41 protein-coding genes and 1 other annotated feature are annotated in these 41,318 nt (G+C 38.8%); of the genes, 37 read left to right on the forward strand and 4 right to left on the reverse strand.

Annotated elements, in window-relative coordinates; genetic code table 11:
* Positions 1–91: 91 nt before the first annotated feature.
* Positions 92–226 carry a YqzM family protein gene (locus tag V7077_RS18550; protein ID WP_215043760.1) on the reverse strand — a complete coding sequence of 45 codons (135 nt, stop codon included), beginning with the start codon at positions 224–226 and terminating at the stop codon, positions 92–94.
* 303 nt (positions 227–529) lie between these two features.
* On the opposite strand from V7077_RS18550, the gene holA reads away from it, so the two are divergent.
* Positions 530–1,546 carry a DNA polymerase III subunit delta gene (gene holA, locus V7077_RS18555; RefSeq protein ID WP_335504638.1) on the forward strand — a complete coding sequence of 339 codons (1,017 nt, stop codon included), beginning with the start codon at positions 530–532 and terminating at the stop codon, positions 1,544–1,546.
* A 248-nt stretch (positions 1,547–1,794) separates the two neighbouring features.
* Here holA and rpsT read toward each other — a convergent pair whose 3' ends face one another.
* Positions 1,795–2,055: a 30S ribosomal protein S20 gene (rpsT, locus tag V7077_RS18560; protein ID WP_215043755.1), complete on the reverse strand. Its 261-nt coding sequence runs from the start codon at positions 2,053–2,055 to the stop codon at positions 1,795–1,797.
* Positions 2,056–2,267: 212 nt separating this feature from the next.
* On the opposite strand from rpsT, the gene gpr reads away from it, so the two are divergent.
* The 12 genes from gpr to mtaB all read left to right on the forward strand — a co-directional run bounded on the left by gpr (position 2,268) and on the right by mtaB (position 16,515).
* Positions 2,268–3,386: a GPR endopeptidase gene (gene gpr / locus V7077_RS18565; RefSeq protein WP_335504640.1), complete on the forward strand. Its 1,119-nt coding sequence runs from the start codon at positions 2,268–2,270 to the stop codon at positions 3,384–3,386.
* Between the two features lie 125 nt (positions 3,387–3,511).
* Positions 3,512–4,717: a stage II sporulation protein P gene (gene spoIIP / locus V7077_RS18570; protein WP_335504642.1), complete on the forward strand. Its 1,206-nt coding sequence runs from the start codon at positions 3,512–3,514 to the stop codon at positions 4,715–4,717.
* Positions 4,718–4,734: 17 nt separating this feature from the next.
* Positions 4,735–5,061, forward strand: a complete 327-nt coding sequence (locus V7077_RS18575; RefSeq protein WP_335504644.1) for a DUF3679 domain-containing protein — start codon at positions 4,735–4,737, stop codon at positions 5,059–5,061.
* A 206-nt stretch (positions 5,062–5,267) separates the two neighbouring features.
* Positions 5,268–7,103 carry a translation elongation factor 4 gene (gene lepA, locus V7077_RS18580; RefSeq protein WP_335504645.1) on the forward strand — a complete coding sequence of 612 codons (1,836 nt, stop codon included), beginning with the start codon at positions 5,268–5,270 and terminating at the stop codon, positions 7,101–7,103.
* 74 nt (positions 7,104–7,177) lie between these two features.
* The gene (gene hemW, locus V7077_RS18585; protein WP_335504646.1) at positions 7,178–8,317 is read left to right on the forward strand and encodes a radical SAM family heme chaperone HemW; all 1,140 of its coding nucleotides are present in this window, start codon (positions 7,178–7,180) and stop codon (positions 8,315–8,317) included.
* A 125-nt stretch (positions 8,318–8,442) separates the two neighbouring features.
* Positions 8,443–9,474, forward strand: coding sequence for a heat-inducible transcriptional repressor HrcA (hrcA, locus tag V7077_RS18590; protein ID WP_335504647.1), 1,032 nt, complete (start codon positions 8,443–8,445; stop codon positions 9,472–9,474).
* Positions 9,475–9,554: 80 nt separating this feature from the next.
* The gene (grpE, locus tag V7077_RS18595; protein WP_335504649.1) at positions 9,555–10,181 is read left to right on the forward strand and encodes a nucleotide exchange factor GrpE; all 627 of its coding nucleotides are present in this window, start codon (positions 9,555–9,557) and stop codon (positions 10,179–10,181) included.
* Between the two features lie 28 nt (positions 10,182–10,209).
* Positions 10,210–12,036 (forward strand): molecular chaperone DnaK, encoded by a 1,827-nt coding sequence (gene dnaK / locus V7077_RS18600; protein ID WP_335504650.1) that lies wholly within the window; start codon positions 10,210–10,212, stop codon positions 12,034–12,036.
* A gap of 157 nt (positions 12,037–12,193) precedes the next feature.
* Positions 12,194–13,333, forward strand: a complete 1,140-nt coding sequence (dnaJ, locus tag V7077_RS18605; protein ID WP_335504651.1) for a molecular chaperone DnaJ — start codon at positions 12,194–12,196, stop codon at positions 13,331–13,333.
* A 17-nt stretch (positions 13,334–13,350) separates the two neighbouring features.
* Positions 13,351–14,292 carry a 50S ribosomal protein L11 methyltransferase gene (prmA, locus tag V7077_RS18610; protein ID WP_335504653.1) on the forward strand — a complete coding sequence of 314 codons (942 nt, stop codon included), beginning with the start codon at positions 13,351–13,353 and terminating at the stop codon, positions 14,290–14,292.
* A gap of 93 nt (positions 14,293–14,385) precedes the next feature.
* Complete coding sequence (locus V7077_RS18615; protein WP_335504655.1) at positions 14,386–15,135, forward strand: 16S rRNA (uracil(1498)-N(3))-methyltransferase; 750 nt, start codon at positions 14,386–14,388, stop codon at positions 15,133–15,135.
* A gap of 6 nt (positions 15,136–15,141) precedes the next feature.
* Complete coding sequence (gene mtaB / locus V7077_RS18620; protein WP_335504656.1) at positions 15,142–16,515, forward strand: tRNA (N(6)-L-threonylcarbamoyladenosine(37)-C(2))-methylthiotransferase MtaB; 1,374 nt, start codon at positions 15,142–15,144, stop codon at positions 16,513–16,515.
* 156 nt (positions 16,516–16,671) lie between these two features.
* On the opposite strand, the gene V7077_RS18625 is transcribed toward mtaB, so the two are convergent.
* Positions 16,672–17,610 (reverse strand): Na/Pi symporter, encoded by a 939-nt coding sequence (locus V7077_RS18625; RefSeq protein WP_335504657.1) that lies wholly within the window; start codon positions 17,608–17,610, stop codon positions 16,672–16,674.
* A 189-nt stretch (positions 17,611–17,799) separates the two neighbouring features.
* Between V7077_RS18625 and rpsU the strand changes: the two genes are divergently transcribed.
* The 24 genes from rpsU to V7077_RS18745 all read left to right on the forward strand — a co-directional run bounded on the left by rpsU (position 17,800) and on the right by V7077_RS18745 (position 40,078).
* Positions 17,800–17,973: a 30S ribosomal protein S21 gene (rpsU, locus tag V7077_RS18630; RefSeq protein ID WP_007087607.1), complete on the forward strand. Its 174-nt coding sequence runs from the start codon at positions 17,800–17,802 to the stop codon at positions 17,971–17,973.
* Between the two features lie 15 nt (positions 17,974–17,988).
* On the forward strand, positions 17,989–18,435 hold the full coding sequence (locus V7077_RS18635; RefSeq protein ID WP_335504659.1) for a GatB/YqeY domain-containing protein: 447 nt from the start codon (positions 17,989–17,991) through the stop codon (positions 18,433–18,435).
* Between the two features lie 131 nt (positions 18,436–18,566).
* Positions 18,567–19,202 (forward strand): NfeD family protein, encoded by a 636-nt coding sequence (locus tag V7077_RS18640; RefSeq protein WP_335504660.1) that lies wholly within the window; start codon positions 18,567–18,569, stop codon positions 19,200–19,202.
* Between the two features lie 20 nt (positions 19,203–19,222).
* Entirely contained in the window at positions 19,223–20,218 is a 996-nt protein-coding gene (gene floA, locus V7077_RS18645; RefSeq protein ID WP_335504662.1) for a flotillin-like protein FloA, read from the forward strand.
* 32 nt (positions 20,219–20,250) lie between these two features.
* Positions 20,251–20,700, forward strand: a complete 450-nt coding sequence (locus V7077_RS18650) for a hypothetical protein (RefSeq protein ID WP_335504664.1) — start codon at positions 20,251–20,253, stop codon at positions 20,698–20,700.
* A 76-nt stretch (positions 20,701–20,776) separates the two neighbouring features.
* The gene (gene yqfC / locus V7077_RS18655; RefSeq protein ID WP_215043698.1) at positions 20,777–21,079 is read left to right on the forward strand and encodes a sporulation protein YqfC; all 303 of its coding nucleotides are present in this window, start codon (positions 20,777–20,779) and stop codon (positions 21,077–21,079) included.
* A complete protein-coding gene (gene yqfD, locus V7077_RS18660) occupies positions 21,076–22,290 on the forward strand; it encodes a sporulation protein YqfD (RefSeq protein ID WP_335504666.1) in 1,215 nt (404 codons plus the stop codon). Before yqfC ends, yqfD begins: the two co-directional genes overlap by 4 nt.
* A complete protein-coding gene (locus V7077_RS18665; protein WP_335504668.1) occupies positions 22,265–23,233 on the forward strand; it encodes a PhoH family protein in 969 nt (322 codons plus the stop codon). Before yqfD ends, V7077_RS18665 begins: the two co-directional genes overlap by 26 nt.
* A 183-nt stretch (positions 23,234–23,416) precedes the next feature.
* Positions 23,417–25,594 carry an HD family phosphohydrolase gene (locus V7077_RS18670; RefSeq protein WP_335504669.1) on the forward strand — a complete coding sequence of 726 codons (2,178 nt, stop codon included), beginning with the start codon at positions 23,417–23,419 and terminating at the stop codon, positions 25,592–25,594.
* Positions 25,591–26,061: an rRNA maturation RNase YbeY gene (gene ybeY / locus V7077_RS18675; RefSeq protein ID WP_335504670.1), complete on the forward strand. Its 471-nt coding sequence runs from the start codon at positions 25,591–25,593 to the stop codon at positions 26,059–26,061. The genes V7077_RS18670 and ybeY overlap by 4 nt, the downstream gene beginning before the upstream one ends.
* On the forward strand, positions 26,045–26,425 hold the full coding sequence (locus tag V7077_RS18680; protein WP_335504672.1) for a diacylglycerol kinase family protein: 381 nt from the start codon (positions 26,045–26,047) through the stop codon (positions 26,423–26,425). Before ybeY ends, V7077_RS18680 begins: the two co-directional genes overlap by 17 nt.
* Before the next feature lie 238 nt (positions 26,426–26,663).
* Entirely contained in the window at positions 26,664–27,047 is a 384-nt protein-coding gene (gene cdd, locus V7077_RS18685; RefSeq protein ID WP_420489676.1) for a cytidine deaminase, read from the forward strand.
* Positions 27,037–27,957 (forward strand): GTPase Era, encoded by a 921-nt coding sequence (gene era / locus V7077_RS18690; RefSeq protein ID WP_335504675.1) that lies wholly within the window; start codon positions 27,037–27,039, stop codon positions 27,955–27,957. Before cdd ends, era begins: the two co-directional genes overlap by 11 nt.
* 157 nt (positions 27,958–28,114) lie before the next feature.
* Positions 28,115–28,258, forward strand: coding sequence for a YqzL family protein (locus V7077_RS18695; protein WP_098529956.1), 144 nt, complete (start codon positions 28,115–28,117; stop codon positions 28,256–28,258).
* Between the two features lie 32 nt (positions 28,259–28,290).
* Positions 28,291–29,043, forward strand: a complete 753-nt coding sequence (gene recO / locus V7077_RS18700) for a DNA repair protein RecO (protein ID WP_335504678.1) — start codon at positions 28,291–28,293, stop codon at positions 29,041–29,043.
* 51 nt (positions 29,044–29,094) lie between these two features.
* Positions 29,095–29,278, forward strand: a binding site (T-box leader).
* A 95-nt stretch (positions 29,279–29,373) separates the two neighbouring features.
* Positions 29,374–30,756: a glycine--tRNA ligase gene (locus V7077_RS18705; protein ID WP_335504681.1), complete on the forward strand. Its 1,383-nt coding sequence runs from the start codon at positions 29,374–29,376 to the stop codon at positions 30,754–30,756.
* A 120-nt stretch (positions 30,757–30,876) separates the two neighbouring features.
* Positions 30,877–31,515 (forward strand): helix-turn-helix transcriptional regulator, encoded by a 639-nt coding sequence (locus V7077_RS18710; protein WP_335504682.1) that lies wholly within the window; start codon positions 30,877–30,879, stop codon positions 31,513–31,515.
* A 26-nt stretch (positions 31,516–31,541) separates the two neighbouring features.
* Entirely contained in the window at positions 31,542–32,351 is an 810-nt protein-coding gene (locus V7077_RS18715) for a pyruvate, water dikinase regulatory protein (RefSeq protein WP_335504683.1), read from the forward strand.
* 626 nt (positions 32,352–32,977) lie between these two features.
* Positions 32,978–34,786: a DNA primase gene (gene dnaG / locus V7077_RS18720; RefSeq protein WP_335504685.1), complete on the forward strand. Its 1,809-nt coding sequence runs from the start codon at positions 32,978–32,980 to the stop codon at positions 34,784–34,786.
* A 40-nt stretch (positions 34,787–34,826) separates the two neighbouring features.
* Complete coding sequence (gene rpoD / locus V7077_RS18725) at positions 34,827–35,957, forward strand: RNA polymerase sigma factor RpoD (protein WP_335504687.1); 1,131 nt, start codon at positions 34,827–34,829, stop codon at positions 35,955–35,957.
* A 379-nt stretch (positions 35,958–36,336) separates the two neighbouring features.
* Positions 36,337–37,476 carry an acyl-CoA dehydrogenase family protein gene (locus V7077_RS18730; RefSeq protein WP_335504690.1) on the forward strand — a complete coding sequence of 380 codons (1,140 nt, stop codon included), beginning with the start codon at positions 36,337–36,339 and terminating at the stop codon, positions 37,474–37,476.
* A gap of 192 nt (positions 37,477–37,668) precedes the next feature.
* Positions 37,669–38,037: a cytochrome c550 gene (gene cccA / locus V7077_RS18735; RefSeq protein WP_335504692.1), complete on the forward strand. Its 369-nt coding sequence runs from the start codon at positions 37,669–37,671 to the stop codon at positions 38,035–38,037.
* A gap of 219 nt (positions 38,038–38,256) precedes the next feature.
* A complete protein-coding gene (locus tag V7077_RS18740) occupies positions 38,257–38,985 on the forward strand; it encodes a tRNA (adenine(22)-N(1))-methyltransferase (RefSeq protein WP_335504694.1) in 729 nt (242 codons plus the stop codon).
* Positions 38,963–40,078, forward strand: coding sequence for a Nif3-like dinuclear metal center hexameric protein (locus V7077_RS18745; RefSeq protein ID WP_335504696.1), 1,116 nt, complete (start codon positions 38,963–38,965; stop codon positions 40,076–40,078). The genes V7077_RS18740 and V7077_RS18745 overlap by 23 nt, the downstream gene beginning before the upstream one ends.
* 84 nt (positions 40,079–40,162) lie before the next feature.
* On the opposite strand, the gene V7077_RS18750 is transcribed toward V7077_RS18745, so the two are convergent.
* A complete protein-coding gene (locus V7077_RS18750) occupies positions 40,163–41,113 on the reverse strand; it encodes a 4-hydroxy-3-methylbut-2-enyl diphosphate reductase (protein ID WP_335504698.1) in 951 nt (316 codons plus the stop codon).
* Positions 41,114–41,318: the final 205 nt, after the last annotated feature.

The raw sequence follows: 41,318 nt of genomic DNA on the forward strand, positions 1-41,318 counted from the left end.
GCCTGGAGTGGAAATCAACTTTCTAGACCAACACAGTCATAAAAAAAAGACTGCAGCATTGCAGCCTCTTTACTAAATTATGTAGCATTCATTAGGAACCAATTAGCTTAATGACTGTTGCAATAATAAAGATTATAGCAAAAAAGCCGAAAGAAACTCCAAAACCTACCCCAGAATCAATCGCATCATTACGTTTACTTTGCACGTCTTTTTCAAAATGATTCACGCTATACCCCTCCTATTTTCAAGTATAGTATAAGCTATTCGCCTGAAAAAATCCAGCCTGCTATTTGCTTCTTTCCTGTACTGACAAGAGTTGTCAAAATAGTTCGACTCAGGAAGGGCTACACTATAAGTAGAGGAATCCCGCCAGTCAATAGAAGATCCTAGGTCAAATATTGCTGGCGTTCAAATAGATTCGGGAATTGGCTTGTTGGATAAACGTGCTAATTCCCTTTAAGTACTTGTCAAAAGGTCCAAGCTTCTTTACGATAAGATATGAGTGAAAATTTAGGGGAGCGCTGGACAAATGGTATTAGAAATATGGAAAAAAATCAAAAAAAAGGATATTGCTCCTATTTATTTATTATATGGAACAGAGGCATTTTTAATCAATGAGACAAAACAATTACTTCTGAACCATATTCTAGACGAAGAAGAAAAGGATTTTAATTTTTCAGCTTATGATTTAGAAGAGACTTCAGTGGATTTCGCATTAGAGGACGCTGAGACATTTCCTTTTTTAGGGGAGAAAAAGGTTGTTTTTTTACATAATCCCGTTTTCTTAACTGCAGAAAAAACGAAGGCAAAGGTAGAACACAATCTGGCAAAGTTAGAAGCATACCTGAAAGAGCCTGCTCCATATACAGTGATGGTCATTTCGGCACCATATGAAAAATTGGATGAAAGAAAAAAAATAACCAAAGAGCTTAAACGGAGTGCTGAATTAGTTGAGGCTAAAAAGTTATCTGAACATGAATTAAAAAAATGGGTAAGAGATAAAGCAGTAAGTAATGGGATGGATTTTGAAGAGAATGCGATTGATCTATTACTTTCCTTAGCAGGTACTAATATGTTTATGCTTGCCAGTGAGGTGGACAAATTGTCCTTATTCGCTGCTGAGAAAAAACGGATTGATAGCGGGCTAGTAGAAAAATTGGTCGCTAGGACGCTTGAGCAAAATATTTTTACCCTTATTGAGAAAGTGGTTCAAAGAAAATTAGATGAGGCGTTGCGGATTTATTATGACTTGTTAAAACAAAATGAAGAGCCCATTAAGATATTAGCGCTATTGACAGGTCAATTTCGTCTCATCTATCAGGTAAAGGAACTTTCAAGAAGAGGGTACGGTCAGCAGCAAATTGCCGCCTATTTAAAAATTCATCCGTTCCGGGTAAAGCTTGCCCTTGGTCAGGCAGGAAGTTTTAGGGATGAAGAATTAGCTAACCTAATGGAGATGTTAGCAGAGGCGGATTACCAGATGAAAACCGGCGGAATGAACAAATCATTGCTGATTGAAATGCTATTGTTCCGATTAAAAAGGTAATAAGGTTGTGTTAAAAGAAGGTGTTATTGTTTATTTTTGAAACGATGGTGATTGGAGCGGAGGACGCTCGACTCCTGCGGGAGTACGGGGCAGGGGAGACCCCGCAGGCGCTTAAGCGCCGAGGAGGCTCCCCGGCACGCCCGCGGAAAGCGAGCGTCAGGAGCGGAAATCAACATCCTGGTTTAACACAGCAGATAATAAAAAAACGATTCCAGATAGGAATCGTTTTTTTGTACGCTTTTTAAGAATTAAAGAGCGTTAGACTTTTTCATTAGACGTGATTTTTTACGAGCAGCAGCGTTTTTGTGGATAAGACCTTTAGCAGCAGCCTTGTCTAATTTGCTAGCAGCAGCAACTAATGCTTCTTTAGTAGCAGCAGCATCGTTAAGAGTAACAGCAGCTTCTACTTTTTTAACAGCCGTACGCATTGCAGATTTAGCAGTTGTATTTTGAGCATTACGAGCTTCAGTTGTTTTCACACGCTTAATTGCAGATTTAATGTTAGGCATTCCATTCACCTCCTACAAAGAATCGAGACTTATATGAACTCGACTTTGCATTCATCCATAATAATTCAGAACAAGAAGTATTTTATCAAACAGAAGGCCAGATTGCAATACACAATTCATAGGTAACCGAATTTAAAATGCATGTTTTACGGGCTTAAGGGCAAAAATAGGAAATAGTTTCTATTTAGGATTTTCTATTAGGAGTGGATTTTATGAATGAGTCTATTGATTTAAGCAAGTATTCGATACGAACAGATTTAGCGATTGAAGCTAGAGAAATGGTGCTTGCGGGAAGATCTGTCGGAGAAGAAGAAAACCTTTCGAAAATTGAAGGAGTCATTATTAAAGAAAAAGATGTTGACGATATAAAAGTTTCTCTAGTTGAAGTTTCAAAGCAAGGGGAAGAACAGTTAGGAAAAAAAGCAGGCCGATACTTAACATTAGAGGTACAAGGGATTAGGCAGCAGAATTCCGAGGTTCAACAAAAGGTGCAAGAAATTTTCGTCAGGGAATTTGCCCATTTTTTGGCGGGATCTGGAATAAAAAAAACGGATTCTTGCCTCGTGGTAGGGTTGGGGAATTGGAATGTAACTCCGGATGCCCTTGGTCCGATGGTGTGTGAGAATCTCCTGGTCACTCGGCATTTATTTCAGCTTCAGCCTGAGAATGTTGAAGAAGGTTACCGATCTGTTAGTGCCCTATCACCAGGTGTAATGGGCCTGACTGGGATTGAAACAAGCGACATCATTTTTGGGGTGGTTGAAAAAACGAAACCGGACTTCGTTATCGCTATCGATGCATTAGCATCACGTTCTATAGAAAGAGTCAATTCAACCATCCAACTCTCTGATACCGGTATCCATCCTGGTTCAGGGGTCGGGAACAAGAGAAAGGAATTAAGCAAGGAGACCTTGGGAATTCCGGTTATCGCCATAGGAGTTCCAACCGTCGTAGACGCTGTATCAATAACAAGTGATACGATAGACTTCATTCTAAAACATTTTGGGAAAGAGCTAAGGGAAGGAAATCGTCCTTCGAGAGCTCTTGCACCCGCAGGTATGACCTTTGGCGAGAAAAGAAAATTAACGGATGAGGATTTGCCTGAAGAAAAACATCGTAAAACCTTTTTAGGTATGATCGGCACACTCCCGGATGAGGAAAAAAGAAAACTAATCTACGAAGTTCTTTCACCAATTGGTCATAATTTAATGGTGACACCAAAAGAAGTAGATGTGTTCATCGAGGATATGGCGAACCTTATTGCCAATGGATTAAATTCCGCTTTGCATACTGCTATCGATCAAGAGAATGCTGGTTTTAATACAAGATAAAACAAACTAACGGGGGCTGTTCCATTGATAGCCCTCGTTACTTCAACTATTAAATTAAAATATAGGTTCTACCATTTCTAGTAATGACATAGTATTTACTAGAATCGTTTAAGCGAGGTGGAACTATGAAAAACACAAAAACATCAAGTGCCTTTTTAATCGTCCAAGGGACAAGCATCCTGAAATCTTTTGCCGTACTTTCCCTATTTATTATATTAATTTTCTCTATCAGCGGTCTCTTAACGTCTTTGAAACCGCAATATAGACTTATGTCAACTTCGGTAAATCAAGCAGCTACGAATGTAAATGGTGAATTGCTATATCAATTTATGGGTTGGGAAAATCATCATTTTTTAAAGGTAGGGAAAAGCTGGGTGACTACACCGAAGCTTACCAACTTGATATTTACCCTATCCAGCAATATTAATCTAAATGATCCGCGCAGCCTTCTCGGCAGAGAACTGCCGGGCTTTTATCAATTTGACGGAAAAATACTTGTAGCTGGGGAAGGGACAAACTATACAAATATGCCGGTTGAGTCAGCACCACCGATTGAAATTATGAAAGAGGAACGAGAAGCAGCTTTACAAAATTTAGAAGGATTGGACAAGCCGTCGGATGAAAATACCTCACCTGCACCAGGTCAAACTACTGGAGGAAGGAAGGTTGTCTACGTGTACTTCTCTCATAATCGCGAATCCTATCTTCCCTATCTAAAAGGAGTAACCAATCCCGATTTAGCATATCACTCGCAAATAAATGTGACAAAGATTGGTGACCAATTAAAGACCAGCTTGGCCGACAGAGGAATTGGCAGTTTTATAGATAAGACAGATATTCAAGCCGCATTAAATAAAAAAGGCTGGAAATTCTGGAAGTCCTATGATGAATCGCGGACCGTGGTTCAAACCGCGATGACCAGTAATCATGATTTGCATTATTTTATTGATATTCATCGTGATTCACAACGCAGGGATAATACAACGGTTACAATTAAAGGAAAGTCCTATGCCAAGGTTGCGTTTATTATCGGTGGGAAAAATCCAAACTACGAAAAAAATGCAAAACTAGCAAAGGAACTACATGATCGACTTGAAAAAAAATATAAAGGATTAAGCAGGGGAGTCATTATTAAAAATGCTGCGGGATCGAATAGTATATATAATCAGAACCTATCTGAGAATGCGATTCTAATGGAATTTGGCGGTGTTGATAATACATTCGAAGAATTAAACCGTTCCGCTGATGCGCTTGCCGATGTGTTTAGTGATTTCTACTGGCAGGCAGAAAAAGTAAATCAGGATACACAGCAACCGTCTACTAAACAATAGAGGTTAGGAGCATTTTTATGAAGATGTTTATGTTTAAAAGCTTCTGTCTAGCTGCTCTACTGTTAATTGCCGTTCTAACAGGAATGCAATTAGCGAATAATGGGATTCAAAAAATGAAAGGGTATGACGATCCCAATCTAGAAACAGCTGTCAGCATTCATGAAAAGGACCATAATGTGAGGGCATCGTTCCTTGGAAATGATATTTCCAGCCACGATATTGAAGCAAAGAAGAAAAGATTGGAGGAAATAAGCGCCTTTAATCTCTTTTCTTCAATGGGCAGAAAAATGTCGGAAGGGATCTCGGGGGCTTCGGAAAAATTAATTGACCTGATTGCGGATTAAGGTAAGGCGGCAGATATTTGTGCCGTCTTTCATTTTGTTAACTGAAGGAAAATATGTTGATAAAAGAGCTCTTGAATATCAATCACTTTTCATAGCCAGCCAAGCATGCCTAAAATCAGGAGTGGCATTCTGTATTGAATCTTATTAGCCCTACTGATATAATCAAAAATAGTGTACATGTGCGAGTATAGTAGGAGTGGAAGACCATGAACAGAGAAGAAAGACTTAAACGACAATCAAAAATTAGAAATTTTTCTATTATTGCCCATATTGACCATGGGAAATCAACTTTAGCTGACCGGATCTTGGAAAAAACGAATGCCTTATCCTCTCGTGAAATGAAAGATCAGCTATTGGACTCAATGGATTTAGAAAGAGAACGCGGAATTACAATTAAGTTAAATGCTGTACAACTAAAATACAAAGCAAAAGATGGAGAAGAATATACTTTCCATTTAATAGATACACCGGGACATGTCGATTTTACGTACGAAGTTTCAAGAAGTCTAGCAGCCTGCGAAGGGGCTGTTTTAGTGGTAGACGCCGCACAGGGAATTGAAGCACAAACACTAGCAAATGTCTACCTAGCCCTAGATAATGACCTTGAAATTTTACCTGTTATTAATAAAATTGACTTGCCAAGTGCCGAACCTGAAAGAGTCCGCGGCGAAATCGAGGAAGTGATTGGTCTGGATGCCTCTGAAGCCGTTCTTGCATCGGCGAAGGCAGGCATTGGAATCGAAGAGATTCTCGAACAGGTAGTGGAAAAGGTGCCTGCTCCAACCGGTGATCCCGAAGCACCATTAAAAGCCTTGATTTTTGACTCTCTTTATGATGCCTATCGTGGTGTTGTTGCATATATCCGTGTGGTTGAAGGCAGGGTTAAAGTTGGTGATAAAATAAAGATGATGGCTACTGGGGCAGAATTTGAGGTAAACGAGGTAGGTGTGTTCACGCCAAAAGCTGTGATGCGTGATGAGCTGTCTGTTGGGGACGTTGGTTTCCTGACAGCTTCTATTAAAAATGTTGGGGATACACGTGTTGGTGATACTATTACCAATGCAAAAAATGGTGCAACTGAACCTCTCCCAGGATATCGTAAATTAAATCCGATGGTATACTGTGGACTTTACCCAATTGATACAGCCAGATTTAATGATCTCCGAGAAGCTTTAGAGAAATTACAACTGAATGATTCTGCGCTTCAATTTGAACCGGAAACATCCCAAGCACTCGGTTTTGGTTTCCGATGCGGCTTCCTTGGCCTTCTTCATATGGAAATCATCCAGGAACGGATTGAGCGTGAATTTAAAATTGATTTAATTACAACGGCACCAAGTGTTATCTATAAGGTTCATTTAACGGATGGATCGCAACTAAATATCGACAATCCTTCTGATATGCCAGACCCGCAAAAAATTGATCGCGTCGAAGAGCCATATGTGAAGGCAACGATGATGGCACCAAACGACTATGTTGGTGCTATTATGGAGCTTTGCCAATTAAAGCGCGGAATCTTTATTGATATGCAATACCAAGGTGAAAATCGGGTCAGCATTGTTTATCAAATACCACTTGCTGAAATTGTCTATGATTTCTTTGATCAATTGAAATCGAGCACGAGGGGCTATGCTTCTTTTGATTACGAGTTGATTGGTTATCAACCATCAAGTCTGGTTAAAATGGATATATTATTGAATGCCGAAAAAGTAGACGCCTTGAGTTTTATTGTTCATAAGGACTTTGCTTATGACCGCGGCAAAATTATAGTTGAGAAATTGAAAGAACTCATTCCAAGACAACAGTTCGAGGTGCCTATTCAAGCGGCAATCGGGCAAAAAATTGTCGCTCGTTCTACAATTAAAGCGATGCGTAAAAACGTATTAGCTAAATGTTATGGCGGGGATATCTCCCGTAAACGTAAATTGTTAGAAAAGCAAAAAGAAGGTAAGAAACGGATGAAGCAAGTAGGTTCTGTTGAAGTACCACAAGAAGCGTTTATGGCCGTATTGAAAATGGACGATAACAATACGAAAAAATAACAACTTAAAGGGGTTAGGGATTGCCTAAGGCAGGTTCTCCTAGCCTCTTTTTATTACAGAATAGAGGAAGAAACATGATTAAAGCAGCATACCTCCATATCCCTTTTTGTGAGCATATTTGCCACTATTGTGATTTTAACAAGGTCTTTTTAAAGGGCCAGCCTGTTGATGATTATATAAAGGCACTAGACCAGGAAATGAAATTTACTCTTAGTGAATTTCCAACTGATTCACTAGACACCATTTTTGTTGGCGGCGGGACACCGACTTCTTTAAATGAGCAGCAGCTCTACACTTTTTGTGAAAGTATTCATACGAATCTGCCGAAAAGCGAAAAGCTAGAGTTTACGTTTGAAGCCAATCCTGGTGATTTAACCAAAGAGAAATTACAAATATTAAGAGATGCTGGGGTTAACCGAATAAGTCTTGGAGTACAAACCTTCAATAACGAGCTCTTAAAAAAGATCGGCCGTGTCCACCAAGCAAAGGATGTTTACCAGACAGTTGATCAGGCCAAAAAGGTTGGCTTTGAAAATATCAGTATCGATTTGATTTTCAGTTTACCGACTCAAACTGTTCAGGATTTTAAAGATTCCTTAACGGAGGCTTTTTCACTTGATATCCCTCATTACTCTGCCTACTCGCTCATTATTGAGCCTAAAACTGTTTTCTATAATTTATTAAAAAAGGGTAAGCTGCCAACTCCGGGGGAAGATGTTGAAGCGGGCATGTATGAAATGTTAATGGAAGAAATGGAAAAACACGGATTTAATCAATACGAAATCAGTAATTTTTCAAAACCGGGATATGAAAGCCAGCATAATTTAACCTATTGGAATAATGAATACTACTATGGATTTGGTGCAGGGGCGCATAGTTATGTAAACGGATGGAGACGGTCGAATACAGGTCCATTAAGGAAATATATCGACCAGCTAAATAACCATTTGCTACCCATTTTTGAAGACCATCTGGTTACAAAAGCAGAACAGATGGAGGAAGAAATGTTCTTGGGTCTAAGAAAATCTGAAGGAGTTTCCATTACCCGCTTCTATGAGAAATTTGCCTGCGATCCACTACAATTATTTGCTAATGAACTTACGGATTTAAGGGCTAAACAATGGATAGAAGTGCAGAACGATAATATATATTTAACTAAACAGGGCCGCTTGTTGGGCAACGAAGTATTCCAGGCCTTTTTGGGAGTAATCTAAAGTAAAGTCTTTAGGTTGATGTGCCATTTTGTGTTCTTTTTAATTGACACCATCCCACCTTTTTTGATAATTTATTAATATAATTAGCACTCGTTAACAAAGAGTGCTAACAGAGGTGATGAAAGTTGCTAACAGATCGGCAGTTGTTGATTCTTCAGGTAATTGTTGATGACTTTATTCGATCTGCCCAACCAGTCGGCTCAAGAAGTTTGTCGAAAAAAGAGGAAATTTCCTTTAGTTCCGCTACCATTCGAAATGAAATGGCCGACCTTGAAGAGCTGGGGTATATCGAAAAGACACATACCTCCTCAGGACGTGTGCCTTCTGAAAAAGGATACCGGTATTATGTGGATCATTTACTCTCGCCTCAAGCGTTAAATAAGCAAGATATCTCAATCATTCAATCAATTTTTGCTGAAAGGATCTTTGAGTTCGAGGCAATCATCCAAAAATCCGCAAAGATCTTATCAGAGTTAACCAATTATACATCCATCGTTCTAGGACCAGCTGTTAGTATAAATAAGTTAAAGAAAATACAAATTATTCCTTTGAACAGGGAGTCAGCAGTCGCTATATTCGTTACGGATACAGGTCATGTGGAAAATAGGACTTTTTCGCTGCCGGATATGGTGGAAGCCAGTGATATCGAAAAAACGGTGAATATCCTTAATGACCGTTTATCCGGCGTACCGCTAGAAGAGTTAAATGATAAGATTTATAAGGAAGTGGCGATGCTTTTACGGCAGCATATCCATAATTACGATTTAATGCTCCATATGATTGGAGAATCCTTTAAAATGCCGGTATCAGAGAAGCTGTTTTTTGGTGGGAAAACCAATATGTTAAGCCAACCGGAATTTCACGATATCACCAAAATTCGCAGTTTATTAACCATGATTGATCAAGAGGAATGGATTTATAATTTAATCCGAAACGAGTCTGCTGGCATTCATGTTAAAATCGGCCGTGAAAATAATGTCAGTGCGATGGATAATTGCAGTTTAATTACTGCTTCATATTCTGTGGGTGTTGAAAAATTAGGAACAATTGCGATATTAGGACCTACAAGAATGGAATATTCGCGTGTAATCAGCTTGCTTCAATTTTTAAGCAGAGATTTAACCACTGTTTTAACTAAACTGTATCAAAGTAACTAGTGCTGGTAATATTGAGTAAGGGTGATTTGCCTTTTAGGCACCCCTTTTCCTTTGTAATCTATCAGTTACGATAAATTGTTATGAATCCTTTAAGGGAGGTGAGTAAGTTGACAAAAGAACAAAATAATACCATCAACGAAGAAGTTGAAATTGAGCATAATGAACAAGTTGAACTTACTGAAGAAAATACAGGTGAACCTGTTGTGGGTGAAAGTGAGCCAACAAATGTGGCTGAGTCTAATCCAGTTGATGAATATCTGCAAGAAATCGAGCAGCTTAAAGCTAAGTTAGAAGAAGCAGACAATCGAATCTTAAGACTTCAGGCAGACTTTGATAATTTCCGCCGCCGTACTAGAATTGACCAAGAAGCGAGCGAAAAATATAGAGCCCAAAAATTAATCACCGAGCTACTGCCAGCATTAGATAACTTTGAAAGAGCCATGAAAGTAGAAGCCGACAATGAACAGACTAGGGCTTTACTGCAAGGAATGGATATGGTTTACCGCAGTATGGTTGATGCACTGAAAAAAGAAGGTGTGGAACCTATTGAGGCTGTTGGCAAAGAGTTTGATCCACACCTGCATCAAGCAGTTATGCAGGGAGAAGATGAGAATTATGGAGCAAACGTTGTTACTGATGAGTTTCAAAAAGGATATCTATTAAAGGATCGAGTTATTCGCCCTTCAATGGTTAAAGTAAATCAATAATCTACATATTTATTAGGAGGAAAAGGCAATGAGTAAAATAATTGGTATTGACCTTGGAACAACAAACTCTTGTGTATCTGTTCTAGAAGGCGGAGAACCAAAAGTAATTCCAAACCCCGAAGGAAACCGTACAACTCCTTCTGTAATTGCGTTTAAGAACGGTGAACGCCAAGTAGGGGAAGTGGCGAAACGCCAAGCGATCACAAATCCAAATACGATTATTTCAATTAAGCGTCACATGGGTACAAGTTACAAAGAAAATATTGAAGGAAAGGATTATACTCCACAAGAGCTTTCAGCTATTATTCTTCAATATTTAAAATCATACGCAGAAGACTATCTTGGCGAACCGGTAACGAAAGCGGTTATTACGGTACCAGCTTACTTTAACGATGCAGAGCGTCAAGCAACAAAGGATGCAGGCAGAATTGCAGGTCTTGAAGTAGAACGTATTATCAATGAACCAACAGCAGCTGCGCTTGCCTATGGTTTAGATAAGACTGACCAAGACCAAACCATCCTTGTTTATGACCTTGGCGGTGGTACATTTGACGTATCAATCCTTGAATTAGGTGACGGTGTATTTGAAGTTAAAGCAACTGCCGGTGATAACCGTCTTGGCGGGGATGATTTTGACCAAGTCATTATTGATTATTTAGTAGAACAATTTAAAAAAGAAAATGGAATTGATCTTTCTCAAGATAAAATGGCATTACAACGCCTTAAGGATGCAGCTGAGAAAGCGAAAAAAGATTTATCAGGTGTATCTACAACACAGATTTCTTTACCGTTTATCACTGCTGGTGCAGCTGGTCCGCTTCACCTAGAAGTATCATTGACAAGAGCAAAATTTGATGAAATTTCTGCACATCTTGTTGAACGTACAATGGGCCCTGTTCGTCAAGCATTAAGTGATGCAGGTTTAACACCATCGCAAATTGATAAAGTTATCCTTGTTGGTGGTTCTACAAGAATTCCAGCTGTTCAAGAAGCGATCAAAAAAGCAACTGGTCAAGAGCCTCACCGTGGTGTAAACCCGGATGAAGTAGTTGCAATGGGAGCAGCTATTCAAGGCGGTGTTATCACTGGTGATGTTAAAGATGTTGTCTTACTTGACGTAACTCCGCTATCACTTGGTATTGAAACAATGGGCGGCGTGTTCACGAAGTTAATTGACCGTAACACAACGATCCCAACATCAAAATCGCAAGTATTCTCAACTGCTGCTGATAGCCAAACAGCTGTTGATATTCATGTTTTACAAGGTGAACGCCCAATGGCCGCTAATAACAAAACATTAGGACGCTTCCAATTAACAGATATTCCACCAGCACCACGTGGAATCCCACAAATTGAAGTTACATTTGATATCGATAAAAACGGTATTGTTAATGTTCGGGCAAAAGACCTGGGCACAAATAAAGAACAGCAAATTACCATTAAGTCTTCAACAGGTCTTTCTGATGAAGAAATTCAAAAAATGGTTAGAGAAGCCGAAGAAAATGCAGAAGCAGATAAACAACGCAAAGAAGAAGTTGAACTTCGCAATGAGGCTGATCAGCTAGTGTTTACAACAGAAAAAACATTAAAAGATCTAGAAGGTAAAGTGGATGCCGCAGAAGTAGCAAATGCTAATGAAGCAAAAGATGCCTTAAAGCAAGCCATTGAGAAAAACGACCTAAATGAAATCCGTGCGAAAAAAGATGCCCTGCAGGAAATCGTTCAAGCGTTAACTGTTAAGCTTTACGAACAGGCTGCTCAAGCACAACAAGGTGCCCAAGATGCTGGAGCTGCTGGTCCAAAAGATGACAATGTCGTCGATGCAGAGTTTGAGGAAGTAAAAGACGATAAATAGAAAAGCGGAAGCGCTAGGCGCTGCAGCTAGACAGATATCGAACCCTATTCTTGCGAAAAAGTCAAAGTCAAAGTATTCGGCTTTGGCTTTTTTATTGCAATACCCAACTAAACGGTGTTAGAATAATCTTTATGTGACAGATTCGGGAGTGGTAATCATGAGTAAACGGGATTACTATGAAGTACTAGGTGTTAGTAAAAGTGCTTCTAAGGATGAAATAAAAAAAGCCTATCGAAAATTATCTAAACAATATCATCCAGATATTAATAAAGAGCCAGATGCAGCTGAAAAATTCAAAGAAATTGCTGAAGCTTATGAAGTGCTTAGCGATGACCAAAAAAAGGCTCATTATGACCAGTTCGGCCATACAGATCCAAATCAAGGCTTCGGAGGCTTTGGTGGTGGTGGTGACTTTGGCGGCGGTTTTGGAGGGTTTGAAGATATCTTTAATACCTTCTTTGGCGGTGGCGGCGGTTCGAGAAGACGTGACCCGAATGCGCCTAGACAGGGTGCTGATTTGCAATATACAATGACGGTGTCATTTGAAGAAGCGGCGTTTGGAAAAGAAACAGATATAGAAATTCCAAGAGAAGAAACATGCGAAACCTGTCATGGCTCCGGTGCTAAACCTGGCACGCAGCCAGAGACTTGTCAGCATTGTCATGGTACAGGACAGTTAAATGTGGAACAAAACACTCCATTTGGCAGAATTGTTAATCGCAGAACCTGTCATCATTGTAATGGTACTGGAAAAGAGATTAAACATAAATGTTCAACATGCGGTGGAAAAGGAAAAGTTCAAAAGCGCAAAAAAATTCATGTTAAGATTCCTGCTGGTATTGATGATGGTCAACAACTGCGCATGTCAGGCCAGGGGGAAGCTGGAGCAAACGGCGGTCCGGCCGGCGACCTTTATGTGGTATTCCAGGTTCGTTCCCATGAATTTTTTGAACGCGACGGCGATGATATTTATTGTGAGATGCCAATTACGTTTGTTCAAGCTTCCTTGGGTGATGAAATTGAGGTTCCAGCCTTAAAAGGCAAAGTGAAGCTTAAAATACCTGCTGGTACACAAACAGGCAAAAAATTCCGCCTGAAAGGGAAAGGGATTCCAAACGTTCGTGGATATGGTGTTGGAGATCAGTATATAATCGTCCGTATTATTACTCCAACGAAGCTCTCGGATAAACAAAAACAGCTTCTCAAAGAATTTGCGGACATAAGTGGTTCCTCACCAATCGGTGAACATGAAGAAAGTTTTTTCTCAAAAGTAAAAAGAGCTTTTAAAAGCGAGTAAGGATGGAGTTGGTAGAGATGAAGTGGTCAGAAATTAGTATCCACACAACAAACGAGGCGATCGAACCTATCTCAAATATTTTACATGAAGCCGGGGCGAGCGGTGTAGTTATCGAAGATCCCTTTGAATTGACGAAGGAAAGGGAAGATCAATTCGGAGAAATCTACCAACTTAATCCAGATGATTATCCCGAAGAGGGCGTTATTATCAAAGCCTATTTACCTGTTAACAGTTTCCTGGGAGAGACGGTCGACGCAATTAAAGAATCAATTAACAATCTTATCCTCCATGATATTGATTTAGGGTTAAATAAAGTTACCATTAGTGAAGTAAATGAAGAAGAATGGGCTACAGCCTGGAAAAAATATTATAATCCAGTTAAAATATCAGAAAAATTCACGATTGTGCCAACATGGGAGATCTACGAACCTGTTAGCAGTGATGAATTAATTATTGAATTGGACCCTGGTATGGCCTTTGGGACAGGAACACATCCAACAACCGTTATGTGTATTCAAGCACTAGAAAAGACTGTGCGGCCTGGTGATCGGATAATCGATGTAGGGACTGGCTCAGGAGTACTTAGTATCGCAGCTGCTATGCTAGGGGCGGAAGACGTCAGGGCTTATGATCTTGATGAAGTGGCCGTCGCATCCGCAAAGCTTAATATTAAGCTTAATAAGGTCAATGAGAGTGTTGTGGTTGCACAAAACAATCTTTTAGACGGAGTAGAAGAAAATTCCGCTGATGTCATTGTTGCAAACATTTTAGCTGAAGTTATTTTACGATTCACTAATGATGTTGCTCGTGTGGTAAAACCAGGAGGCTCTTTTATAGCGTCTGGAATTATCCAGCCTAAAAAAGATTTAGTAAAAGATGCACTAATTGAGTCAGGCTTTGAAATCATTGAAACCATTCTAATGGAAGATTGGGTTGCGATTATTGCAAAAAGGAAATAATGGCTAAAAAAGGGGTGGAAAAACCCCTTTTTATTTTCCTTACTTCTGAAAAGTAGAAGAATAAAGAGTATAATGTTAAGAGAGGTGCAATGTATGCAACGCTACTTTGTTCAACATCAAGCAAATGATAATCAATTTTTTATCGATGAAGAGGACCGTCACCATATTGTAAAGGTCATGAGGATGCAAATCGATAATCAAATTATTTGTGTAGATCCAAACGGCAAACAGGCTGTTTGTAAGCTTTCAGAAATTACCAATTCAAGTGTCGTTGCAGACGTTGTACAATGGATAGATGACAGTCCCGAGCTTCCAATTTCAATAACAATCGCAAGCGGATTACCCAAAGGGGACAAGCTGGAATGGATTATTCAAAAAGGGACGGAATTAGGTGCCCATCAGTTCCTTCCTTTTTCTGCTGCCCGTTCGGTTGTAAAATGGGATGAAAAAAAAGCGGCTAAAAAAATAGATAGATGGCAAAAGATTGCTAAGGAAGCGGCAGAACAATCCCATCGGACTATATTACCAACCATTATGAATCCGATGTCCTTTAAAGAGTTGCTCAAAATGAGCGGGGACTTTGATTATAAATTAGCAGCGTATGAGGAAGAAAGCAGACAAGGCGAGACCTCGGTGCTTTCTTCTACGTTAAAAAAGATAAAAAACGGCGAAACCCTCCTGATTGTTTTTGGACCAGAAGGTGGCCTAGCTGAGGAAGAAGTTCAGCAATTAAAGGAATATGGTTTTGGGCTATGTGGTTTAGGACCGCGAATTTTAAGAACAGAAACGGCCCCATTATATTCACTTGCGGCTATTTCCTATCATTTTGAACTATTGAGGTGAGATTAAATGGCAACAGTTGCGTTTCATACACTAGGATGTAAGGTGAATCATTATGAAACAGAAGCCATTTGGCAGTTGTTTAAACAAGAAGGTTATGAGCGGGTTGATTTTGAATCCATTTCCGATGTCTATATTATTAATACATGTACCGTTACAAATACGGGCGATAAAAAGAGCCGTCAAGTCATTCGGCGTGCTGTTCGAAAAAATCCGGATGCAGTTATTTGTGTAACTGGATGCTATGCTCAGACTTCTCCAGCCGAAATCATGGCGATCCCTGGGGTTGATATTGTAGTAGGAACACAGGATCGGGTAAAAATGCTGGATTATATTGAACAATATAAAACAGAACGCCAGCCAATTAATGGCGTAGGGAATATCATGAAAAATCGAGTTTATGAAGAGCTTGATGTTCCAGCTTTTACGGACAGAACGCGTGCATCCCTGAAAATTCAAGAAGGCTGCAATAATTTTTGTACATTTTGTATAATACCTTGGGCACGAGGGCTGATGAGATCCCGTGATCCAAAAGAAGTCATTCATCAAGCCCAGCAGCTTGTTGATGCCGGTTATAAGGAAATAGTCTTAACTGGTATTCATACTGGCGGTTATGGTGAAGACATGAAAGACTATAATCTTGCTGCTTTGCTTCGTGATTTAGAAGCAGGTGTAATAGGCCTGGAAAGATTGCGAATTTCTTCGATTGAGGCTAGTCAAATTACGGACGAAGTGATTGAAGTAATTAAACACTCCAATCTGATTGTTCGTCATTTGCATATACCTATTCAATCCGGATCTAATTCTGTTTTAAAACGTATGCGTCGTAAGTATACAATGGAATTTTTTGCGGAACGATTAGAGCGTCTTAAGGAAGTACTCCCAGGTCTTGCGGTCACATCGGATGTAATCGTTGGTTTCCCAGGAGAAACAGAGGAAGAATTTATGGAAACTTACAACTTTATTAAAGACCATAAATTCTCAGAACTTCATGTATTCCCTTATTCAAAGCGAACTGGTACTCCTGCTGCGAGAATGGAGGACCAAGTAGATGAGGAAGTTAAAAATGAGCGTGTTCACCGTTTGATTTCTCTTTCAGATCAACTAGCCAAAGAATACGCATCCCTTTTTGAAGGTGAAGTATTGGAGGTAATTCCTGAAGAGGAATACAAAGAGGAAGAGAATACCGGACTGTATGTTGGATACTCTGATAATTATTTAAAAGTGGTTTTCCCCGCAACCGAAGCTATGGTCGGTAAAATTGTAAAAGTCAAAATTACCCAAGCTGGTTACCCTTATAATAAAGGACAGTTTGTCAAAGTGGTGGAAGATCTGGCAGCAATGAAAGAGGAAGTTTTTAATAAGGAAGAAGCGGCTATTTAAGATATTATAAGGTGTCCCAAAAGTATAACTTTTAGGGCACCTTATTTATTTATACATTCAACTATCTGTTGATTTCCGTTCCAGGCGCGAGCGGTTCGCGGGCGGTACGGGGAGCCTCCTCCTCGCCCCAATCAACAGAGTCAGCCTCTTGTTTTATTAAATTGGTTTTTTAGGTGTTCTGTCGTGTAAAAAGAGAATCATTTCGCCAAATTTAGTTGCAAATGGTAAAACAATCAAAGAGGTTGCAACATTAAAAATAACACTAATATGTGCAAGCTGAATGTCTGATTGACTAGCAAGAAGTTCTGCATTTTTTGTTAAAAAAGGAATTAGTGGGATAAATAGTAACACACCAAAAACATTGAGCCAAACATGGGCAAATGCTGCAAGCCTCGATTCTCTGCCGCCTCCTATTGATGCAATTACAGCTGTTATACAGGTCCCAATGTTTGCCCCAAGAACAATGGCAATTCCGGCATCAAGCTGAAGCAGTCCGGCTGTTAAAAATCCCATGGCAATTCCAGTCATTGCAGTACTAGACTGGATGATTGAGGTGATAACGGTTCCTGTCAACAGGCTTAGAGCAATATTATCATTCATTGACAATATAAATTTACTGATAAACGGCATGCCTGTAAGAGGCTGGGCCAGTAATTCAAAACCTTTCATTGCCGTGAAAACAGAGGCAATTCCAAAAAGCAGCATCCCGATACTTCGTGCCCGTTTATTCTTAAATAATATAAGCAGTGCACCACATACCGCTAACGGGACAAGGATTTTATCTATGTCAAAAGTAATTAATTCTGTTTTAAAGGTCGTCCCAATATTGGTGCCGAGTATGATGCCGATTGATTGCGGAAAGGTCATGATCCTCGCCGAAATTAAACCAATGGTAATCACCATTACGGCTGAACTGCTTTGTAATAGTGCAGTAATAAATGTACCCGTTAACATCCCTTTTAATGGGGTACTGGTCAGCTTAATTAACCATGTTTTTAATTTATTGGCTGACAAGTTAAATAAACCGAATCTAATAATTGTCATTCCAAAGATAAATAATAAAATGCATAGTACAAATAATAGTATGTATAGCATATGTTTTGCCCCCTCGCTTCATTGTATGGCAGGGCCTGAAGGGACATGCCAATTATTTAGACAAGGTTATCATCACCTTTCACGTTTATTTGTGTGAATTTAAGTTGACCTTGTAACAAGGTTATATTATAATTGCAAGGTACATGGATTGAATGTAAGTGTGTTGTGTTTCGGAGGGAGGGAAAGAGAATGTCTAAAACCGTCGTTCGTAAAAACGAATCGCTTGAAGATGCTCTTCGTCGCTTCAAACGTACAGTATCAAAAACTGGTACTTTGCAAGAGGCAAGAAAGCGCGAATTTTATGAAAAACCAAGTGTAAAACGTAAGAAAAAGTCTGAAGCTGCAAGAAAACGTAAGTTTTAAGAGAGGGTGTATTATATGAGTCTTCTCGAGCGTTTGAACAATGATATGAAACAAGCGATGAAAAACAAGGAAAAAGACAAACTCTCAGTTATTCGGATGGTGAAAGCTTCACTTCAAAATGAAGCGATCAAGCTCGGTACAAAAGAGCTTTCTGAAGATGCAGAGTTAACAGTCCTTTCTCGCGAAGTAAAACAACGCAAAGACTCCCTCCATGAATTTGATAAGGCTGGTCGTCAAGACCTAGTTGATAAATTGCGTACAGAACTTGAGAATATTGAGCTGTATTTACCGCAACAGTTATCTGAAGAGGAACTGTCAGTGATTGTCCAAGAAACAATTGCTGAAGTCGGCGCAACATCAAAAGCAGAAATGGGAAAAGTGATGGCTGCTATTATGCCTAAAGTTAAAGGTAAAGCAGATGGTTCGCTCGTTAATAAATTTGTACAACAACACCTTTCATAAGTATTCTGACATAAAGACTGCTGGTTAATGCCAGTAGTCTTTTTACTTATTTTGATTCATTAGAAACTTTTTGTTGCCTGAAACGTAAAACAGATAGTCAGAAAGTTTAAGATGGAAAGGAGGGGGCTTGAATGGTTGAGTTTCTAACAAATCCGGTTGTTGTAACCATCCTTTTAACCATTGCTGGAGCAGGAATCGTTTTGGAGCTTTTTACAGCCAAATTTGGTATTGCAGGTTTAATAGGGATCTTGGCCTTGATCTTATTCTTTTATGGTCACTTTCAAGCAGGTTTAGCGGGATTTGGAACATTAATTTTATTTGTTGCCGGAATCCTGCTTATTTTTTTGGAGTTTTTTTTGCCTGGGGCAATCGCAGGTACACTTGGATTTACTGCCCTGCTTTTGAGTCTGTTTTTAGCAGGCCAAGATGCCTTACAAATGGGTGTTTCCATCTTAATAGCCATTGCTGTTTCTATTTTTATATTCTTTTTGATGATTAAGACTTTTGGAAAAAGGCTTGTTTTATTCAATAAGATGGTACTATCAGATTCAGCGAGAAAAGAGGATGGGTATGTTTCAAATATTAACCGTACTGATCTTTTAGGAATGGAAGGCCGTGCGCTTACGATCTTACGGCCGTCAGGGACAATTGTTATTAACAATGAACGAGTGGATGCTGTCACTGAAGGAGGTTTTATAGAGAAAAACGCTCAAGTTAAGGTCGTTAAGGTTGAAGGAGTACGAATTGTTGTGAGAGAAGTACAATAAATGTTAGGAGGGGTTTGTAAATGGATATTTTATCAGGCGGAACTATTTTTATTATCGTAGTTGTTATCATTGCCCTAATCTTTTTAGGTATTTTATTATCGTTTGTACCAGTTATGCTATGGATCTCCGCACTAGCTGCAGGAGTACGAATAAGTATTTTTACATTAGTTGGTATGAGGCTTAGACGTGTAACCCCAAGCAGGGTGGTAAATCCGCTCATAAAAGCCCATAAAGCTGGTTTAAATGTCACCACTAACCAGCTGGAAAGTCACTATCTTGCAGGCGGAAATGTCGATCGAGTGGTTAATGCTTTAATTGCGGCGCACCGTGCCAATATCGAATTATCCTTCGAACGCTGTGCTGCTATTGATTTGGCAGGACGTGATGTATTAGAGGCTGTGCAAATGAGTGTAAATCCTAAAGTAATTGAAACCCCTTTTATTGCCGGTGTTGCGATGAATGGAATAGAAGTAAAGGCAAAAGCAAGAATTACCGTTCGTGCCAATATAGAGCGGCTTGTCGGTGGTGCTGGTGAAGAAACTGTTGTAGCTCGAGTGGGGGAAGGTGTGGTATCCACTATTGGTTCATCTGATAGTCACAGCAAAGTTCTTGAAAATCCAGATTTAATTTCACAAACAGTTTTGTCTAAAGGTCTAGATGCCGGTACAGCATTTGAAATTCTTTCAATTGATATTGCTGATGTTGACATCGGTAAGAATATCGGAGCAGAATTGCAAACGGAACAAGCTGAAGCAGATAAGAAGATTGCCCAGGCAAAAGCTGAGGAACGCCGGGCAATGGCTGTTGCTCTCGAGCAGGAAATGAAGGCAAAAGTACAAGAAATGAGAGCCAAAGTGGTAGAATCAGAAGCAGAAGTACCACTTGCAATGGCTGAAGCGCTTAAATCCGGGAATATTGGTGTAATGGACTATATGAACTTTAAGAATATTTCAGCTGACACTGATATGCGTGGCTCGATTGGAAAGATGACGGGCGAGAAAAAGAATGATCAATAATCCCATCGCTGTTAATAAGGAGGGTGGCAGGTTTGGAAACGATTTTAATCATGATTGTTGTTGGGGTTGTCTCCATGATATTTGGTAAGGCAAAAAACAATCAAGGACAAACAGGCAGGAAACCTACAGGAAATCGTCCGGTAAATATTCAAACCATGTTTAAAGAAATAACGGATAACCTTCCTAAAGACACAAGGTCAATGAAGGAAGAAAATAAACCCAAATTACCCGAGACTAGCTTAAATGAACTTGAAAAGGAATACCAACAAGTGCGACAAGAGTCTGAGGCTAGCAGAATGAGGATAGCTGCAGTGCGGACTCCGGCAGCAAATAGAGAAAATGCAAATGGCCAAGAAAAAATAAACTATCTAATACCTGACCATCCGGATTCTCAGACTGTTATTAATGGAATAATTTGGGCTGAAATACTCGGGGAACCACGTTCGAAAAATCCATATAGGGTGAAAAAACACTCCAGTTGAATTGAACTGACTAGAAAAAGGTGTGCTAGAACCCCCTTTCATTTCATAAATATGAGATGAAAGGGGGTTCTTTTTTATGGCAAAAAAATGGGGCCAGCGTGTTCGAAATTGGATGGCTAATAAAATGGATCTTCCTCAAGATGTCATGATGGACCTGCCACGAATAACAATGATTGGACATATCCATATATATGTAGAAAATCACCGCGGCCTGCTGTCTTTTACTGATAAAGAACTCCGTTTGTTGTTAAAACAGGGCCAACTGTTAATAAAAGGTAAAGGGTTTGTCATAAAGACCATTCTGCCTGAAGAGATTTTATTACAAGGAAAGATAGACCAGGTCATTTATATAAATGAAGATGCGGGAGGCACAAAATGAAAAACCAGTGGATTGAATTTTTTTATGGAAGAGTTACAGTAAGAGTTTCAGGCAAAGGTCTCGAACGTTTTTTAAATGTTTTAACAAGGAACGGTTTACATATTTGGCATGTTAAACGGCATGGCACTGAGACCATTACATTCAAAATGCGGGTTCAAGATGCTCTTAAGATTAGAAGGTTTGCAAGAACAAGTGAATGCAAAATTTCCTTTTTACAGCGCAGCGGTGCCCCGTTTCTACTTAAAAGGTTGTTGAAAAACAGCGGCTTTATGTTGGGAGCCGCCGCCTTTTTATTTATTATTTTGCTCTTGTCAAATATGATTTGGGGGATTGAAATTAAGGGGGCAAAACCAGCAACTGAGTATCAAATCCGTAAAGAATTGGACACGATGGGCGTTAAAATAGGAAAAGTTCAATTTCTTGTTGCCAACGTGGAGGGAATCCAAAGACAATTGACCAATAATATTGGCGCTTTAACATGGGTTGGTGTGGAATTAAAGGGGACAACCTACCATCTGCAAGTGGTAGAAAAAAATGAACCTAAAAAACCAGAGCAATCCTCACCACAAAATCTTATCGCAAAAAAGAAGGCCATCATTGTCAAAATGTTTGTGGAAAGCGGGCAAAAGGTGGTTGATATTCATGATCATGTTGAAAAAGGACAGTTACTTGTTTCCGGTGCATTCGGACAAGAAGATCAGCCTGAACTTACTGCTGCAAAAGGGGAAGTTTGGGGAGAAACATGGTATAAAAGCCATGTTGAGCTTCCACTCGTCACCAAATTTAACGTCTATAATGGGAAGGAAGAACAAAAACATTCGCTCTTATTCGGAAAGTTGGAAGTACCAATTTGGGGTTTTGGAAAACCTGAGTTTAAGCATTATGAGACAGAAAAGAATGTCCATAAAATTCATTTTTTGAATTGGGATTTGCCTATTTCTTATGTTAATAAAACGATTCGAGAGCGCGAAGTGTACGAACGGAGCTATTCTAATAGCGAGGCTGAAAAAATGGCAGTAGAACTTGCAAAAAAACAAATAAAAAGCAGTCTAGATGAGGATGCTATGATAAAAGATGAAAAAATTTTACACAAAGCAATGGGAAATGGTAAAGTTATACTAGATATCCATTTTAAGATAATTGAAAACATTGCAGTCGGACAACCGATTTCCAAGGAGACTCCTGATGACAGAGAAATTAACAACCATTAATGTACAGTTAGAAAATCCGGCGGAGGCTATTACGCTGCTAGGAAATTCTGATCAAAACCTAAAAACAATTGAAGAAGAGCTAAATGTATCGATTATTACAAGAGGAGAATCTGTCAGCTTATCTGGTGATGAAGATCATGTCACTTTGGCGGGCGAAATAATCGACAGATTAATTTTTGTAATCCGAAAAGGTATTAATATAAGTCAACGAGATGTCCTTTATGCCATCCAAATGGCTCAGAAAGGTACTTTGGATTATTTTGTGAATTTATATGAAGAAGAAATCGGCAAAAATGTTAAAGGAAAAACAATTCGAATTAAGACGCTTGGACAAAGACACTATGTAACAGCCATAAAGAAAAATGACTTGGTCTTTGGAATTGGACCAGCCGGGACCGGAAAAACGTATCTTGCAGTTGTCATGGCCGTGAATGCTCTCAAATCAGGGCAGGTAAATCGAATTATTTTAACAAGACCTGCTGTAGAAGCAGGTGAAAGCCTTGGTTTCCTGCCAGGTGATTTAAAGGAGAAAGTTGACCCTTATTTAAGACCTCTCTACGATGCGTTAAACGATGTTCTAGGGGCAGAACATACCCAGAGGCTTATTGAACGGGGGACAATTGAAATAGCTCCTCTAGCCTATATGCGTGGCCGTACATTAGATGATGCTTTCGTTATCTTGGATGAGGCACAAAATACCACTCATGCACAAATGAAAATGTTCTTGACTAGGTTGGGTTTTGGGTCAAAAATGGTGATTACCGGTGACCAAACACAAGTGGATTTACCTAAAGGTGCCAAATCCGGCTTAATTGTAGCCGAAGAGATTTTGCAAAATGTAAAAGGGATTTCTTTTATCTTTTTAGAACAAAGTGATGTTGTTCGGCATCCCCTTGTCGGCAGGATCATTGAAGCGTACGAAAAAAAGGGAAATCAGCACTAAAGAGAGCAGAAGGGATAAACCTTATTGGTTTATCCTTTTTCCATATTTAAACAAATTCTTCTTTTAAAGGTGAAACTTTCCTGAAAAACTGATATGATTTTACATAAAGCGCATTTTCTAGTAGTATTTTTGTTAGTCTTTTACTATTACAATGATCGATGGGCCGTGGTTGGGGGGATTTAGTTGGATAAACTACAGCAGAACTTCATACGGATACGTAAATTACTTGACTTTACTTTTTTTCGCATTTTATTTTTTATCGTACTAGGAATTGTTTTAGTCGGGGCGCTTTACAACCATGTGAAACCCGAAAAACTAGAGTTAAGCTTGTTTTCAGTTGCAGAAAATACGATTCGTTCTCCGGCAACAGTCGAAGATAAGGAAAGTACCGAAACCAAACGCAAAGAGGCGATTAACCAGGTTCAGCCTGTATACGCTTTGAAAAATGAGTATACGCAAAATCGGGTGGATTTAATCACGTCTATTTTCCAAGCTGCAAACGAGGTTAATAATGAAATTAAGGAAGCAACGAAAAAACCGGAAGAAGGAGGTTCTGATGTATCACCTGCCAATGAGGTGCCAAGTGATTCTGATAAAGAGTCACAATTAAAAGCAAAATTAACCTCAAGTGTTTCGAAAGAGCTTTCTAATCAGGTTTTTGCAGCCTTAATTCATGCCACTAATGATGAACTGGCAATCGCAAAGGATTTAACGGTCACCGCCATCAATAATGTGATGACTAAAAGAATTTCTGCTGATGAGGTGGAAAATGCTAAGAAAAGGGTAGAAGAAGAATTAAAATACACTACCTTAAATGATGAATTAAAATTAGCGGCTATTGAATTAGGAAGATATGCTGTTATTCAAAATGAGTTTTATGACTCAAACGCAACAGAGGAATTAAGACAACAGGCAGCAGAAAATGTCGAACCTGTAAAAATTCTTCAAGGTCAAATAATTGCCGAAGAAGGAGAATTAATTAATCAGGATATCTATCGGCGGTTAAAATTGGTAGGTCTGATTAACAATGATCGATCATATAAGCCGTTGATTGGCTTAGTAGTGTTAATTTCCATTATCCTTTCAGCTATTTATTACTATTTTCATCAAATGAAATCGCTCCCTGAAAAGCGCCAAACCTACTTATTGTTGTATGGGATTATTTTCATTCTCTCAATTTTTATTATGAAAATTATTAGTATGCTTCAGGTTTTTAATTTCGAGGGAATTGGATATATTTTTCCAGCTGCCATGAGCGGAATGTTAATTAAAATATTAATTGATGAAAAGCTGGCTATATTTATGTCCGTTCTTATGGCTGTCTGTGGGAGTATCCTTTTTAATGAAGGGATTACCGGAACACTTAATTTTTCAGTTGGAATTTACTTCCTCTTTAGTAGTATTGCGGCTATTCTGTTTTTAAATAGCCAAAATCGCCGTTCAAGAATATTCCAGGCAGGTATCTTCGCATCACTAATCAATATATTAACTATTGCTGCGTTAATGCTCCTTCCAAATGGTCAATTCTCTGGGATTGAGTATGGCTATTATCTTATTACAGCACTTGTATCCGGGGTTAGTTCTGCTGTGTTGACTGTTGGGTTGTTACCTTTCTTTGAAGCGAGCTTTGGAATACTTTCAACTATCAGGCTGATTGAATTGTCTAACCCAAATCATCCACTCCTAAGAAAGATCCTAATGGAGGCACCAGGGACCTATCATCATAGTGTCATGGTTGCCAATTTAGCAGAATCAGCATGTGAAGCCATTGGAGCTAATGGTCTTTTAGCGAGAGTGGGGAGTTATTACCATGATATTGGGAAAACCAAAAGGCCAAACTTCTTTATAGAAAACCAAATAAATCATGAAAATCCCCATGATAAGCTGCCTCCTGATAAAAGCGCGACTATTATTATTGCTCATGTTTTAGATGGGGCGGAAATATTAAGGAAATACCACATGCCAAAAGAAATTATTGATATTGCCGAGCAGCATCATGGAACCACATTGTTAAAATTCTTTTACCATAAAGCTCTCCAAGGTGAATCGACATTGAAAGAAGCGGAATTCCGTTATCCAGGTCCAAAAGCGCAAACGAAGGAATCTGCGATTGTTGGTATAGCCGACAGTCTGGAAGCAGCTGTACGCTCTTTATCACAGCCTACACCGGAATTAATCGATACGTTTGTAAAAAAAATAGTTGCTGAACGACTTGAAGATGGGCAGTTAAACGAATGTGATATTACGATGAAAGAAATTGAAACGGTCTCTCATACATTATGTGAGACATTAAAAGGGATCTTTCACTCAAGGATTGAGTATCCAGAATTAACAAATACAAAGCAGGTGAAGCAAGCATGACCTTACTTATTGACAGTGTTGACGAAACAAATGAATTGACAGAGCAGCAAATGCTTGAGATAGAAAGACTAATCAATTTTGCAGCTAAAACCCAGCAGATTGAAGAGCATAGTGAGGTATCTATAAGTTATGTTTCGAATGAGCGGATTCATGAGATTAATCGTGATTACCGTGATAAAGATGCCCCGACAGATGTTATTTCCTTTGCGATGGAAGAGCTTGGCGAGGGTGAGGTCGAATTATCCGGAATGGATATGCCGCGTATCTTAGGCGATATTATTATTTCGGTCCCAAGAACAAAAGAGCAAGCTGAAGAATATGGCCATTCTTTTGAGAGGGAGCTAGGATTTTTGGCTGTTCATGGTTTCCTTCACCTTTTGGGCTTTGACCACATGACCGAGGAAGATGAAAAAGAAATGTTTACTTTGCAAAAGGAAATTTTGAACGCTTATGGGCTCACACGATAAAAAGGGATGTTTCATCTCATTGAGTTCCTTTTCGTTTGCAATGGCAGGAATTCTCACAGCGATCCAAAAGGAAAGAAATATGCGGTTCCATTTGATCAGCTCGTTAATCGTTTTAGGTTTATCGTTTTATTTTTCAATTTCTAAAATGGAGTGGCTTCTCATTCTCTTCACTATTGGAGGGATGTTTGCCTTGGAATTAATGAATACAGCAATTGAACGGGTAGTAGACCTTGTAACTGCCGAATATCATCCGCTAGCAAAACAAGCCAAAGATATAGCTGCTGGAGCAGTGTTTGTTTATGCTGTTTTGGCGGTAATTGTTGGTATCATTATCTATTTACCCTATATACTTAAACAGTTCTAGAAAAAGGAAAAATAAACAAGATTTTAACCGATTTGAAATGTATTGATCATTTCGGTAAAATAACTAAAATAATTTGTTTTAAAAAGACAAGTTACATTATGAGAAAATTCGAACTTTTTAAAATTTTTTATTACTATTTCGCTACAAGTAATGATTTTCTCTAAAATTTGAGGTAAAATAAAGAAACAGCAGATTTCCTGCTGGAAGGGATGACGTTTTTGTGAACACTGAACAATTAATGGAAGAAGCTAAAAAAGCAAGAGAAAAAGCCTATGTTCCATACTCTAAGTTTGGAGTGGGAGCAGCATTGTTAACGACTGAAGGAAAAGTATATCATGGCTGCAATATTGAAAATGCCGCTTATAGTATGTGTAATTGTGCAGAACGTACTGCCCTTTTTAAGGCTTATTCAGAAGGTGACCGAGATTACCAAATGATGGCCGTTATTGCTGATACGGACCGCCCTTGTTCGCCATGCGGGGCATGCAGGCAGGTAATATCCGAGCTATGCCCAAGTGACATGAAAATAATTTTAACCAACCTAAAAGGTGATGTAAAAGAATTGACGGTAGCGGAGTTACTTCCTGGTGCCTTTTCTCCGGAGGATTTACATGCAAAATAAAGCGAATGAAAACGGATACAAATCAGGATTTATCTCCATCATCGGGAGACCAAATGTCGGGAAATCAACTTTTCTTAATCGGGTAATCGGCCAGAAAATTGCCATTATGAGTGATAAGCCACAAACAACAAGAAACAAAATTCAAGGGGTGTTATCCCTGCCTGATGCTCAGATGATTTTTATTGATACACCAGGTATCCACAAACCAAAACATAAATTGGGCGACTTCATGATGAAGGTAGCACAGAATACACTTAAAGAAGTAGATTTAGTCTTATTTATGGTAAATGCCGAAGAAGGATTTGGCAGGGGTGAAGAATTTATACTTGAAAAATTTCAAACTGTAAACACTCCTATCTTTCTCGTTATTAATAAAATTGATCAAATTCATCCTGATGAATTGCTGCCTATTATTGAATCATATAAAGAAAAATATGACTTTAAAGAAATCGTGCCAATTTCAGCATTGGAAGGAAATAATGTTGAACGATTATTAGAGCAAATTAAAGGATTCTTACCTGAGGGGCCGCAATATTACCCTGCAGACCAAGTAACCGATCATCCTGAGCGGTTTATTATTACAGAGTTAATTAGGGAAAAAGCACTGCACCTAACAAGAGAGGAAATTCCCCACTCTTTGGCTGTTGTGATGGATAAAATGGAACGACAGCCAAATAAGGATATTATTCATGTTATGGCTACGGTGATAGTAGAAAGAGATTCACAAAAGGGTATTATTATTGGCAAGCAAGGGAGCATGCTTAAGGAAATCGGTAAACGCGCCCGAGTAGATATTGAGAATCTCCTTGGCTCGAAAGTATTTTTGGAGCTTTGGGTTAAGGTACAGAAAGATTGGCGTAATAAAATGTCCCAACTCCGTGATTATGGCTTCAATGAGGATGAATATTAAGTAAACCCTAATTAAAATATTAACTCTTAAACAAGATTATGCATGGACAACATTAACAATTATTTCGTCTAATATTTTCGCTAAGGCAGGCTATGATAATTATAAGGTTTGGGATTTAACATTAGGCTAGTCTAAATAATGAAAGGTGGGGTTTTCGATGATGGATTTTACGTGGAAAGTATTCCTCCAAACAGGTAATATTGACACATATCTTCTCTTCAAAGAGCTTGAGAAGGAAAACCAAGAAATACCCGGAAATCAGAATGAAGATCTAGCACAAATTGATTTTCCCGTTTCATAAGTTTGTTTTCGCACGATAGAAGGTGGCAAAAAATGCTTCAGAAATATGAGGGCATTGTCATTAGAACCACAGATTATGGAGAAACAAATAAAATAGTAACGTTATATACTAGAGAAGGTGGTAAGATTGGTGTTATGGCACGCGGGGCCAAAAAGCCAAATAGCCGCCTTTCCTCTATTTCCCAGCTTTTTACACATGGATATTTTCTCTTGCAAACAGGTTCTGGTTTAGGGAGCTTGCAGCAGGGAGAAATCATTACTTCTTTGCGTTCGATTGGGGAAGATATCTTTTTAACAGCCTATGCCAGTTATATTGTTGAATTAACAGATCGATGTACGGAAGATAAAAAAACAAACCCTTATCATTTTGAATTACTCAATCAGACACTTCATTATCTGAATGAAGGTTTTGATCCCGATATTCTTATGAATATTTACGAGATGAAGATGCTAAATGTCATGGGACTCTACCCGGTTTTAGATAGGTGTTCCGTCTGTGGCAGTACAGACGGTCATTTTTCATTTTCAATTCGGGAAGGCGGTTTTATCTGTCATCGCTGCAAGGAAAAGGATCCTTACCATTTTCCATTATTACCAGCAACTGTTAAATTATTACGGCTATTTTATTATTTTGATCTTTCCAGATTAGGGAATATTTCAGTTAAAGACGAAACAAAGGCTGAATTGAAAAAAATAATCACAGCCTACTATGATGAATACTCAGGTCTCAACCTCAAATCTAAAAAATTTCTTAATTCAATGGATCATTTTCGCAATCTGTTATAAATGCCTTGTTGACAATGTATGAAGTTTTCGTTACTATTTCTTTAATAAAAAATATTTGCGGTGAAGGAAAGTAGTAATTAGACTACTCTATAAAAGCGAACCTAGGATGGTGTAAGCTAGGGTATAGGGCACTAATGAAGGCGTTCCCGAGCAAACGTGTTGAAAAACACAATTTAAGGAGGCTGCTTTTATAGCAGCAAATAGGGTGGAACCGCGGGTAACTCTCGTCCCTATGCTTAATTAAGCATAGAGGCGGGAGTTTTTTATTGTCTAGTTGAAGTATTATGATGACATTCCACTTTTTATTTTAAAAAAAGGAGCGAAAAAACAATGAATGTAATAATGGAACAAATCGTTTCACATGCAAAGCACAGAGGATTTATCTTTCCTGGGTCAGAAATTTATGGTGGTTTAGCAAACACTTGGGATTACGGTCCATTGGGTGTTGAATTTAAAAATAACATCAAACAGGCTTGGTGGAAAAAATTCGTTCAAGAGTCTCCCTATAATGTAGGCTTAGATGCAAGTATTTTAATGAACCCAAGAACTTGGGAAGCGTCAGGTCATATTGGTAATTTTAATGATCCTATGATTGATTGTAAAAACTGTAAGGCTCGCCATCGCGCTGATAAGTTAATTGAAAATGCTCTTGATGAAAAAGGAATAGAGTTGGTGGTAGACGGGCTTCCATTTGAAAAAATGGAAGAATTAATTAAGGAACATAATATTGCTTGTCCTGATTGCGGCAGCCACGATTTTACGGGTATCCGTCAATTCAATTTAATGTTTAAAACGTTCCAAGGCGTAACGGAAACTAGTACTAATGAAATATTCCTGCGTCCAGAAACTGCTCAGGGTATTTTTGTTAACTTTAAAAATGTTCAGCGGACAATGCGAAAGAAATTGCCGTTTGGGATTGCGCAAATTGGTAAAAGCTTCCGCAATGAAATAACACCTGGGAACTTTACCTTCCGAACAAGAGAATTTGAACAAATGGAACTTGAATTCTTCTGCAAACCCGGTGAGGAATTAAAATGGTTCGATTATTGGAAGCAATTTGCTGAGAACTGGTTATCATCTTTAGGTCTTACAAAGGAAAATATCAGACTTCGTGACCATTCCGAAGATGAGCTTTCCCATTATAGTAATGCGACAACTGATTTTGAATTTAAATTTCCGTTTGGCTGGGGCGAATTGTGGGGCGTGGCATCAAGAACGGATTATGATTTGAAACAGCATATGGAGTTTTCGGGCGAAGATTTTCACTACTTAGATCCAGAAACAAATGAAAAATATGTACCATATTGTATTGAACCATCACTTGGTGCTGACAGGGTTACACTAGCTTTCTTAATCGATGCGTATGATGAAGAGCAGCTTGAAGATGGTACTTCCAGAACCGTCATGCATTTCCACCCGGCGTTAGCCCCTTATAAGGCTGCAGTGCTGCCGTTATCAAAAAAATTGTCTGAAGAAGCCAGAGAGGTATTTGCTAATTTATCTAAATACTTTACGGTTGATTATGATGAAGCAGGCTCAATCGGCAAACGGTACCGCCGCCATGATGAAATCGGTACTCCATTTTGCATCACTTATGATTTTGATTCAAAAGAAGACAACATGGTTACAGTCCGTGACCGGGATACAATGGAACAGACCCGCCTCCCTATCTCGGAATTAGTGAGCTTTTTACAAGAAAAGATGGTATTTTAAGGAAAAAAAGGTGCGGACATCCGCACCTTTTATCTATAACCATTATGATTTAAAATACCCGCTAAGTAGTATATAATATTTCTTATTCAAATATGGCAAATTGTATTATATTTTTTTTAGGTGGTGAGGACAATCGAACTGACTAAACGCCAGGAGCATATTTTACAAATCGTTAAAGAAAATGGCCCAATAACAGGTGAACAAATTGCAGACCAATTGAGTTTAACCCGTGCTACATTGCGGCCAGATTTGGCAATCCTAACAATGGCTGGTTTTTTAGATGCAAGGCCGAGGGTTGGCTATTTTTATACAGGAAAGTCGGGGGCTCAGCTATTGACTGAGAACCTGCAGAAAATTTATGTATCTGATTATCAATCTATCCCAGTGGTAGTAAGTGAAAGTGTTTCAGTTTATGATGCGATCTGTACAATGTTCCTTGAAGATGTGGGTACATTATTTGTGGTTGATCAATTTTCTAATCTAGTCGGAGTATTATCAAGGAAGGACCTATTGAGGGCCAGTATTGGCAAGCAAGAGCTTACAAGTATCCCTGTCAATATCATTATGACTAGGATGCCAAACATAACCACCTGCGAACGTGAGGATTTATTAATTGATGTGGCAAAGAAATTAATTGAAAAACAAATCGATGCCTTACCTGTCGTTAAAAAATCTGATCAAGGCTATGAGGTTATTGGCAGAGTGACCAAAACAAATATTACCAAAGCTTTTTTGGCGTTAGCTGATGAAGAAAGATAAATAGGAAATGGAGATGATGAGGGAGAATGAGTACGCCGATCATTTATGTGGTCTCTGATTCAGTTGGTGAGACAGCTGAATTAGTTACGAAAGCAGCAATTAGCCAGTTCAATGGGTCAGGTATGACATTAAAGAGATTTCCTTATGTTGAGGATAAAGAACATATCGAGGAAGTTTTATCACTGGTTTCCCATGACAAAGGGATGATTGCTTATACCCTGGTTAAACCTGATATGCGTACATATTTGAAGGAGAGGGCCGATGAGGACGGCATACAAGCAGTAGATTTAATTGGACCGATCATTGATCAAATTGAGATTTTCAGTGGAAAAACGCCCCTTTGTGAACCTGGTTTGGTAAGGAAACTGGATGAGGATTACTTTAAAAAGGTAGAAGCGATTGAATTTGCAGTAAAATATGATGATGGACGAGACCCAAGAGGGCTTTTAAAGGCAGATATCGTTTTAATTGGAGTATCTAGAACCTCCAAAACACCATTATCACAGTATTTGGCACATAAACGGTTAAAGGTGGCCAATGTACCGCTGGTCCCGGAAGTAGATCCTCCTGAAGAACTATATAAAGTTCCGATAGAAAAGTGCTTTGGCTTAAAAATCAGTCCGGAAAAGCTAAATAATATCAGAAGAGAACGGTTACTTTCCTTAGGATTAAACGACCAAGCAAGCTATGCTAATATCGAACGAATTAAAGAGGAATTAACTTTTTTTGAAGAAATAGTCAAGAGAATTAAGTGTCCAGTGATCGATGTGACCAATAAAGCTGTCGAAGAAACAGCAAATGTTATTTTAAATTATATTCAAAAGGGAAGATTCTAACGCATAATCAATTGATTATGTGTTTTTTTAACAAAAAAAATGAAAAAAAGTTATGGTAAAATGATAACGAATATACTATAATAAAAAATTGTGATAAAAAAATATCTTTTTAGGTTTAGAGTTGCATTGGAACGAATAAACTATTTATTGTTAGATGTCAAGGCAGCCCCCCTAAAAAAATTCGACATAAATCCTTTTTATAAAAGTTGTTTCTTTAAGAAGGAATATGCGGAGTGATGTAGAATTTATACTTATGGAAAAGGCAAATAGGCTATTTTGTCGATGCAGAGTTTTGCCCGGTTAAAGAGGAAATTGTCGAAAATCACAGCCATATTTTCCGTTGACGTTTGTTTTGCTGCTACCTGTGTTCATCATGTGAAAGAAAAACATTACATATGTGCAATCTGGAAATCCATTGACTCAGGTAAGGAAGAACAGCCCCGTATCTGTAAACAATTCAGGTAAAGGAGATATTGTTGTCAAAGAGGAGAATACCGAAAGGACCAAGACCTATTAATCTGAGGATCGAGCAAGATTTGTGATGAAGCTAACAAAAAAAATGTCGAAATTTGCAGGAATTTAACTAATGCCTGCCGAATACCTGTAGTACAAATGGAGTTGTTTTCATGGCAGACCTTATTGCCGAAGAGAAGATTGACCAAATTCGTCAGGCTGTTGATATTGTCGAGGTAATTAGCGATTATGTTCAACTGAAAAAACAGGGGCGAAATTACTTCGGATTATGTCCATTCCATGGAGAGAGCACCCCATCATTTTCAGTATCACCTGACAAACAAATCTTTCATTGTTTTGGTTGTGGGGCGGGAGGAAATGTATTTTCTTTTTTAATGGAACTTGAAGGAATATCATTCCAAGAAGCAGCCATTAAACTAGCGGCGAAGGTAAATATTGAATTAGGTATTAACTTGCCGCAAACATTGGGTGGCAAAAAACTTTCTAAAGAACTTCAGGCAATGATTGATGCCCATGAGCTATTAAGAAAATTTTACCACCATCTTTTGGTAAATACAAAAGAGGGTCAACACGCACTCGAGTATTTACTAAACAGAGGTTTTACCCAAGAATCGATTGATAAGTTTCAAATCGGGTATTCATTAAATTCATGGGACTTCGTTTATAAATTCCTGACTAAGAGGGATTTTTCACCTGAATGGATGGAAAAAGCCGGTTTAATTATCAAAAGAGAGCGGGATGGAACGTACTTTGATCGTTTCAGGGATCGAATTATGTTTCCTATATTTGACCGTCATGGTAATACGATTGCTTTTTCTGGGAGATCACTTGGGGCTGATGAGCCAAAATATTTAAATAGTCCCGAAACAGCAATCTTTAATAAAAGTAAAATTTTATATAATTATCACTTGGCAAAACCAAGTATAAAAAAAATGCAATATGCTGTTTTATTTGAGGGATTTGCCGATGTCATTGCTGCCGACCGGGCTGGTGTTGAAAATGGGATTGCCACAATGGGAACAGCATTAACAGAGGAGCATATCACTCTGTTAAGACAGAATGTTCAAACGGTGACGATTTGCTATGATTCTGATAAGGCCGGTATTGAGGCTGCATATCGGGCAGGGAATCACCTTCAAGAAGCTGGCTTTCAACTAAAGGTAGCGATGATGGCAGATGGTATGGATCCTGATGAATATATTCAAAAGAATGGTGCAGATAAGTTCCGAAATGATGTAATTGGTGCAAGTTTAACCTGGATGGCCTTTAAATTTATTTACTTTCGCCGCGGAAAAAATCTTCAGCTTGAAGGAGATCAGTTCGCATACATCGAACAAATAATCAAAGAGATCAGTAAACTCGATAAGGCTGTTGAAAGGGATCATTACTTAAGACAGCTGGCATCTGAATTTTCCCTCTCGCTAGAGGCATTAAAGCAGCAACAGCAGCAAATATATTTTGCTGAAAAGAGAAAATCAAGCGGATCGAAAGAACCAGCCCAAAAGCCTTTAGTAGTTATTAAGCCGGCAGAAGGACTGAAACCGGCATACCTTACAGCCGAAAGACGGTTAATTGCCCATATGCTTAAAGATCGAGATGTGGCTTATAAGGTTCAGGAATTACTTGCAGGACAAACGTTTAATATGGATGAACATCAGGCAATAATAACCTATCTGTTAGGATTTTTTGAGGACCATGCAGAACCTGACACCAGCGCATTTTTAACCTATATTCAAGATGATAATCTTAGAAGAATAGTTGCAGACATTGAAATGATGGCCATAAATGATGAACTGACAAATCAGGAATTAACTGATTATATCAAACAGGTGTTGAATTATCAAAAGTTGTTAAAGATAAAAGAAAAAGAAGTGGAATTAAAAGAAGCTGAACGAGAGAAGGACTTTAGTAAGGCCGCAGCGATTGCTACTGAAATGAATCACTTGCGTAAATTGTTATGAATTCTAATTTATTGTTTTGATTTTGGAAGGAGGGGGACATATGGCTGCTGAAAAATCAGCCCGTTCAAAAGAGGTTGAAAATGAATTAACCCTTGAACAAGTAAAAGACCAGTTAACTGAATTGGGTAAAAAAATCGGTGTCCTTGCCTATGATGATATTGCTGAAAAAATGGCTAACTTTGATGTGGATTCCGAGCATATGGATGAATTTTATGAATCCTTAACAGAGCAAGGAATTGAATTAGTAGGCGAAAGTGATGAGGAAGACCCTGATATTAAAAAAATAGCAAAAGAAGATGATGAGGAATTTGATTTAAACGACCTTAGTGTTCCTCCAGGTGTTAAAATCAACGATCCTGTCCGCATGTATCTAAAAGAGATTGGCCGTGTGGACTTACTCTCTGCCGAAGAGGAAATTAAACTTGCTAATCGGATTGAAGAAGGAGACGAAGAAGCTAAACGTCGTCTTGCTGAAGCAAATTTACGGCTTGTTGTAAGTATTGCAAAGCGTTATGTTGGCCGAGGTATGTTATTTCTTGACTTAATTCAAGAAGGGAATATGGGCCTCATTAAAGCAGTTGAAAAATTTGATTATCGAAAAGGCTTTAAATTTAGTACTTATGCTACGTGGTGGATTCGTCAAGCGATCACCCGTGCAATTGCTGACCAAGCAAGAACGATACGGATTCCGGTTCATATGGTGGAAACCATTAATAAGCTTATTCGCGTACAACGTCAGCTCCTCCAGGATCTTGGTCGTGAACCAACACCGGAAGAAATCGGTGAAGATATGGATTTAACCCCTGATAAGGTACGAGAAATTTTAAAAATAGCGCAAGAACCAGTATCACTCGAAACTCCAATTGGTGAAGAAGATGATTCACACTTAGGTGATTTTATTGAAGACCAGGACGCAACGTCCCCTTCAGAGCATGCTGCCTATGAATTATTAAAAGAACAATTGGAAGATGTTCTCGACACATTAACGGACCGGGAAGAAAATGTTCTCAGATTGCGTTTTGGATTAGACGATGGCCGGACCCGTACCCTTGAAGAAGTTGGAAAGGTATTCGGTGTCACTCGTGAACGTATTCGTCAAATTGAAGCAAAAGCACTGCGAAAGTTACGTCATCCAAGCCGCAGTAAACGTTTAAAAGATTTCTTAGAATAACTGAATGTTTGCCAATAATAGTTTACTTCTTAAAAAGAGGTAGACTATTTTTTTGTTTTAAACACTAAAGTTTTAACGAATGTAAGCACTTTCTGTATTGTTATTTTACTGAATTGTCTCTCACTTTGCAAATAGGCTTTTCAACATTTACTCCGTTTTTTATCTGCTTTACTTTTTTACAAAAGGAAAAACTGCTTCAACATTATTTTAAGAATCAGCTATAAGGTATTCCTTTTCATTCCATCCGCGGGTAGATTAAATCACATTTGTATATTTCGATAATATAATTTATTTTAAAATTTTAAATGTTATGAATTAATCAGGATTCCTTATATAATAAAAAAGAAAGCGTATACAATGCCGTTTTGGGGGGATGGAAATGAATTTTGACTTAACATCTGAACAACAAATGATTAAACATATGATTAAACAATTTGTAGATGAAGAAGTGGTGCCAGGGGCCATAGAGCGTGATCGAACAAAAAAGTTTCCAGTAGAGATATTTAAAAAGCTAAGTACTTTGGGGATGATGGGGCTTCCTTTTCCAGAAGAATACGGTGGCGGTGGCGCAGATACAATCAGTTTTGCGATAGTCGTCGAAGAGTTAAGCAGAGGATGTGCCTCAACCGGGATAACATACTCTGCACATATTTCTTTAGGCGGTGCACCAATTAATCTGTTTGGAACCGAGGAGCAAAAACGAAATTATTTAACTCCGATTTGTATTGGGGAATCTTTGGGTGCATTTGGTTTAACAGAACCTAATGCCGGCTCAGATGCGGGGGGAACAAGGACATCGGCCAAAGAAGAAAACGGGGAATTTATTATAAATGGAAATAAGTGCTTTATTACCAATGCCAGTTATGCGCACCATTTAGCTTTGACAGCTGTAACTGGGGAGGAGAGTGGACAAAAGGAGATTAGTGCCATTATAGTTCCTACTAATGCTGAGGGGTTTACCATCATTGATAATTACGAAAAGATGGGTTTGAATGCATCCAATACAACGGAACTGGTATTAGAAAATGTAAGGGTGCCTGTTGACAATCTTCTTGGAAAGCGTGGAGAGGGCTTTAGACAGTTTTTAATCACATTAGATGGCGGTCGTATTGGGATAGGAGCAATGGCCGTAGGGATTGCTCAAGGAGCTTATGAGAAGGCGTTAGCCTATGCAAAAGAGAGAAAACAATTTGGTAAATCCATTTCTTCCTTTCAGGCTATCCAATTTAAGCTAGCCGATATGGCGATGAAAATTGAGTTAGCACGAAATATGGTCTATAAAGCTGCCTGGTTAAAAGACCAAGGCAGGCCGTTTTCCAAGGAAGCAGCGATGTGTAAGTTATATGCATCCGAAATGTGTATGGAAGTGACAGACCAGGCCGTTCAAATCCATGGTGGTTACGGTTATATGAAGGAGTACCAAGTCGAAAGGATGATGAGAGACGCAAAGCTTCTTGAGATTGGGGAAGGCACCTCCGAAGTACAAAGAATTGTCATATCCCGCCTCATCGGGTGCTAATTAATGACAAGTTAAATGGAGAGACTGAAGAGAAAATTAGTTAAATTCTTCAGTCTCTTTTTTCTATATTATAAAGATTATAGTGATAAAATAAGTTTAGGGCTTTTCCTTCTGTTATTTTTCAAGTAAAATAGTAGTTGTTTGTAGACTATTTATTTTTAAGATGCGTTCGTACATAAGGGAGGTAAGATCATGAAACGGAATCCGGTTATTCCTTACATTCTTGTCATGGTTTTTGGGATCGTATTAGTGTTTATTCTTTCCTTCAAAGGCCTGGGAGACATGAAAGAAGTCGCCAAAGAGAATGGAAAAGGAAGTGGCAGCGAGACAACAGAGGTTGCAGCAACAAAGCCAGAAGACATTTATAAGCAAACCTGTATTGGCTGTCATGGGGATCAGTATCAAGGGGTAGTAGGGCCAACATTAAAAGGTGTCGGCAGTAAGTATTCTAAAGCAGAGATTGTGAACATCATTACAAAAGGTAAAGGCAACATGCCAGCAGGCCTTGTTCCTCAAGAACAAGCTGACGCAATGGCAGAATGGGTAAGTAAAATCAAATAATAAAAAGAGTCCTTTGCTTTAGTAAAGGACTCTTTTATATACTTAATGAAAAGCGGAAGCGCCTTGACCAGGGGCGACAGGCATAAGACGAGCTGGCGAGAAGGTTGTATTTAACCTTCCTGACATATTGGCTTAGACCTAAGAGCCCCTAGGCGCTGTAGCTGGACAATTCTCAAAGTTAAATGTTTATTCCTATATTATTGTAAAAGTGGTGGAATCTTGAATACAGATAAATTATCAGTTCGTTTAACAACAGTCGCAAAATATGTACCAGAAGGGGCAAGGTTGGCGGATATTGGCTCCGATCATGCTTATCTGCCATGTTATCTAGCTAAGAATTTTAAAATATCTTATGCCGTAGCAGGTGAAGTGGCCAAAGGGCCTTTCCAATCAGCCGAAAAAAATGTACTAGCAGAAGGGCTCGCTGACAAGATTACAGTCCGCATGGGTGATGGACTTGAGGTGATTCAGTCTGGTGAGGTCGATTGTATTACCATTGCCGGAATGGGGGGGGCTCTAATCTCTAGTATTTTGGAAAGTGGGAAAGACAAGCTAGGTTCAGTTAAGCGTCTTATACTGCAGCCAAATATTAGTGCAGTCTCGATTCGCACGTGGTTGTTTGAAAATAACTGGGAGTTAATTGCGGAAGAAATTCTAGAGGAAGATGGGAAAATTTACGAAATTTTAATTGCCGAACAAGGTAATCCGGCTAAACCTTATCAGGAAAAGAGGGAAAAGCAATTTTTGCTGGGACCATTCCTGTTGAAGGAAAAGAATGAAATCTTTAAAAAGAAGTGGGATTCAGAGAAGAAAAATTGGCAGCGTATTGTTGAAGCGATGGAAGAGGCTTCGGAAACGGCCGAGACAATCGAAAAAAAGAATGAGCTCATTGAAAAGATAAAACTTGTGGAGGAGGTCCTAAGTAATGAAGAATCCGAACGGTCATGAAATCATCCAGCTTTTTGAGCAATTTTCACCAAAGGGCTTGGCAATGGAGGGCGATAAAATAGGTTTACAAATTGGACGGTTAAATAAAAGAGTTGATAGGGTAATGATTGCTCTCGATGTTCTCGATCATGTCATTGATGAGGCGATCGAAAAAAATGTACAGCTCATTATTGCTCATCACCCGATCATCTTTCGGCCGCTTAAAAACTTGTTAACTGATACAACTCAGGGGAAGATGGTTGAAAAGTTATTAAAACATGATATAGCTGTTTATGCAGCTCATACCAATTTGGATGTCGCTAAAGGCGGGGTCAATGATCTATTGGCAGAAGCTTTGGAGCTTGAAGAAGCGGAGGTTCTGGTCCCTACCTATGAGGCGATGCTTAAGAAATTAGTTGTCTTTGTCCCTGCTAGCCATGCAGAAGAAATCAGACAAGTGTTAGGCAATACAGGTGCTGGTTTTATTGGAAACTACAGTCATTGTTCATTTTCGGCAAATGGAATAGGAAGATTTTTACCCGGTGAACATACAAATCCGTATGTGGGCAAGCCAGGAGAGTTAGAAAAAGTGGATGAAGTAAGAATAGAAACCATACTGCCTGAATCACTTTTAAAGAAAACAATCACCGCGATGATCAAAGCACATCCATATGAAGAGGTTGCTTATGATGTGTACCCGGTTGAGAATAAAGGGGAGACACTTGGTCTCGGCAGAATCGGAAAAGTGAAAGAAATGACCTTAGCTGAATTTGCTGAAAAGGTAAAGGCAGCATTAAACGTCCCCGCTGTCCGGGTTGTAGGGGATTTAACCTCTAAGATTAAAAAGGTTGCGGTATTAGGCGGCGATGGTAATAAATATTTTATGAATGCAAAATTTAAAGGGGCAGATGTATATGTTACAGGGGATATCTATTATCATACGGCCCATGATGCGATGATGCAGGGCTTAAATATGATTGACCCGGGACATAATGTGGAAAAGGTGATGAAAATAGGGCTGACAAATGTACTCCAAAAGATGTGCAAAGAGTCTGGCTACGATGTTGACATTTTCCCATCTGAACAAAATACAGACCCCTTTCAGTTTGTATAAACTACAAAGAAAAGAACCGCTCTTAATGGGACACGGTTCTTTTTCTTTAAAATAGTTATTTGGGCAAGTTATTGAAACTTTTTCTTATGATTTGTCAGCACTTTTAACTTTAGGTAATATTTTGTTCAATTGAACTTGCTTACGGCGTTCCCAAGTCGATTCATTAGTTGGATCAAATTGCTCAAGGAATGTGATTACCTCTTTGGTAATAGGGGTCGGTGTAGAAGCACCCGATGTGACGGCAACAGTCTTGGCATCTTTTAACCAATCAATTTCTAATTCCGTTATATCTGCAATTCGATATGCTCTTGTTCCAGCAATTTCCTCCGAAACTTGTGCAAGACGATTAGAGTTATTACTTTTTGGATCGCCAACAACGATCGTTACATCAGCTTTTGTCGCTTGTTCGGCAACGGCTTCTTGGCGTATTTGCGTTGCATGGCAAATTTCATTATAGACTTCGACATGAGGGTATTTTTCCTTTACTTTTTTCATAGTATCGGCAACATCCCACTGACTCATGGTAGTTTGGTTTGTGACAATTAGGTTTTCACTTTGAACGGTTAATGCTTCAACATCATTAGGAGTTTCCACTAAATGAACCATATCCGGTGCAACACCAACCGCACCTTCAGGCTCCGGGTGCCCCTTTTTTCCTATATAAATAACTTGATATCCTTGTTTTGTTTTTTCTTCTATCAAATCATGTGTTCTAGTTACATCAGGACAGGTTGCATCAATCGCTACTAGTCCTTTCTTCTTTGCAAGCTCACGTACTTCCGGAGAGATGCCGTGGGCGGTAAAAATAACCGTACCTGATTCAACTTTATTAAGAATATCGATGCGATTGTTACCATCCAGAGTGATAATGCCCTCCTCTGCAAACGCATCTGTAACATGTTTGTTATGAACAATCATCCCTAAAATGTAGATGGGACGTGGCAATGATTTATCTAAAGCAGCATTTCTTGCAATAACCATGGCATCGACGACACCATAACAGTAACCGCGTGGTGATATTTTAATGATTTGCATATTATAAAGTCCTCCTACATGAACTTTGTTTTTTTAGATCATCACTCCAAGCTGTTTCCCTGGATCAATAAGCTTTTCTGTAAGTCTATGTATTTATTATATAAAACTAATAGATAGAATACAAAGATACATTTTTCCTGTAGGATTTATTAAAAAAAGGCTGTGTTAATCTTGAATGTTTATTTCCGCTCCAGGCGGCTTCGCT

This window comes from Neobacillus vireti (assembly GCF_036962465.1).
Taxonomy (GTDB): domain Bacteria; phylum Bacillota; class Bacilli; order Bacillales; family Cytobacillaceae; genus Neobacillus; species Neobacillus vireti_B.

Coding starts and splice junctions, on each gene's coding strand:
- holA (WP_335504638.1), top strand. CDS start 530: ATGGTATTAGAAATATGGAAAAAAATCAAAAAAAAGGATATTGCTCCT.
- rpsT (WP_215043755.1), bottom strand. CDS start 2,055: ATGCCTAACATTAAATCTGCAATTAAGCGTGTGAAAACAACTGAAGCT.
- gpr (WP_335504640.1), top strand. CDS start 2,268: ATGAATGAGTCTATTGATTTAAGCAAGTATTCGATACGAACAGATTTA.
- spoIIP (WP_335504642.1), top strand. CDS start 3,512: ATGAAAAACACAAAAACATCAAGTGCCTTTTTAATCGTCCAAGGGACA.
- V7077_RS18575 (WP_335504644.1), top strand. CDS start 4,735: ATGAAGATGTTTATGTTTAAAAGCTTCTGTCTAGCTGCTCTACTGTTA.
- lepA (WP_335504645.1), top strand. CDS start 5,268: ATGAACAGAGAAGAAAGACTTAAACGACAATCAAAAATTAGAAATTTT.
- hemW (WP_335504646.1), top strand. CDS start 7,178: ATGATTAAAGCAGCATACCTCCATATCCCTTTTTGTGAGCATATTTGC.
- grpE (WP_335504649.1), top strand. CDS start 9,555: ATGAATCCTTTAAGGGAGGTGAGTAAGTTGACAAAAGAACAAAATAAT.
- dnaK (WP_335504650.1), top strand. CDS start 10,210: ATGAGTAAAATAATTGGTATTGACCTTGGAACAACAAACTCTTGTGTA.
- dnaJ (WP_335504651.1), top strand. CDS start 12,194: ATGAGTAAACGGGATTACTATGAAGTACTAGGTGTTAGTAAAAGTGCT.
- prmA (WP_335504653.1), top strand. CDS start 13,351: ATGAAGTGGTCAGAAATTAGTATCCACACAACAAACGAGGCGATCGAA.
- V7077_RS18615 (WP_335504655.1), top strand. CDS start 14,386: ATGCAACGCTACTTTGTTCAACATCAAGCAAATGATAATCAATTTTTT.
- mtaB (WP_335504656.1), top strand. CDS start 15,142: ATGGCAACAGTTGCGTTTCATACACTAGGATGTAAGGTGAATCATTAT.
- V7077_RS18625 (WP_335504657.1), bottom strand. CDS start 17,610: ATGCTATACATACTATTATTTGTACTATGCATTTTATTATTTATCTTT.
- rpsU (WP_007087607.1), top strand. CDS start 17,800: ATGTCTAAAACCGTCGTTCGTAAAAACGAATCGCTTGAAGATGCTCTT.
- V7077_RS18635 (WP_335504659.1), top strand. CDS start 17,989: ATGAGTCTTCTCGAGCGTTTGAACAATGATATGAAACAAGCGATGAAA.
- V7077_RS18640 (WP_335504660.1), top strand. CDS start 18,567: ATGGTTGAGTTTCTAACAAATCCGGTTGTTGTAACCATCCTTTTAACC.
- floA (WP_335504662.1), top strand. CDS start 19,223: ATGGATATTTTATCAGGCGGAACTATTTTTATTATCGTAGTTGTTATC.
- yqfC (WP_215043698.1), top strand. CDS start 20,777: ATGGCAAAAAAATGGGGCCAGCGTGTTCGAAATTGGATGGCTAATAAA.
- yqfD (WP_335504666.1), top strand. CDS start 21,076: ATGAAAAACCAGTGGATTGAATTTTTTTATGGAAGAGTTACAGTAAGA.
- V7077_RS18665 (WP_335504668.1), top strand. CDS start 22,265: ATGACAGAGAAATTAACAACCATTAATGTACAGTTAGAAAATCCGGCG.
- ybeY (WP_335504670.1), top strand. CDS start 25,591: ATGACCTTACTTATTGACAGTGTTGACGAAACAAATGAATTGACAGAG.
- V7077_RS18680 (WP_335504672.1), top strand. CDS start 26,045: ATGGGCTCACACGATAAAAAGGGATGTTTCATCTCATTGAGTTCCTTT.
- cdd (WP_420489676.1), top strand. CDS start 26,664: ATGGAAGAAGCTAAAAAAGCAAGAGAAAAAGCCTATGTTCCATACTCT.
- era (WP_335504675.1), top strand. CDS start 27,037: ATGCAAAATAAAGCGAATGAAAACGGATACAAATCAGGATTTATCTCC.
- V7077_RS18695 (WP_098529956.1), top strand. CDS start 28,115: ATGATGGATTTTACGTGGAAAGTATTCCTCCAAACAGGTAATATTGAC.
- recO (WP_335504678.1), top strand. CDS start 28,291: ATGCTTCAGAAATATGAGGGCATTGTCATTAGAACCACAGATTATGGA.
- V7077_RS18705 (WP_335504681.1), top strand. CDS start 29,374: ATGAATGTAATAATGGAACAAATCGTTTCACATGCAAAGCACAGAGGA.
- V7077_RS18715 (WP_335504683.1), top strand. CDS start 31,542: ATGAGTACGCCGATCATTTATGTGGTCTCTGATTCAGTTGGTGAGACA.
- dnaG (WP_335504685.1), top strand. CDS start 32,978: ATGGCAGACCTTATTGCCGAAGAGAAGATTGACCAAATTCGTCAGGCT.
- rpoD (WP_335504687.1), top strand. CDS start 34,827: ATGGCTGCTGAAAAATCAGCCCGTTCAAAAGAGGTTGAAAATGAATTA.
- V7077_RS18730 (WP_335504690.1), top strand. CDS start 36,337: ATGAATTTTGACTTAACATCTGAACAACAAATGATTAAACATATGATT.
- cccA (WP_335504692.1), top strand. CDS start 37,669: ATGAAACGGAATCCGGTTATTCCTTACATTCTTGTCATGGTTTTTGGG.
- V7077_RS18745 (WP_335504696.1), top strand. CDS start 38,963: ATGAAGAATCCGAACGGTCATGAAATCATCCAGCTTTTTGAGCAATTT.
- V7077_RS18750 (WP_335504698.1), bottom strand. CDS start 41,113: ATGCAAATCATTAAAATATCACCACGCGGTTACTGTTATGGTGTCGTC.